This window comes from Shewanella sp. 1180_01 (genome assembly GCF_052850535.1).
This window is the reverse complement of sequence record NZ_VXCT01000039.1, coordinates 1-48,138: the sequence shown is the minus strand read 5'-3', so window position 1 is coordinate 48,138 and position 48,138 is coordinate 1. Positions and strand designations below refer to the sequence as shown.

Below are 48,138 nucleotides of genomic sequence, written 5' to 3'. Positions count from 1 at the left end.
TAGCTTTTTAGCTAAACGAACAGCAGAAGTGTTAATTAAGATTGGCATTGTTGCAACTGTGACCGTTGGCGGCATGGATGCCGTCGTCGAGCCCTCAGGGACGCTTCTTGTTAAATGCAAAGGCGGCGTGTCACAGGGGAAACAATGACAATTCATGCTGCAAACTGACAACAAAGTTATCTTGCTTTGGGGCAGAAGTGAGTTAAATCAACCTATCGGTTCTAATTGCATCCTGATGTGAATCTTGACAGGTTCAGTCTAGGCTAATCCACCTTTTGTCATCTGCATGTCATCTAAACTTCATCATTCAGTCAAAGCCCCTCACTAAGCTCATATTCGTTAACAGCCTAATGGGGTGAATACGAGATGACAGGATTTAATTTCAAGGAATTTGAAACAACAGTGCAGGGACAGATAAATGACCCTAGCCTTTCACCTCCTATCTTTAACCGCTCGACGCAATCACCTACATCAGTTCCGACATCTGCACCAACACCCTCAAATCGATTCAATTCAGCTTCTTTTACCCCATCCGCATTAACTTCAGACCAGACGGCATCACCCCATACACCAAGCATCACAGTTAACGCCCTCTGGCTATCGGATATCCATTTAGGCTGTAAAGATTGCAAGGCCGACTACCTGCTCAGTTTGCTTGAAACTGTGCGTTGTCAGCACTTGTATCTGGTCGGTGACATAGTCGATTTATGGGCGCTGAAACGTAAGCTGCATTGGCCTGATAGCCACAATAAGGTGCTACAAAAATTCATTGAACTGGCACAAAACGGCACACAAGTGATTTATCTGCCGGGCAACCACGACGAACTGATCAAACCCTATGCCGAGCTAAGCCTGTGGAATATCAAAATAGCCCGCCAACATATTCACCACGGGATTGGCGGCCATAAATTGTTGATGCTCCACGGGGATCAGTTTGATGCCGATGTGTGTGTCGGCCGTTTCTACGCCATATTGGGCGATCATTTATATGACTTATTACTGTTCCTTAATCGCAATCTCCACAGCCTGCGGGAACGCTTAGGTTATCCCTATTGGTCACTGGCAAGTTACATCAAATCCAAAGTGGGTAAGGCTCAAGCCGCTATCGGACATTATCGCCAAGCGGTGCTCAACTATGCCCAGCATTTCGATGTTGACGGCGTGATCTGCGGCCATATCCATCAGCCAGAACTCTCGACTCACCCCAGAGCAGCACAATACTGCACGCCCCAAAGTACGCCTGAGCAGCGGCAGATCATCTACGCCAACGACGGTGACTGGGTTGAAAACTGCAGCTTAATCACCGAAACCCTTAACGGTGAATTACAGCTGTGCCGCTGGAATGAACAAACGCTCAATCTCGATATTCTCAGCAGCATAGCGTTAGTGCAACAGCCGCCTGAGACGCACAAAAACCAACAACAAAAAACGGCAGCGCAGCCAATGCCAAACACAAATACCGGCGAAACTCGCCCAAGGGATGTTGCCTAACACTATGAATCAGCTAAATAACATGACTCATCAATCAGATAACGCTATGGAACACAATGACCAGACGCTCAACAGCAACCTTAACCATAATAACCATGCCGTGCAGCCACCAGCGCTTAAGGCGAAGAGCATGATTTTTACCGTTGATAATATGGTTGAACAAAATCTGCCGTCTATCAACGACAAACCTTGGCTCGCTAAACCCGCCAAGGCCATGCTGCGTTACCTGCTCAATGAAAAACAATGCAATGATATCGCCAATCAATATGCCTATTTACAGGGCGTGGACTTTGTCGAGCAAGTGCTAGCGAGTTTCGACTTTAGCTTTACCGTGCCCGCCAACGAGATAGCAAACATTCCCTGTGAAGGCCGAGTGGTGATCTTCGCCAACCATCCCATAGGTTCACTCGATGGCTTAGCGCTGATCAAACTGATCAGTGAAATTCGCCCTGATATCAAAGTCGTCGCCAACGAACTCTTGATGGCGCTGGAACCGCTGCACTCAATCTTACTGCCAGTGCGCAATATGACCGGTGGCACACCGAAACAGCATTTAGAAAAAATCCACCAGCACTTGCGTAATGAAGGCGCGGTGCTGATTTTCCCGTCGGGCGAAGTTTCGCGCCTTCGCCCTAACGGCGTGCGAGATACTCAGTGGCACTCTGGCTTTTTAAAGATGGCGATTTCCTGTAATGCGCCCTTACTGCCGATATTTTTAGATGCCAAAAACTCTGCGACCTTCTACGGCGCATCTATGATTTACAAGCCACTCGCCACACTGCTGCTGGTGAAGGAAATGTTCAAACAGGCCAAACGTAATATGCCGATCCGCATTGGCGAGCTTATTCCCAATGAAGCCGTGCGCACGATGGACTTTCCACTCAAGACCAAGATAAAACTGCTTAAAAATCACTTGTATCGTATCGGCAAAGATAAAGTTCCACTGTTTATCACCCAAAGCGCTATCGCCCATCCCGAATCGCGCCGCGAACTGCAAGCGGCACTGCAGCAATGCGAACTGCTAGGGGAAACGCAAGATAACAAGTTGATTTACCTGTACCAGCACCACGACAGCAATCCCATCATGCGGGAAATTGGTCGCCTGAGGGAAATCGCCTTTCGCGCCGTGGGTGAGGGTTCGGGCAAACGCCGCGATATCGACAAATACGACTCCTACTACCAGCACTTAGTGCTGTGGGATAAAGAGCAGTTTGAAATTGTCGGCGCCTACCGATTTGCCAGTGGCGACAAAGTCTTAGAAAAATACGGCGAAAACGCCCTCTACAGCCAATCGCTGTTTCAATACGCCGACAGCTTTATGCCCTTCGTGAAACAAGGTTTAGAGCTTGGCCGCAGTTTTGTGCAGCCTAAATATTGGGGCAAACGCAGCTTAGATTATCTGTGGTTTGGCATAGGCGCTTATCTCGCCAAACACCCTGAATATCGCTACCTATTTGGCCCAGTGTCCATCAGCAATCAACTGCCCGGCAGCGCCAGAGAAATGCTCGTGCACTTTTACTCGCGAGAATTTGCGCCTGCGCAGCAGATGGCGGTTTCCATGTCGCCCTTTGGTTTATCCAAATCCCAAAAAGCCAAGTTAGATGATTTGTATTTCTCCGAGGATTATCAGAGTAACTTTAAGCAACTCAAACAAGTGCTCGCGAGTATGGGCGCCGCCGTACCTACGCTCTACAAACAATATGGTGAACTGTGTAAAGCGGATGGGGTTAAGTTTCTCGCCTTTGGTATCGACGCCGACTTTGGCGATTGTATCGATGGCTTAGTGCTGGTGGACACCCACAAACTGAAAGGTAAAAAGTATCAACGCTACATAGGCGCACACTTGCCCGAATCGGAGCGGATGCCAATAACAGCGGATGATGAGCCAGAGGTCCAAGATCTTTGAGTTAAAACTTTGTAATGGGTGTTGGCTAAACTTGCACCACTCTGTTATAAGTAACTGTAATGCAGCGCATTAACAGAGCGCATCCTAGGATGCGCAAGCATAACAGGGGATCATTATGCCGATCATTATCGCCGATATTATGAGTACCCGAGTCGTCACGGTTGAAATGGACGATCGATTAACTGTGGCGAAGGAAATCTTCGACCAAGCGAGCTTTCATCACTTATTGGTCGTCGATGAGTATCAACTTGAAGGCGTGTTATCGGAGCGGGATCTATTGCGCGCGATTAGCCCGAACTTGGGCAGTAGCGCCGAAACCGCAAGAGATTTAGAAACCCTGCAAAAACGAGTGCATCAAGTGATGACGCGTAATCCGGTTACCGTCGCACCTCACATCAATTTAGACACGGCCACCCGCATGTTATTAGATAACAATATAGGCTGCTTACCCGTGTTAGAGGACGGTAAATTGGTTGGGATTGTTACTTGGAAAGACTTATTACGTGCCTATTGTGAATACAGAGCACAAAATCAAAGCGAGTGCTAATCCTAAGACTGCACTCGCTTCTGTTTATAATAACTCAGTTAAAATCACTCAGTTTGCCTAACTTAAATCGCCCAACCACCCATATAGAACACCACTAAACCTAAGGTAATGGCGAGCACGCCTACTTTCAGTTTGCGCCATTCGCCGCTACAGATACGGCCGACAACCAGAGTCACGAAGCCCAGCATAATACCAGTGACGATATTACAACTTAAGATGATAAACACAGCGCAGGTTAAGCCTGCCATGGCATCGACTTTATCGTCAAAGTCGAGCTTTGCCACGTTACTCAGCATCAACAAACCCACATACATCAAAGCAGGTGCTGTCGCATAAGCTGGCACTAAATAACTTAATGGCGCTAAAAACATCATCAATAAAAACAGTACGCCAACGATAGTCGCAGTTAAACCTGTCTTACCGCCCGCCGCAGTACCCGCCGCCGACTCGATATAAACAGCCGCTGGTGCGCCGCCCACTAAACCCGCCACCATGCTGCTGACTGAGTCTGAGGTTAAGGCTTTGCCGCCGCCAACAATATTGTCGTCTTTATCGAGCAAATTCGCTTGGCCAGCCACAGCACGGATGGTGCCGGTCGCATCGAAAATCGCCGTCATCACTAACGCTAATACGATAGGCAATACCACAGGATTAAAGGCGCCCATGATATCGAGCTGACCAATCAGTGAATGCTCTGAGGTTAAATCAGGCAAGGCAAACAAACCTTGGTATTTCACGCTCGGATCGAACACTAAACCAAATACCGATAACGCGATAATCACCAACAAAATACCGCCAGGTACACCGCGGCGTTCTAAACCGATAGTTGCCGCTAAACCTAGAATAGTAGCGATAACAGGTAAGCTGTTAATGTCGCCCAACTTCACCGGCAAGCCTGCGCTATTGGCCACAATCAATTGCACACTGTTAGTCGCAATCAAGAGTAAAAACAAGCCGATACCTATGCCAGTACCGTGGGCTATGCCCTTAGGTAAATTAGCCAGCACCCACTGACGAACACCGGTCACGCTCACAAGCGTAAAGGTCACGCCCATCAGGAAAATCGCGCCTAAGGTAACCGGAATCGACATGCCCTGACCGAGCACTAAGCTAAACGCAGTAAAGGCGGTGAGCGAAATCGCGCAGCCAATCGCCATAGGTAAGTTTGCCCATAAACCCATGAGCAAAGAACCAAATGATGCAATTAAACAGGTAGCGATAAACACGGCACCAGGATCAAATCCCGCTTGGCCTAACATGTTAGGCACCACAATCACTGAGTAGACCATAGCGAGGAAAGTTGTTAATCCCGCAATCACTTCTTGGCGAACTGTGCTGCCACGTTGTTGAATAGAAAAATAACGGTCCAGAAACGAACCAGAGGGTACGGCTGTTGAACTCAATTGCTCAGACATAATGTTGTTATACCTTGTGATCTCTTAAAATGGGGTCGGTACCAATTACCCTAAAACGCAATTGGCGACGCTGGCTGCGGCAGATTAGAGCCCCAAATCCATCAGACTTGGGTGAGAGATCCACATCATTCTCCTACTGTGGGAAAAATCCATGATCTGCAAGCAGTGATGCTTCGCGATGATTAACAAGCCATTAATCATGTAGACGCAGCCGTTGTTGGCCGCGGATGATACTGGAATCTCCCAAAGATAGCTAAGACATCACCTGCACTTCGATAAAAAATTAGCGGCAAAAGCCGAAATCAGTTGTTCAAAAACCGCCCAACCCTAGGCAATAACTGCCCATTGAACTCACATTAATCACCACCAAAGTCTGCCAGAGCAGCGCTAAGCTTACGCCCTTAAAAAGTTTTCATAATCTTTCATATATTGTCAAACCCCATTCATCACAGCAAGCAAGTCCATTCATATCTCCCCTCTATAGTGCTCCTATCAAAAATCGCTTTCGATCGGAGTCGAGCCCAATGACAAAGCCAAACATACAAACACCTACATCAGAGAAATCCACGCGCAAAAGTGAATTAAAAGCGCTCGGGTTCATCATCTTTTTACTCTTCCCCGCGCTCACTATCGCAGGGATCAGTATTTACGGCTTCATCATTTGGATGATCCAAGCCTTCGGCGGCGTTGTCGGCCACTAACTTATATCTATTTACCATATAGTTACTTTTTGAGGACGCGATTATGAAGTGGTTAACCAACCTCTGGCGCACACTGAACAAACCCACCAAAGCGCTGACCTTAGGCGCCGTCAGCATCAGCGCTTTTATCATGGGTATCATCTTCTGGGGCGGATTTAATACTGCACTCGAAGCCACCAATACCGAAGCTTTTTGTATTAGTTGCCACAGTATGGAAAGCAAACCCTACCAAGAGCTGCAGGAAACTGTGCATTGGTCGAATCACTCTGGCGTTCGCGCCACCTGCCCCGATTGCCACGTGCCCCATAACTGGAGCCGTAAAATCGCCCGTAAGATGGAAGCCTCCCACGACGTCTGGGGCTGGTTATTTAACACAGTCAACACCCCTGAAAAATTCGAAGCCAAACGCTTAGAAATGGCGAGCCGTGAATGGAAACGTTTCGACCGCGACAACTCCTTAGCCTGTAAAAACTGCCACAACTACAACTCGATGAAATGGGAAGCCATGTCACCGCTGGCACAAAAACAGATGAAACGCGCTGCAGAAATCGACCAAAGCTGTATCGATTGCCATAAAGGTATTGCGCACCACTTACCAGAAATGGGCACGGCCCGTGCACCTGAACTCATCGCCGAAGTCGGCGCTGGCGTCAGCTCAGTAGAAACCAACCAAACTTACTATAGCGCCCTGACTAAACCCTTATTCTTCACTGATAAAGGCGATGTGGAAGCTGGCACGCTCAACGTAGCAACAAAAGTCAAAGTGCTCGAAACCCAAGGCAAACGCATCAAGATCGGCATCGATGGCTGGCGTAAAAAGATTGGTGCTGGCCGCGTGATCTACATGGACTTTGGCGTGAACATTCTGTCGGCACAGTTAACCAAAGACGCAGCCGAAACCGAAGGTGTTATCCAAACCTTTGAAGAAAAAGAAGATCCTATGACAGGCCTTAAATGGCAGCGTATCGAAGCACAAATCTGGACCGATAAGGATTATCTGCTGACCGAGCTGCAACCACTTTGGGGTTATGCCCGCGATACCTTCCGCTCCAGCTGCAGTGTTTGCCATACCCAACCCGATGAGGCGCACTTTGACGCCAATACTTGGCCGGGAATGTTCCAAGGCATGTTGGCCTTCGTGAATATGGACCAAGACACTCAAGCACTAGTGCAGAAATATCTGCAGGAACATTCGTCAACTTTTGTGAAAAAAGAGCACTAATTCGGGAGTAATACCATGAACAGAAGAGACTTTTTAAAAGGTATCGCCTCATCCTCTTTCGTTGTCTTAGGTGGCAGCTCAGTGTTAGCGCCCTTAAATGCCTTAGCCAAAGCGGGCATCAATGAAGATGAATGGCTAACCACAGGTTCACACTTCGGCGCCTTTAAAATGAAGCGCAAAAACGGCGTCATTGCCGAAGTGAAACCCTTCGACTTAGATAAGTATCCAACGGATATGATTAACGGCATCCGCGGTATGGTCTACAACCCATCCCGTGTACGTTACCCTATGGTGCGCTTAGATTTTTTACTCAAAGGTCATAAGAGTAATACTCATCAACGGGGTGATTTCCGCTTTGTTCGTGTAACGTGGGACAAGGCATTAACACTGTTTAAGCATTCATTAGATGAAATCCAAACCCAATACGGTCCATCGGGTCTGCATGCGGGGCAAACCGGTTGGCGCGCCACGGGTCAACTGCATTCCAGCACTAGCCATATGCAACGTGCGGTGGGGATGCACGGCAACTATGTGAAGAAAATCGGCGACTACTCCACAGGTGCAGGCCAAACCATTCTACCCTATGTGTTAGGTTCAACCGAAGTGTATGCCCAAGGCACTTCATGGCCGCTGATCTTAGAACACAGCGACACTATCGTGCTCTGGTCGAACGATCCGTACAAGAACCTGCAAGTGGGTTGGAATGCGGAAACCCATGAATCTTTTGCTTATCTTGCGCAGTTAAAAGAGAAAGTGAAGCAAGGCAAGATCCGCGTGATCAGTATCGACCCTGTGGTGACTAAGACCCAAGCCTATTTGGGCTGCGAGCAACTCTACGTTAATCCACAGACAGACGTGACCTTAATGCTCGCCATCGCCCACGAGATGATCAGCAAAAAGCTCTACGACGATAAATTTATCCAAGGCTACAGCTTAGGTTTTGAAGAGTTTGTGCCCTATGTGATGGGCACTAAAGATGGCGTAGCCAAAACCCCAGAATGGGCCGCGCCTATCTGTGGTGTTGAAGCCCATGTTATCCGCGATTTAGCCAAAACCTTAGTCAAGGGTCGCACTCAGTTCATGATGGGTTGGTGCATCCAGCGCCAGCAACATGGCGAACAACCCTATTGGATGGCGGCGGTACTGGCGACCATGATCGGCCAAATCGGTCTACCCGGTGGTGGCATCAGCTATGGTCACCACTACTCGAGTATCGGCGTGCCTTCATCGGGTGCCGCAGCACCTGGTGCTTTCCCCCGTAACTTGGACGAAAATCAAAAGCCGCTATTTGATAGCTCAGACTTCAAGGGCGCGAGTAGCACGATTCCGGTTGCCCGCTGGATTGATGCGATTCTCGAACCTGGTAAAACCATTGATGCTAACGGCTCGAAAGTGGTTTATCCCGATATCAAGATGATGATTTTCTCGGGTAATAATCCTTGGAACCATCACCAAGACAGAAACCGTATGAAGCAAGCCTTCCATAAGCTTGAGTGTGTGGTCACTGTTGATGTGAACTGGACGGCAACTTGCCGCTTCTCGGATATCGTACTGCCCGCTTGTACTACCTATGAGCGCAACGATATCGACGTTTACGGCGCCTATGCTAACCGCGGTATTTTAGCCATGCAAAAGATGGTTGAGCCACTGTTTGATAGCTTGTCGGATTTTGAAATTTTCACTCGCTTTGCCGCCGTACTCGGCAAAGAGAAAGAATACACCCGTAACATGGGCGAAATGGAGTGGTTAGAAACCCTCTATAACGAATGTAAAGCCGCCAACGCGGGCAAGTTTGAGATGCCTGACTTTGCGACTTTCTGGAAACAAGGTTATGTGCATTTTGGTGACGGTGAAGTCTGGACGCGCCATGCAGACTTTAGAAACGATCCTGAAATTAATCCACTAGGCACGCCTTCAGGTTTAATTGAAATCTTTAGCCGTAAGATTGATCAATTCGGTTACGATGACTGTAAAGGTCACCCTACTTGGATGGAAAAAACCGAGCGTAGTCATGGTGGTCCTGGCTCTGACAAGCATCCGATTTGGTTGCAGTCATGCCATCCAGACAAACGTTTACACTCGCAGATGTGTGAGTCGCGAGAATACCGCGAGACTTATGCAGTCAATGGCCGTGAGCCTGTGTATATCAGCCCTGTCGACGCAAAAGCACGTGGCATCAAAGATGGCGATATAGTGCGAGTCTTTAACGACCGTGGCCAACTGTTGGCGGGTGCAGTGGTATCGGACAACTTCCCTAAAGGGATTGTGCGAATTCACGAAGGCGCGTGGTATGGGCCTGTGGGCAAAGATGGCAGCGTTGAAGGGGGAGCTGAAGTCGGCGCCCTGTGTAGTTATGGCGATCCTAACACTCTCACTTTAGACATAGGCACCTCTAAACTTGCCCAAGCTTGCTCAGCCTATACTTGCTTAGTCGAGTTTGAAAAATACCAAGGCAAAGTGCCTAAGGTCAGCTCCTTCGATGGCCCGCTCGAAGTCGAAATCTAACCTTAAAACCGAAACGCTGGATGCGCCGAACGCGGCGCGTCTCAGCATCCAATCTTAGCGCCAAAACTAGGGCGTGTTGAGGAAAATACTATGAGTCAAGTCGATATCAACCACGCCAGAGCCTTGGTTTATCAGCTGTTATCATCACTTTTTGCCCGCGAAGTTGACGAGCAAAGACTTAAAGAACTCACCAGCGAAGCGGCGCAGCAATTCTGGGAACAGCTTAGCCTAGAGGCTAAGCTCACTCAGTCAGTGGACAAAATTCGCAGCACACTCAATGGGATAAAAAGCGATGAGGCGTTACTCGAACTCGCGGCGGATTACTGCGGCTTATTTCTCGTTGGCACCAAACACAGCGCTCCACCCTATGCTAGCCTGTATTTAAATGGTGAGAATGAACCTCTGCTATTTGGTCAGCAACATCAGCAGATGAGTGAATTTTTACACCAGAGTAAACTGCAAGTGCAGAGTCATTTCCCAGAGCCCGCCGACCATTTGGCCGTGATGCTCGCCTATATGGCGCACTTATGTTGTCACAGTGAAGACAGTGTCCAATTAAGCTTTTTGCAAACCTGCGTCGACTCTTGGTTAGCAAAATTTATTAACCAACTCACTCAATGCGATAAAAACGGTTTTTATAGTGCCGTTGCCATACTCACCTTAGCGTGGGTGAAGCAAGATATCGCACAGCTTGAACCTGCTGAGGCGGTGATTAGCTAAACGTTCTAGTGCGACTTATCTTTAGACTAACGCTATCCAATAGGTTGATGAGCAGGTGGGTTTATGAGCAGGCAAGTTCAGTCGTTTTGTGCAGCTAACCATTGGCTCAAGGCGGCAATGGATGCCTGCCGGCAAGACTCAAGCCGCTGAAATTCACTGTGCTCCAACGCGTTATCGGCACTGGTTTTATTTACACTGTCTTTATTTGCACTGGCTTTTAACGTCAGCTCTAACTCCTTACATAATTTAGCTAACGCTATCAATCCCATACTGGCACTGCTGCCCTTAAGCGCGTGTAGCAACTTGGCGACCTCTTCCTTAGGGTTATTAGCTAGAGACAGTTTGGCAAGCTGTTCACAGCTCGAATCGCTAAAAAGGTCAAACATAGACATCATAGCTTCGCTACCGAGTACGTCCTTATCTTGCGCTAACTGTTTGAGGTCTAATAATGGCTCATCATCGACATCCGCGATTGTCGCTCCAATCTTAGCTACCGTTGCGACTTGAAGCGGCGCAGATAACTGGTCATTAACGGTCGATGATGAAATGGATGCAGACAAAGGAGAAGCCGCCACACCAAGCCATTCTGTAAGGGTTTGTAGACTCAGAGGCTTAGCCAAAACAGTATCGAATCCCGCCTCGCGATAATGCTGTAAATCTTCGCTCTGCATTTGGGCGGTAAAGGCGGCAAACTTCACACTAGGATTGGCGATCAACATTTTTAACTGCGGTAATAAATCAATTCCTGAGCCATCACTAAGCTGAATATCCAGCATCACAGCATCGAAAGCCAAGCCGTTAGACTCAACAAATTCAAGCGCCTGCTGGCAACTGACAGCAAGCACTGACTTGTGACCTAAGTGCGCTAAAAATCCCTGCGCCACCATAGCATTCACTTTATTGTCTTCTACCACCAGCACTTGACGAGTAGGCACTAATACCCTCTCTGTTACCGCTTTGACATAGGTCATATCGCATTCATTAAAGGCGAGTTCAAAACCAAACTCACTGCCTTTCCCTGGCTGACTTTTAACCCAAATCCCGCGGCCGCTAGCATCCATTAACTCAACCAATTGCTTACAAATAGCGAGCCCTAAACCCGTGCCGCGACTGCGACCTTGATTAGGTAAAGCACTGTAGGGCACAAACAATTTATCAAGTGCCGCAGGCACAATACCAACGCCCGTGTCCTGCACGACGAAGGACAATTGGGTGCCTTGCAGACTAACAGTTAGCGTCACGCAGCCCTCTTGCGTAAATTTAATGCCATTGCCGATTAGGTTGAACAATACTTGGCGCAACTTTGGCCCATCGATGTTGATGCAACTTGGTAGCTTTGGTTTGTTCATTTTGAGGCTGAGGCCAGCCAAATTAGCACCGGCAACCATGATCGCCAGCACTTCATCGAGCAAGCTATTGATATCGGTTGGCCTTGGCTCGTGGCTGAGTTTCCCTTGTTCAAGGCGCGAAAAATCCAAAATATCGTTCAACACGGTTTGTAATAACGTGCCGCTATATTGCGATAGCGCTAACATTTGCTGCTGCGCTGGCGGTAGTTCACTGTGACCGAGCAAGGTTAATGTACCGAGTAAACCGTTGAGAGGCGTGCGAATTTCGTGGCTCATGGTCGCAAGGAATTGGGATTTTGCCTGACTAGCCTCTTCAGCTATTTGCCTTGCTTTAGCATGGCCCTTGGCTTCGGCATCGAGGCGATTATTGGTATCGGCCAGCTCCTGCGTACGGGCAGCAACCGTTTGCTCCAACGCCTTTTTATGCTCGGTCAACTCATCTGCCACCTGACGTAAATCAGCCTGTAATTTAAGATTATGGGCAGTTTTACGCTTGAAGGCTTCAATAGCATTTGCCATCGCAGTCAGTTCATCATCCCCGTGGGCCTCTAAACTCACGTCCGTGTCACCTAAGCTCAAGCGGGACATAGCCTCGGTCGCCTGATTTAACCTAAGGGCGATACCGCGATAAATGACTCGATAGATCACAAAGCCAATTACCACAAACATCAAGGCACCTGTGCCCCAAAGCCCAAGCCTAGCAAGGGACAATTGGTGTAGATAATCACTACGTGCTAATTCAGCCTGTTGTTGCTGTTGATTTAGGGCTCTATCCACCAGCGTATTGAGTCCATAAAGTTTTTCGGCTAATTCTTGCTGCTGACGCTGTTGCTGCTGCAGTGTTTGGCTTAATTCCCGCTGTAATTTAATGATTTGTGGTGTGTGCGCTAACACTGCTAATTCGGTTTTTAACGCCTGCAAACGCCCCGGATCGCGAATTATCTCGGGCACATTATCGAGTGCCATCAAATCGATATTGATGTCACTCGAAGCAAGCGCTGAATCCGTCTTATGGGCAAGCGCCCTGTCCATTGCCGTCGCCATCTCAGGCTCAGGAAGCGTAAAACTCGGGGAAGGATTCGTGCTTGCAAACGTCGCCAGCAAATTTGGCACACTTAATTGCAATTCTGACTGCAATTCGGAGGATTCAAATAACTGACTTAACAAGGCAATTTGATGAACTAACTTAAGGGCACGATTGAGCTGCTCTTGAATATCAAGTTCGCCCTCAATCACATCGTCGAGTAATCGGCCGCTGCGCTTCGCGCCTGCCATATCAGGATAGGCCTGACTCAACTTCGCCAAGATGGCAGAATTCACAACGGCGAGCTCAGATTGAAGTAATTCGGAGGCATGTCCTGCGGCGATGGACAATTCATGGGCCTTAAGCTGCAGTTCATCGCCCATGGTCAAACGCCTACCCACACTTTTGCCAAGTGAGGTTAATTGGCTGATGATTTGTTCGGCCAGCAGGTTAAGATTTTGGCCTTCGTTAACATCCAATATGGTTAAGGTTTTGATGCCATTAAACATATTGACACTTTCAAGGCTCAGTTTACGACCAATAAACTCCCGTTGTCGTTCATCTTCTACCCGCCCTAACTGCTGCACACCATCGGACAAGGCATTAGAAGCTTGCACTAGCTGCCTCGCCGCTTGGGATGCGGGGAGCGACTCTTCGTACAAGTAACTGTCGGCCTGTTTTAACCAATGCAGACTTAAGCTGCCTAAGCTAACAAGCAGCATCAACAATACGCCTAACACACTGAAGGCGAGCATTAATCGACCGGTTAAACTGGTTCGCGATAAAGATAAAGGAGCCACACATCTTCCTTAAACTGTTACAATGCCACCCAAGATTATGCTTAGCGGATAATACGGGATGATGCGAAAATATTGGCAACGATGGCTCACACTCGCCACATTTGGCCTCGTGTTTTCAGGCTATGCGACAAGTGACCCCCTCACTTGGCCATTAGAGCAGCGCACGCCATTCAATGTCAAAATCCAGCAATCCCAAACATTAAACTACTTACCACTGACAAAAGCTCAAAAGCCTTGGCGGATCTGCGCCCTAGTGCCACACCTTAAAGATGCCTACTGGATTGGCATTGATTATGGACTGATCCAACATGCCAAAGCCCTTGGCGTCTCACTCGATCTCTTCGAAGCAGGCAGTTATTACCATAAAGATAAACAACTGGCACAGCTCCAAAGCTGTATGCAAGGCGACTATGATGCCATCTTGCTCGGCTCAGTCAGCCCAGATTTACTCGCCCAATTTACAACACCGCTCACTAAACCCGTGTTAGCCCTAGTCAATAAACTCAATAGCGACCGAGTCCAAACCCATATTGGCGTGAACTGGTATCAAATGGGGTTACTGGCGGGTAACTTCATCAAAGCCGATGCTGCATCACAACATCCACATCAAACGGCAAATTTGGCACTCTTGGCCGGACCAGAAAACGTAGGTGGCACAGATTTAGTTGAGCAAGGTATACGTCAGGCGCTTGAAGGGAGCCAAGTCAAGATTAGTGCCATTCAGCACGCCGATAATAATCGCAATTTGTATCGTGACCAGTTGCAGATGCTGCTTAAAGCTCAGCAGCCAGATTATATTCTCGGCAGCGCAGTGGCAATTGAGGCCGCCATTAGTACTTTGAAACAAAAGGGATTAAGTAACAGAGTCAAGCTAGTAAGCAGTTACTTGTCCCCCGCCATTTTACGTGGGCTAAAACGGGAAAAAGTCATCTACAGCAATGATGATTTAGTCGTGTTACAGGGGAAACTCGCAATTGATGTCACAGTGAAACAACTCGAAGGCGCTAAGGCATTTGGCGATATAGGCCCAGCGATCATCAAGCAAACATCATCCTCTAACACTTTGTCCCAATTAGACTTCAGCCTAGCTGAAGCCGACTTTTACCCTCTGTACCAAGTGCGACCTAACTCACATTAATCGTCCACTTTAGCGGCAAACAAATAGCCTTCACCATGAATAGTGACAAACAATTCAGTGTCGAGTTTATTGCGAAGACGGCGAATGATCACATCGATCGTCCTGTCATTGACATCCAGATTGCGGTGGCTGGTTTGCTGCATTAAACGCTCGCGGGATAAGACTTGCTGCGGATGCAGGGCAAATGCGGCCAGTAGCTCGAATTCCGCTTTGGTGAGTTTGATCAATGCATCACCATGGCGTAATTTGCGGCTGTTGAGTTCGAGTTGATAACCTTCGAAACTGATCACATCGTCCGGTTGAGATAATTCTTCGGCGACCGCCAGCTCAGCTTGCTTCACAAGGGAAATCCGCCACAGAAGGTTTTTTACCCTAACCAGCAACTCCCTCAGTTCGAAAGGTTTAGTTACATAATCATCGGCGCCCATTTCGAGACCAACGATTTTGTCGATAGATTCATCCCGTCCAGACACCAGAATGATACCCACATGGGAGCGGCTGCGCAGTTCACGGGTCAGGCTCAAACCATCGACACCGGGCAAATTGATATCTAGCATGATCAAATCGATATGTTGGCGATTAAATTCGTACCACATTTGCTCTCCATCGGCAGCTTCAACGACGCGATAACCTTCCTTTTCAAAATATCCCTTCAATCGCGCACGAATAACCGCTTCATCATCGACAACGAGCACACTATAAGCCATTTTCAATTTCTCTTATTTTACTTAAGTGAATTATTCATACTTTTTCATATTTGCATATGCGTGAAAGGTTAAATATGCGATCTCGGTAGCTTTATTGAACAAAAAATTGCTCTGCTTTTACAGTCACATTAATATGGCATATGCTTAGGGACACTGATGGGACTACACTTAGCTGACTATGAAAGAAAAAGGATTGGGTATGGACGAAAGGCGCAAGTTTTCGCGGATTCTATTTGCCACTAATGCACATCTACAACAAGGTGTTGCACAGTGGGAGACGACCATTCTCGATTTGAGTCTAAATGGCGCTTTGGTCGAAGAGCCGCAAAATTTTATCCACTCGGGTGATGCTATTACCCTCAGTTTTATCTTGCCCGAATCTGATATTGAGATCCGTATGGAAACTGAGTTGGTCCATCAAAAAAATGCCCAATTAGGCTTGAAGTGTAACTTCATCGACGTCGACAGCATCAGCCACCTAAAACGTATGGTGGAGCTTAACTTAGGTGATGCTTCCTTGCTGAATCGCGAACTTATGTTGTTTATCGAAAAACACAATATCACAGATTAAAACACTCGCTCATAAACACAAACAGCGCCTAATGGCGCTGTTTTGCTTGCTGACATTAATCTCACTCGCGAGCATTTGATGTTAAATCGCTTCTAGCGCTTCGGATAACTTAGATACACCCACGACTTCCATTCCCGCAGGAGGCTTTTTCGGCACATTGGCCTTTGGCACGATGGCGCGCTTAAAACCATGTTTAGCGGCTTCAACTAATCGCTCTTGGCCATTGGGCACAGGCCGAATTTCGCCAGATAGCCCCACTTCACCAAAGGCGACTAAATCGCTAGGCAAAATATCCCCACGAAAACTCGATACCATAGCCAAGAGTAACGTTAAATCGGCACTGGTTTCTGTCACTTTCACGCCGCCCACCACGTTCACAAACACATCCTGATCCGACATCTGTAAACCGCCGTGGCGGTGCATCACGGCAAGCAACATGGCTAAACGGTTAGCATCCATACCCACAGCCACGCGGCGCGGGTTAGACATGGCCGAGTTATCCACCAACACTTGCAGTTCCACCAGTAGCGGCCGTGTGCCTTCCCAGACCACCATAACAAGCGAGCCAGAAGATTCCTCTTCACCACGGGAAAGGAAAATTGCCGAAGGATTGGCGACTTCTTTTAAGCCGCGCTCTGTCATGGCAAATACGCCTAACTCGTTGATCGCACCGAAACGGTTTTTGTGGGAACGCAAGGTACGATAACGACTATCGCTATCGCCTTCGAACATCACTGAACAGTCAATACAATGCTCCAATACCATAGGTCCCGCCAGACTGCCATCTTTCGTCACATGGCCGACCATGATCACGGCAATGCCATTTTCCTTCGCAAAACGCGTTAAGTAAGAGGCGGATTCACGTACCTGCGACACACTACCAGGGCTCGATGCCACATCGCTCATGTGCATCACTTGAATCGAATCAACCACTATAACCTTGGGTAATTCTTTGAGGGCCACTTCGCAAATTTGTTCAACGCTGGTTTCAGACAACATCCGCAGTTTATTAGTTGGTAAACCAAGGCGATGGGCGCGCATGGCCACTTGCTGCAAGGATTCTTCACCTGTGACATAGAGTGCAGGCATTTGCTCGGCCAGATGACACAAGGTTTGCAATAAAAGCGTACTCTTACCCGCGCCTGGATGACCGCCAATCAAAATGGCAGAACCTGGCACGATTCCGCCACCGAGCACTCGGTCTAACTCCCCGAAATGACTCAATATTCGTGGCAGAGCATTGAGATCGATTTGATCTAATGTCTTCACTTCATTGCTGCTCGCACCAGCGTAACCGACAAACTTAGTGCTGCGCCCAGGAGAAGCCGCACCGAGCCTGACCTCAGTAATCGTATTCCATTCCTGACAAGCACTGCATTGTCCTTGCCAACGGGGGAAGTCTTGTCCACACTCATTACACACGTACGCTGTTTTATTCTTTGCCATAACTCATTAAAATCTGTATAAAATCAATTTAAGTAACGATGAATACTGCCGACATAAGACTAACAGTCCAATACAAAATAAGCATTAAAAAGAACCCTACATGAGTTTAGATAACCATAGTGCACTCATCGAACAGCTCAAGCCGTTACTCATGGAACCTAACTTCCAAGAGATTTTCCAGCAGCTGACGATAGATGAAACCAATTCGACCCGTTTTCTTGTGAAAATGGAATTGAGTCGTTTGGCTTCGCCTTGCACTCGAATTATCGATCTCAGGGATAAATCTGAGCTTGCTTGTACTGAAGTCATGTTAGGCCAACAGCGACATTTTTTAGACGAGCCCGCTAAAAACAGTATGCATGAGGCCATGTCACTGTTTCGCAACCAATATACCTTAGGTGTGTATGAGTATGTGCTCAATGCTCACCAACAGCGTCGGGTAAAATTACGTCAAGGTGTGACTCAAGTTGAAGCCGCCGAACCAGAACCTTTTATGGTGCCCGGCGTGGTATTAGGCAGCTATTTCAACCGCGCCGAAGAACGGATGAATTACAGTATTCGCATTGCGGCATCACAAACGGGTCGCGGTGAAGTGCCAGGGATCACGGCAGATTTATCTATCGGCGGCGCCCGTATTCGTCTTGCAGCCAATCATCCCTTCGATCTCGACCAACCACTCAAAGTTAAGTTACTGGAACTCAGTGAAGAGTTTTACTATCCAGATCTCCAGCTAGGAGTGGATTATCAGATTGTCGATAGCCAAACCAATGGCGAATATATTTGGCTAAGACTCAAACGCCTTGGTGGCAGCGAAGCCTTAAGTGAAATGCTCGGCAATTTAATCCGCGGCTATAAACTGCGTTACAAGGTAGATGTCAATGATGTGATAGTGAGTGCAACAGGACTCGGATTTGAACGCCATTATTTACCCCACCTGCCTCACTTACCTTTGTATTTCAATACTCTAACCCAAGGTTTGAGTCACATGCTACTCAGCCGTGACAACCAACAGATAGTGCATTATTTTCAAGATGAGAATGATGTCAGCCAGTTACCAGCCATGTTGACGCCAAGTCGAGTATCGGCATTGCTGAGTCATCCAGAAAATCCCGACCACGGGCTATTTTTTAGCTTTACCTATAATGCCCAAGGCTGCTTATATTTTTACTCTGCCACCTTAGCGGAGCTTAAAGCTAAGGGCATGATGCCTTTATTCCTTGGCTTTGCATCGACCAAACCTAGCTGGCGGATCTTTAAAGTTACCCAAGATAAAATTTATCATGATAAGGGCTATCGCCGCGCAACCCTGCCGGGCGATGAGGCTAAATTCAGCCCACTGGTCGAACAGCAGTTATCGCAGTTTAGTCATTTACTGCAGCTCATCGATATCAGCAATGAAGATGCCAGAGGGCATTACAAAGCCTGGCAAGACAACAGTAATGCCAATGCCCTTAAAACCTTTGGTCAACAACGATTAACCGCCAATCAAATTAAGTTAGTTTCCATGCAGTTTAGCGAGCGACGCCAAGAGGCTCGTTTCGCCTTTAAAACCTTAGTCAACGTGACGCAAGACAAGCTAAAAGCCACGGGCATTACTTTAGATATTTCTAGCCGTGGCATGCAATTAACCTTAGACAATCCGACAGAGTTCTCATCGAATAAACCGCTACTGTTAAGCTTCCCTAAACTACAAACCATTGCGGGGAAAACACAGTTAGATAATCTCCCTTACCGTTTAGTGCGCACCCGTAAGAATGGTGTAACACTGCATTTAACCGCAGTCATGGGCCATACACCCCATGTGGGGGTCGAGTTTTTAAATAAACTGATTGCCCATAATAAGGAAAAGTTAGAACAACTGACTGAGAACAATAGTGAAGCGAATGAACTTGCAGATGGTTTAAAAAACATTTTGATGCATGATCTGCATTCTGTGCCCTACTTTGTTGAAAAAACGACAAAATCGGCCCAAGTCGCGTGTTTAGGCGTCGGCACGCGACAAGATGAGATCAACGATATTTTTGCTGCGGGCACCTCAGATACTCTGCAATATAATTTAGCGCCGCTGCTAAAAGACGGTTTCTTTAAACGGGATATTCTCGAACCTATTCGCCAAATGAAACCCCAGCAAGATATGGATTTTATTGAAGTGTTTGTTCAATTGATCCGTCAATCACGTGGCAAAATCTTTTTAAAGTGTACTCCCGCCACGGAAGTCGGTGAAGTTGATGCTCAGATAACCTTTATCAATCAGAGCAAAGCAGTAGGCCGATTCCTCGCCCTACGCATTTACCGTGGCGCGACAGAGAAGCCAGATATGAGTTACCTGCGCCGCGAGTTGGAATACATTAATATTCATGCAAACCATAAAGCCAAACAGTTAGAAGAACAACTATGGCGAGTGATAGGTGTCGGTGAACTCTTGGATATCACCCAAGAGGTTGAACTAAGATACCCTGCGCTCCACAAAAAACAGTCTTAACCATTTAACACCGCCAAATCAAAACTTAAATACCAATCACTAATTTTGGGAAAATGATCGCTGGTGGCATCTAAATGCGTCAGCATATCGGCATGACCATAGTCATGCTTAAAGCCATTCTCCTTAGAAAGAAGCGTTGATTTAACTCGTTTAAAGCCACACTCTGCGACCATATCCGCCACATCTTCGGGATGCCCCAGCACAGTATCGCTCTGTCCTGAGATAAACCAAGCCGGTGGCCAATGAGCGCGCTTTGCCGCTTTCGCATAATCAAATCTATCGTCGTGATCAATCCAATCACCCCGCACCCAATCGATACTTTGAACTAACGAGGCGCGGCTCTCATTATCCATACCGATGCGCAGCTTATCGGCAGCAAGATAACCTTGGCCCATCGCTAAGCCTGGCGCTAGACGGTTCCAAAAGACATCGACCATCAACCACTTTTTGAAGGACTTAACCCGAATCGTCCGCTTGCTACCGAACGTGAGTAACGAACGAACGCTTTGTTGTAACTCAGGATAACGGACCAGACTGCTCGCCATTAATACCCCGCCCCATGAATGGGCGCACCAATGCACCTGCGAAGGCGCCACGGCTTTGCGAGCATATTGAGCTGTCTGTTCTTGACAGGCTTTTTGATGTAAATCGAGAATGGCCTGCTGCACTAAAGGTAATTGCTCGCGGATCACTTCACCTTGCCCTAAGGTAAAATCACGATCGATTTTCGGCAAACTGAGCCCTCTGCCAGCGGTATCCAACACATACACCACAAATCCCGCCTTAGCCAAAAAACAACCTAGGCCACGGCCACTTTGGCTATAGAACACCCGACCATTAGACATAGCACCGTGGAGCATGAGAATAGGCGTTTTAGAAAAATCAGGCACCGACGGTAATAACTGCCGTAGATGCAGCTGTCCATCGCGGTACGGCAGGTAGATTGAGGACTGTGAAATGGGTGATGTTGCGCCTTGGGCGAGCTGAGTCAAAATAAGTCACTGGTAGTTTATCAATCTCCCTAAACTACCAGTTCATCGATAAAAGACAAGAGTCATTACTCTAATTCCGTCTTTACTTAGACTTTCATCTCGACTCAAACTTCAAATAAATGAATAGCCTAGATTTGCAACAGATAAGGTAAAACGCGCAGGTCAAGATGGCGAATATTCGCATCCGCCGCGGCTACCAGCTTAGGTTTGGCATGGAAAGCGATACCAAAATCCGCCGCCATCACCATAGGGATATCATTCGCGCCATCACCGATAGCAACTCTTTGGCCTTTTGGAATGTCCCACTGCTCACTGCAACGATCAACCACATCCGCCTTAAACTGCGCATCCACCACTTTACCCGTCACTTCACCCGCGAGTTTGCCATCAGTGATGACTAACTCATTAGCAAAGGCCGCATCTAAGCTTAGCAGCTGCTTTAAATGGCCCACAAAAGGGGTAAAACCGCCGGATGCCACCACTAAGCGCCAGCCATGGGATTTAAGCTCCAAAAGCATGGGCTCAAGCCCTGGCATTAAAGGCAAGTTATCGCACAAGGTCTTGATAATACTGGCGTCAGCGCCCTTAAGCTGTGCCACGCGCTGACGCAGACTCTGTTCAAAATCCAGTTCGCCTAGCATAGCACGTTCAGTAATCGCCGCCACGCGCTCGCCAACACCCGCCATGGCCGCTAATTCATCAATGCATTCAATCTGAATCGCCGTAGAATCCATGTCCATCACTAATAAGCCGGGATGATGCAAGCGAGGCAAATCAACATGGAGCACATGCAGTTCAGCCAAAGACTGAGGAAATGCCGCTAACTGTGTCTGAGAAGGCATATTCACCAGCGCCAACTCGATGCAATGTAAGCCAACTTGGCGTTTGATATGGGCAATACCGATAACGTCAGACGAAGGCAATGCCGCAATCCAAGCCGATATCGCTGCCTGCGCTAACGTATCTTGATAGATAACCCGCAAACGCGAAACACCAGCGGGGTTTGCTGACTCTTGATAACGTTCAAACACTTGCCCTTGGCGTTCAAACCTTGGGGAATGGTCAGAGACTAACCACAAAAAAAGCGCATCTTGGTTCAAGCTTTCCATCGGACTTAAATTCTCCAACTATCGGGCTCACTCAGAATCAATTATGATTAGGCAAGCGCTCTACATTTTAAGGGTCAAAGTGTTATATCTTAAAGGGCTAAAGAAAAGCCATAAAATCAGTAGACTGATCCAAATTGCCGCCGCCTTCGCCTTGATATTCGGCTTAGTACAATTGTGGCAGACAAGCCTACTACAAGGTCAGCTGCTTCTAAAGTCCCAAACTCAAAAGATGGCCAGATTACTGGTACAGCAAACCGCTTATGGTGCAGCGCCCGCGCTACAACTGCAAAATGATGAGCAGTTGCAATGGCTCGCCAGTGCTTTAGTGGAAGATCCTAAGGTGATGTCTGCGGCTATCTTCAGCGACCAAGGCATGCGGTTATCTTTCGCCCAAAGTATCACTAAGGATGTAGTTGATCCTGACTCGGAAGAAATGAATTTGCTGCTAAGCAAATATCCTCCCTATGTAGAGCCCGTGATCCAAGAAGGGAAAAATCTAGGTTATGTCGAAGTCAGGCTTGATACCAAGTTATTTTTCAACGAAATCAAAGAAGCCCATAATTTAAACATGGAGCAACAACAAATCATGCTGCTGGTTGCAGGCTTGATTGGTATGTTGCTTTCACGCTCTTTGTCTTTCAAACGCGCCGATTTTGACCGCCGCCGCTTTCGGGTTAAATTGCGTCAATCGCCGAAAAAATCTAAGAAAGAATCCTCAGCTGAAGAGCCATCTGAAAGTGCGAGTGATGGATCAGCGCAAGTGCTAACCGAAGATCAACCTGTGTCGACCACTGATCATCCACAAGAGAAAGCGGCTAAATCCACTAAGGCGCCAAAAGCAGTAACAGAGACAAGTGTCGATAAGCTCACTCAGACCAGCGTGCAAACTAAGGCCGAAAAAACGTCAGAAAAATCATTGGAATTACAGGATAATACAGCAGTTGAAAACGCGGCAAACGATGCGGAACAAGCGGCACCTGTAAAGGTTAAACCTAAGGTTAAAAGTGTCCGTCAGGTAAAACACGCGGCTAAAGCAACAGCCGTTACGACCGAAACCTCGACGCCAAAAACACCCAGCGAGTCAAGCGATCTCGACACAGATTCAACCGGTTAATCTCTATCTCAATAGAGAGGAAGATAGGACAACTCATCTATTGATAGCTAGGTTCTTGATAAGTCATAAACAACCAGTTTCTAATAACCAAGCCATAAATAACAAAGTCGAATAGAAAAGCCGCTAAGAATTGGCATAAAAAAGGGTCCGCAATGCGAACCCTTTTTTCAGTAGCACACTCTTATACAGTTACAGTGTAATCGCCGCTTCTAATGTCATGATGATCATGTCATTGAATGTGGTTTGACGTTCTTCTGCAGAAGTCTTTTCACCGGTGCGGATATGATCAGATACAGTCACAACGCACAGGGCACGTGCACCAAACTCATGGGCAACGCCGTACAAACCAGCCGCTTCCATTTCTACGCCTAATACGCCCATCTTCTCCATCACGTCAAACATTTGTGGATCAGGAGTGTAGAACAGGTCCGCAGAGAAAATGTTACCTACGCGAATTTTAGTACCACGAACTTTCGCAGACTCGATAACCGCATTCATCAGCTCATAGTTAGCGATAGCGGCGAAATCTTGGCCTTTGAAACGTAAACGGTTAACCGCTGAGTCAGTACATGCACCCATACCAATGATCACGTCACGTACTTTAACGTCAGTGCTGATCGCACCACAAGTACCCACACGGATTAGGTTTTTAACGCCGTAATCACGAATTAATTCAGTTGCATAGATAGAGCATGAAGGAATACCCATGCCAGAACCCATAACTGAAATACGCTTACCTTTGTAAGTACCAGTAAAACCTAGCATGTTTCGAACATCAGTCACTTGCTCAACATTTTCTAAGAATGTTTCAGCAATATATTTTGCACGTAATGGATCGCCTGGAAACAGCATTGTCTCAGCGAATGCGCCCTCTACAGCATTAATGTGTGGTGTTGCCATCGAAATAACCCCTGTTTATTTTATTAAGACTTAAGTCTTTGTTTACTGGCGGCAAATGTCAGCCGCCAAATCGAAATAAATGCTAATTTGCCTAAAGGAACGATTCGCCATAGGCCATAGGTTCAAGCTTAAAGTGGCTTGCAATAGATTGGCCGATATCGGCAAAGCTATTACGGCGCCCCAGAGAACCGGCTTTCAATCCAGCGCCAAAAGCTAATACTGGCACATATTCACGGGTATGATCTGTGCCTTGCCATGTTGGGTCGCAACCGTGATCCGCGGTTAAAATCAGCAGATCATCTTCACCCAATAATGCGAGCATTTCAGGTAAACGGGCATCGAAATATTCTAACCCTTTGGCATAACCTGCCACATCACGGCGATGACCGTAGTGCGAGTCGAAATCCACGAAGTTAGTAAACACTATAGTGTTATCGCCCGCTGATTTCACTTCGGCTAAGGTCGCATCGAAAAGCGCTTCTAAACCGTTTGCCTTCACTTTTTTAGTGATACCGCAGTAAGCATAAATATCTGCAATCTTGCCCACACTCACGACTTCACCGCCCGCTTCTTTCAGCTTGTCTAATACGGTTTTTGCCGGTGGCTCTAGTGAATAATCCTTACGATTGCCGGTACGGGCAAAGTCACTTGGGCCAGTACCATCAAATGGACGGGCAATGACACGACCTATGTTGTAAGGCTCTAACTCTTCACGGGTTATCTCGCAAAGACGATAGAGATTTTCTAAACCGAAGGTTTCTTCGTGGCAGGCGATTTGGAACACAGAATCGGCTGAGGTATAGAAAATAGGCATGCCAGAACGCATGTGCTCTTCGCCTAACTCTTCTAAAATAGTTGTGCCAGAAGCATGACAATTACCTAAGAAACCGTCCAGACCCGCACGGGCTAAAATCTTATCCGTCAGTTCTTTAGGGAAAGAATTTTGGTGTTCGCTGAAATAACCCCACTCGAATAGTACGGGTACGCCCGCCATCTCCCAGTGACCGCTCGGCGTATCTTTACCCGAACTTAACTCTTGCGCATGACCATAAGCACCAATCAGCTCAACATTATCGCCAAAACCTGGGGCAAAGGCGCCCGTGCTTTCCATCGCCGCATGACCCAAACCTAAGCGCGCTAAGTTAGGTAATTTCAGCGGACCTTCACGGCCAATATCAGCTTTGCCTTCGGCGCATGCTTTAGCAATATGACCAAAAGTATCGGAACCGACATCACCAAAGCTTGCTGCATCTGCAGAAGCACCGACTCCAAAAGAGTCCAACATCATAATAATGGTACGTTTCATAATTCTTCCTTAAAGATCCGCTGCACGAATATAGGCATAGATCTCAGGTGTTTTTTCTGGAGCAGTTTCACCAATGTGAATCGCTTTTTTCACCGCAAGTTCCGCTTCAGCGAACGCGGCTTCAGACTGTGCATGGATAACGGCAATCGGCGTAGATGAATCCACTTTATCGCCTAGGGCACACACTTGGGTTAAGCCAACACTATAGTCTAGTGCATCACCGGGCTTACGGCGGCCGCCACCTAAGGTCACAACCGCTAAACCTAACTCACGGGTATCCATGCTGTAGGCATAACCTTGCATATCGGCAAAAACCGGGCGAATAATTTGCGATTGCGGTAGGTATTTACTGTAGTTTTCAACAAAATCGACCGGACCACCAAGACCCGACACCATCTTGCCAAAGAGTTCTGCAGCGCGACCATTGTCGAGTACACGATTCAGTTTAGCGCGAGCATCGGCTTCATTGCTTGCAAGACCGCCTAGAAGCAGCATCTCAGCACAAAGACCCATAGTGACTTCATATAAACGCGGGTTACGGTAAGCCCCCGTTAAAAAGTCGATGGCTTCTTTCACTTCAACCGCATTACCTGCACAAGATGCAAGCACTTGATTCATATCGGTAAGCAAAGCCGTCGTTTTAGTACCCGCGCCATTTGCAACAGCGGCAATACTGCGAGCTAATTCTTCCGATGCCTCATAGGTTGGCATAAAAGCGCCGCTACCGACTTTCACGTCCATCGCCAACGCATCTAAATTACAGGCTAATTTCTTAGACAGGATCGATGCTGTGATGAGGGAAATGGATTCAACGGTGGCGGTATTATCGCGAATAGAATAGAAGCGTTTATCGGCAGGGACGAGATCGCCCGTTTGGCCAATAATCGCCACCCCGACTTCTTTAACCACTTTGCGGAACAATTCACTTGAAGGCTCAGTTTGGTAACCCGGAATGGCATCAAACTTATCGAGCGTGCCGCCAGTATGACCTAGGCCGCGCCCAGAAATCATAGGCACATAACCGCCACACGCCGCAGCCATAGGGCCGAGCATGAGGCTAATCACATCGCCCACACCGCCAGTGCTGTGTTTGTCGATGACAGGACCGTTGAGTCCCAATGATTGCCAATTAAGCACAGTGCCAGAATCACGCATTGCTGTCGTTAAAGCGATTCTTTCATCCATATTCATGTCATTAAAATACACCGCCATACCTAATGCGGCGATCTGACCTTCAGATACGGAGTTGGTGGTGATACCTTGAACAAAGAACTGTATTTCTTCGGAACTTAGCGCTAAACCATTACGTTTTTTACGAATAATCTCTTGAGCTAGAAACATGATACTGCCTCCAAGATAGACACTAACAACCCTGTCGCTAGTGCTTATCTTTGCAATGAAACATCAAAACTGTAGCAATATTACAAGTTCATACTATCGAAGTTTTGAGTTTGCCAAATAGATTTAGGTCACACTTAATTAGGCTCGCTATACGCTGATAGTATTAATCAGCGATAGTTTTCGATTAATAGCCTTGAGTTGGCTTAGGCGCATCAGCCAGTTCTAGTGTGTGCAGCAAGCTGTTTAATAAGCTTGAAGCACCAAATCTAAAGGTACGCGGTGAAACCCAGTCAGCCCCTAAAATACGCTCAGCAACTCCGAGGAACTCAGCCGCTTGTGCAGCATCACGCACACCACCGGCAGGCTTGAAGCCTACTTGGGTATTCTTTTCGCTGATCACAGTTAACATGATCTCAGCCGCTTCGAGTGTGGCGTTTACAGGCACTTTACCCGTAGAAGTTTTGATAAAGTCAGCACCCGCATCGATTGAAAGCTCAGATGCACGGCGGATAAGCGCAGGATCAGCTAACACGCCAGATTCGATGATGACTTTTAACAAGACTTCACCACAGGCTTCTTTACAGGCTTTAACTAATTCAAAACCAATCGTTTCATTGCCTTCCATCAGCGCACGGTATGGGAATACCACGTCAACTTCGTCGGCACCATAGGCAACGGCAGCGCGGGTTTCGAGTACAGCAATGGCAATGTCATCGTTGCCATGGGGGAAGTTAGTCACAGTGGCGATTTGGATATCTTCAGCACCGATTTCATCGAGTGTCTTACGTGCAATTGGGATGAAACGTGGGTAAATGCAGATAGCGGCAGTATTGCCCGCAGCCGTTTTCGCTTTGTGGCACAGGTCGATCACTTTTTGATCTGTGTCATCATCATTCAAAGTCGTTAAGTCCATTAACTCGATGGCGCGTTGTGCTGCTTTTTTTAAATCAGTCATAATAGCTCTCCAAAATAAAAATTAAATGAATAGAAATCAGTCGCATAAAAGCAACGCTTAAGAGGTGGCATTATTTTGATTATTTTTATGGCCGGGCCTTCAGGCGGTGCCGAGTAATTTGCTTATACAAACTACCTTGTTGTAGGTATTCAATCTTGCCTAAGTCATAAAGAGCAATAGGCATCCTGACACTTAAAATAACTTATAAGTGACCACGACTTGAATCCTTGAAGACCGGAAGAGAGGATACGAATAAAATCTTGCTCCTACTTTTCCGCGAAAAATCCATTTTAGCGCGAGAAAAACACAAACCTTTATATAAACCCACTTGTTAGCCTAATAGGCTGAGATAAAGACTCATGGCAAAACAAAGATGGAGCCGCATAATGCGGCTCCAACAAGCACTAGTATTACAAGAAATTAGAACTTGTAAGTAGCTGTGAAGTAATGTGCCCAGCCAGTAGTGTCGAGACCATAAGTGCCACCGTCTTTAAGCAGGTAAACATCTTTAAAGCCTTTCAGACCATAACCTAGAGCATAGTTATCTGAATGCCAGTATAGGCCAAAGAACACGTTGCCACCGTTAGTAGTGAAAGTCGTATTCTGATAAACACCATTTGTATCATAGGCATTTACTTCATCAGCGCCAAATTGATAATCAACATAGCCTTGGAATGATAGGAAGCTCTTGTTATCAAAGAAGTAGAAAGGTTTGAACCAGTTAGCAGAGAACTGGTAACCATTCCAATCCTTAGCATTGATATCGTAAGTGGCATATAAGTTCATGCCAGTTTTACCTAACCAAGGTACCATAACGTCAGCACCAATACCCCAGAACGACATGTTTACATCGCCTGCGTTATTGATTTTTTGTGGACCAGGATGATCCTCGACATCAAAAGAAATGCTTTGACCTTTAATTGCACCACCACCCCAGTTAAATAGAGTAGAGAAGTACACTTCTTGAATTGGACCCACTGAAAGATCTAATCCTGTGATTGCATCCAGTGAAAAACGTGGAGCAAATTTCATGAACATTTTGCTTGCACCAGCAACTTTGTCGCCAGAACCGCTGTTTGCTAAGTTGAATACATCAACATAACCATATAGGTCAATAACGCCTTTACGGCCACCAAACTCCATTTCAAGGTAGTTATGTTCTGCATCGGCACCTGGAGCAATTGGGTGTTCATCAATTGCATACATGGCGTTGAACTGCATCCACTTGTAATCTGTTGCGTAGATATCAGAACGGTCAGCGGCAAATGCGTTGCCAGAGATTGCAGCTACAGCAGTAGCGGCTAAAGCTAAAGTTTTAACGTTTTTCATCATCAACCCCATTTATCTTGTTTGCTACCATCGAGGGTAGCGTTCTTTTTGTGGCGCTCGCATTCTACCTAGATTAAAAAAAATCTCAATAATCTAGCGTAAAATCACAAACACAAAATTCTTAATTGTGAACAAAGTCGCGACTTCTGCATTACGATTAATTAACTTAACCGTAGAACTACGACATTAAAGACAGAATGACAGCTACATCTCAGTTGCATTCTGTGTTTTTCAATTGGAGAAACTATTCACTACAGGAATCACTACTGGAAAATGGTTGAATTAACTTAGGTCCCGCCCTGCATGGTCAGGACCTAGTTAGTGGGGTTTCCCCCGACTGCCGCTCATTAACTTACATAGCTAAGAACAGACCAGCAAGTGTCGCACTCATTAAGTTAGCTAAAGAGCCGGCGATAACCGCACGAATACCCATTGTAGCTAAGTCATGGCGACGAGTTGGAGCCATAGCACCTAAACCACCAAGCAGAATCGCGATTGAAGACAAGTTAGCGAAACCACACAGAGCAAAGGAGATAATCGCTTTGGTTCTGTCAGTCATTGCTAGACCCGTTTCAGCTACTACCATACCGCCATCAGCGATGTCTTTCAGGTATGGAGCAAAGTTTAAGTAAGCAACAAACTCGTTAACTACGATCTTTTGACCGATGAAAGAACCAGCTACTAATGCTTCATTCCAAGGCACACCGATAAGGAATGCTAACGGCATGAACACATAGCCAAGGATCAGCTCAAGTGTTAACTGAGGCATGCCCACCCAACCACCGATACCACCAATGATACCGTTGATCATAGCGATCAAACCAACGAAGGCTAACAGCATAGCACCTACGTTTAGTGCTAAGTGCATACCAGATGAAGCACCTGCTGCAGCTGCGTCTAACACGTTAGCTGGTTTGTCAGGATCTTCTGGCAAATCGCTCATGTCATTCTTAGCAACTTCAGTTTCAGGGTGCATCAGTTTAGCCATTAATAGACCACCTGGTGCTGCCATGAATGATGCGGCAACTAAGTACTCGATAGGTACACCCATCTGCGCGTAACCAGCCAAAACTGAACCCGCGATTGACGCCAAACCACCCACCATGATCGCAAACAATTCAGACTGCGTCATAGTTGGAATGAATGGACGAACCACTAATGGCGCTTCAGTTTGACCCACGAAAATGTTAGCTGTTGCTGACATTGATTCTGTACGGCTTGTACCTAATGCTTTTTGTAGCGCGCCACCGATAATACGGATAACCCACTGCATGATGCCTAAGTAATACAGCACAGCAATCAATGAAGAGAAGAACACAATAACGGGTAACACGTTAACTGCGAAGATGAAGCCAAGTTTAAAGTTAGCTAAATCACCGAACAGGAAACCGATACCGTTTTGTGCGTAACCAATAACGCTAGAAACTGCATCAGACATACCTTTCAGAATGTCTTTACCAACAGGAACGTACAGTACAAAACCACCGAAAGCGGCCTGGATAGCTAAAGCGCCACCCACTGTACGTAAATTAATTGCTTTTTTGTTATTCGATAGGAGGAAACCTATCGCAAGTAGGGTGACCACCCCTACTAAACTCATCAATATATTCATTAACCATCACCCTATTGTTAACACTTTTTAATTATGTTGTTAATCAACCTATTTCCGAGTCAGATTATACCCGAGCCCAAGTCGAAAATCGTCGTTTTGATCATATTTTTGGAGTTTAATTTCAATCGCTTAGTGGAGAATGCTAGTGCGACCTACACCTGTTTATTTAAAAACAACTAAAGGTCAAACAGTTGCATAGCATTCGACATCAAGTGTTCTGATATTAGAACACTTGATTTTTTTTGCAAAGTAGCGATTTTGTCTATAAAAAGAACAAGGTTAGCGGGTTGGTTACGTTTTTCAGTAACATTTATCGGCGTCATTGCCGGAGAATCAGTCTCAAGTATGAGGTGCTCGAGTGGGAGTTCAGTGACTGTTTTGAGTAATTTTTTGGCATTGGGATTCATAATCAAACCACCAATTCCCAACTTAAAACCTAACTTAATATATTCCTGTGCTATCTCAACACTGCCAGAAAAAGCATGTATCACACCGCCTCTAGGCAATTGATACTTTTTTAAACAGGCCAAAACCTCGGAATGCGCTTTAACACTATGAATAATCACCGGCAGATTAACGGATTTAGCTAACGTCAATTGCGCCTCAAAAAACGCTAACTGCTGCGGCCAAGTAGCGGAGTAAAGTTTATCTAAGCCACATTCACCAATAGCAACAAAACGAGGACATTCGAGCAACGCGGCAACTTTAGATGTTAATGCTAAGATTCCTGCATCAACATTCTCTGGGCAAAACCAAGGATGGATGCCAAGGGCAAAATAGGTTTGATATTGTGCGGCAACAGCGAGCTGTTTGTGCCAGTGCTGCGGGGACATGCCAGGAATAATCAGATTATTAACCCCAACACTGTGCATTCGCTGCACTACAGTATCGCGGTCAAGATCAAACTCGGCAAAATCTAGATGTGCGTGGGTATCAATCACTTCAAATACCTCACTCTGCGGTCGATTGACCGTTTGAATGCGCTTCAGGCGGCAATGCCGTTTCATCAGCTGCTGTCGTTTTAGCGCATTTTATCGCTAATGGCGGATCTTCAAGGCGTGGCATACAACAACGACGATTTTCGGGTGTCAGCCCCATGCGGTCGCACCACTGAATATAAACCTGCCATGTTTTTGTGATCCAATTCGCCATCATTCACATCCAAAACCGTTTTTAGATTTCATTAGATACAAAAAAGGCGGTGAATTCACCGCCATTTCAACCACTATTTTGAACCTGACCTAATTAGTGCTCGCGGGTTTTCGCAAACTCAATATCAGGATATCTTTCCATTGCAAGATTCAGGTTAACCATAGTTGGCGCAATATAGGTTAAGTTATCACCACCATCGAGTGCTAAGTTTTGGCTACACTTGCGGCGGAACTCTTCAAGCTTACGCTCATCCTTACAATAAACCCAGCGAGCAGTCGAAACGCTAATGCCTTCGTAAATGGCTTCAACGTTATATTCGCTCTTAAGACGACCAACAACCACTTCAAACTGCAACACACCCACGGCGCCAACAATTAAATCGTTAGTATCGATTGGGCGGAATACTTGCACAGCGCCTTCTTCAGACAACTGTACTAAGCCTTTTAACAGCTGCTTTTGCTTAAGCGGATCGCGCAGACGAATACGGCGGAACATTTCAGGGGCGAAGTTAGGCACACCAGTGAAACGGAATTTTTCGCCTTGGGTAAAAGTATCGCCAATACGGATAGTGCCATGATTATGTAAACCGATGATATCGCCAGGGTAAGCTTCCTCGGCACGCTCACGATCGCCCGCCATAAAGGTCAATGCATCGCTAACGTTAACATCTTTACCAATACGCACATGGTGCATTTTCATGCCTTGCTCGTAACGACCAGAACACACACGCATAAAGGCGACACGGTCACGGTGTTTTGGATCCATGTTAGCTTGGATCTTGAACACGAAACCGGTGAATTTCTCTTCTTCAGGCATAACTACGCGTGCATCGCTTTCGCGCGGTAATGGCTTAGGTGCCCACTCAACGATACCGTCAAGAATATGATCCACACCAAAGTTACCTAACGCGGTACCGAAGAACACTGGCGTCAGCTCACCTTTCAAGAAAGCCGCATGGTCAAATTCATGCGACGCGCCGCGCACTAATTCCATCTCATCGCGCAAATCAGCAGCGTAACTGCCAATCGCTTTCTCAAGATCAGGGTTATTAATGCCTTTAATTACACGACGCTCTTGAATAGTGTGTCCCATACTGCCTTGATACAAGACCACTTCATCACGCAGTATATGGTAAATACCTTTGAATTCTTTACCGCTGCCAATAGGCCAAGTAATAGGTGCGCAGGCAATATTCAGCACGCTTTCGACTTCATCCATCAGATCGATAGGATCACGGATATCGCGGTCGAGTTTGTTCATAAAAGTCACGATCGGCGTATCGCGCAGACGTGTCACTTCCATCAACTTAATGGTACGCTCTTCAACCCCCTTAGCGGAGTCGATGACCATCAGACAGGAGTCAACAGCGGTCAGAGTACGATAGGTATCTTCAGAGAAGTCTTCGTGACCAGGCGTGTCGAGTAGGTTAACGAGGGCGCCACCATAGGGGAACTGCATCACAGACGTAGTAATAGAAATACCACGGTCCTTCTCCATTTCCATCCAGTCAGACTTAGCATGCTGACCCGATTTTTTGCCTTTAACCGTTCCCGCTTTTTGCAAAGCGTTTCCGAATAACAGCACTTTTTCGGTAATGGTTGTTTTACCCGCGTCGGGGTGCGATATAATAGCAAAAGTGCGTCGCTTATTGATTTCTATAGACATATTTATTAGGTCTTACTCGTTAATCAGTCAGTTTGTACACATGCTTGTACACAAAATGAAAATAATGATTTGTCATTTGATATCTTGGCGCGGAGTATAGCAGAATCATTCAATTAAAATCGCGCTCAAAAATCAGCTTGTCATAGATTTTATGAACAGCCTGTATGGCATTGAACAATCGCATACTGATGAATCTCTGAGCTGCCTGTGCGGCGGTGAACCATACAGCTAAGCAGCCAAACTTATTAGACAATTTCTAAGCCGCCTGTGCGGCGGTGAACATCCACCTTTCAGCGGTTCAATATCGGTCTTTTTTCTAAGCCGCCTGTGCGGCGGTGAACCACGCAGCTTTTACCCTATCCCACGATTCCTTTTTCTAAGCCGCCTGTGCGGCGGTGAACGACTCAGACATTGAATGAAGCCTCCAACCATTTTTCTAAGCCGCCTGTGCGGCGGTGAACTTGATTTCTACTCTGGCACGCAATTGAATCAATTTCTAAGCCGCCTGTGCGGCGGTGAACGTGAACTGCTGCTCAATAAAGTTGATGTTAATTTTCTAAGCCGCCTGTGCGGCGGTGAACACATTAATTGGTGGCTATGCGTCATGCGGCATTTTCTAAGCCGCCTGTGCGGCGGTGAACGATAACATGTTAGACAATACTGCTCGCGGACATTTCTAAGCCGCCTGTGCGGCGGTGAACGTCTGCGATGCTTGCTGTGGTGACATACCTCTTTTCTAAGCCGCCTGTGCGGCGGTGAACAAACTGGCGCTGGGCAGTTAGGGGCCCCATACTTTCTAAGCCGCCTGTGCGGCGGTGAACCGGAATCCGCTGGTTTGTTTACTTTCTCAGGCTTTCTAAGCCGCCTGTGCGGCGGTGAACACTCTGCCAGTCGGTCATACTCTGCAGCGGCTTTTCTAAGCCGCCTGTGCGGCGGTGAACGTTTTGCATGATCTCGTGGTCATCAGTTGCCGTTTCTAAGCCGCCTGTGCGGCGGTGAACCGCACAATACAGATTATATTAAACTCGCCGTTTTTCTAAGCCGCCTGTGCGGCGGTGAACTGAATGCGCTATGGGCTCCGAGTCTTGTTAGCTTTCTAAGCCGCCTGTGCGGCGGTGAACAAAATGCTTTAAGTAAGCTTTTAATTGCTTATTTTCTAAGCCGCCTGTGCGGCGGTGAACTGGGGATTATTAAGGGGATTTATCCCCTTGATTTTCTAAGCCGCCTGTGCGGCGGTGAACGACCTTCCTCGAGAGGAATTTGAACCTCTATATTTCTAAGCCGCCTGTGCGGCGGTGAACATGCAGAGTTGTCGGATAGAAATCCTGCTGATTTTCTAAGCCGCCTGTGCGGCGGTGAACATCCAGTACAGGTTCAAATCCCTCTTGCTGAATTTCTAAGCCGCCTGTGCGGCGGTGAACCACGAGTACCACCAAGTACAACATAAGCAGCATTTCTAAGCCGCCTGTGCGGCGGTGAACATATGAAGGGAGGTTTGTATGTGTTCGCGCACATTTCTAAGCCGCCTGTGCGGCGGTGAACATGGCTATGCAGGCACTAAAGTTTTAATAACTTTTCTAAGCCGCCTGTGCGGCGGTGAACAGTGGCTACTGGCGTTGAGGTCGTTGTTGGTTTTTCTAAGCCGCCTGTGCGGCGGTGAACTTGGCGTCTTCGTAGGCACAGATAGGGGGGCATTTCTAAGCCGCCTGTGCGGCGGTGAACCGTAAGCCAGGGGATAAATCTGATGTTGATTGTTTCTAAGCCGCCTGTGCGGCGGTGAACATCAGCGACCAAGCATAGCGATTTACGTTGCATTTCTAAGCCGCCTGTGCGGCGGTGAACCGCATAAAGTTGTTGCACTGCAAAATATTTGCTTTCTAAGCCGCCTGTGCGGCGGTGAACATGCGGGTTCGAATCCCGTCATCACATTGATTTTTCTAAGCCGCCTGTGCGGCGGTGAACGACGTGGCTAGATAGAAATATCAATCCACTGTTTTCTAAGCCGCCTGTGCGGCGGTGAACGAAATAGGTCAGCAAATACTTTACTTTGACGATTTCTAAGCCGCCTGTGCGGCGGTGAACGTTAAGTGCAGTCATACCCTCAGATTTAATGTTTTCTAAGCCGCCTGTGCGGCGGTGAACCTGAGCCGTCAAGCATTAGAGCATAGAATCAATTTCTAAGCCGCCTGTGCGGCGGTGAACTTGATTACTTGGCAATCTCTGGATCAACTGATTTTCTAAGCCGCCTGTGCGGCGGTGAACTTACAGGGGTGATGATATCAAATCAAAGTTTTTTTCTAAGCCGCCTGTGCGGCGGTGAACAGCAAGACGTGTTAATCAACTTGCATGACTTTTTTCTAAGCCGCCTGTGCGGCGGTGAACAGCATTAAACGTGGATTGAGTTAGCTTTAGCTTTTCTAAGCCGCCTGTGCGGCGGTGAACTTACAAATTCTTCAAGAGTTACCAGCTTAATATTTCTAAGCCGCCTGTGCGGCGGTGAACAGAAGCGGTACAGGCAGTAAGTAAAGGCGTTGTTTCTAAGCCGCCTGTGCGGCGGTGAACATGTTTTCAATGTTCCAGTTGCGGTAACTAATTTTCTAAGCCGCCTGTGCGGCGGTGAACTTGGTGGCTCAGAGCAATACACTGATGCTACTTTTCTAAGCCGCCTGTGCGGCGGTGAACTGCTTTGCATATTTCATCCTTTGTCATACCTATTTCTAAGCCGCCTGTGCGGCGGTGAACCATAATTGGCAGCTTTTAACGCCTCAAACTTTTTTCTAAGCCGCCTGTGCGGCGGTGAACTCAATCTAAGCCAGCCATATGGTTGGCCTGATTTTCTAAGCCGCCTGTGCGGCGGTGAACATTGCGCGAGATAAGGTTGTAAATCTGCGCAATTTCTAAGCCGCCTGTGCGGCGGTGAACCCTTATTTCATCATTTAAGGCAACAGAGCAAGTTTCTAAGCCGCCTGTGCGGCGGTGAACAATGCGGATACGTGGTGTGGTACACCTGCGGATTTCTAAGCCGCCTGTGCGGCGGTGAACGGGTGCAATCTGGGGGTGTCGCTGACGGTTCTTTTCTAAGCCGCCTGTGCGGCGGTGAACATATTACATCTAATAAGACTTGGCCAGCTAGCTTTCTAAGCCGCCTGTGCGGCGGTGAACGCAGCATAACAGATGCACTGCAGATCCTATATTTTCTAAGCCGCCTGTGCGGCGGTGAACAGATTTTGCGTGAAATTTTCTGCTTATCTAAATTTCTAAGCCGCCTGTGCGGCGGTGAACGGTGCCTCCAGAGCGGGGGATATGCGCAAAATTTTCTAAGCCGCCTGTGCGGCGGTGAACTTGGCGAAGGTGACGAGACGGTTAAGTTTAAATTTCTAAGCCGCCTGTGCGGCGGTGAACATGTTAACCTTGCCAGCTTTCCCGCTTTGCCATTTCTAAGCCGCCTGTGCGGCGGTGAACGTTGGATCTCGATATTCACCAAGCAGTGTTTCTTTCTAAGCCGCCTGTGCGGCGGTGAACGAAGCTAAAGACATCGGACTCACAGGTGTAATTTTCTAAGCCGCCTGTGCGGCGGTGAACAATCGGTGACGCCGCTAGTATTGCGCGAGTTGTTTCTAAGCCGCCTGTGCGGCGGTGAACAATAGATTACTAGTTTAAAAGTGAGTAACTACAATTCGTTAGGTTAAAAAACATTATTTTACCTTACGAAAAACACACTACAGTAACTCACTGTTTCTATTTGATTTGTTAAAGAGCATAAATTATAAGGTCAAAACTTGGGTAAATAGCCTCTGCTTGATAATCCATAACTGTCAAACGAAACACTTCCCTCCTTTACTACAGCACTATGTGTTTGTTGAATAAATAAAGGAAAGCGCGAATCCTTAGTGTAACTTTGCATATAAACAAAGGGCGCTTTGGTCTTTTTAGGTTTAAAACCTTCAAAATGCGCTGTAGCTTGCACTAACGTTTCATTATGACGCTTCATTCTTCGAGCGATTTCCCGCGCTTTATTCGCACGGATTGCTGGGCGTGAATAAGCTACATAAACTTCTATTTTTTCGGGCACGGGACGGATACTACTGATATGCAAGTAGTCGGTAAAATGACGCAGCCAATTGCTTACCTTTAGATCTTCCAAATGCTGAGGTTGAGTTGCCAGCAAGCGTAATTTTGAGCCTAAACTGTTATCCATTTCATTAAACTGTGGAAATGCGGCAGCAATCTCAAATTGCCCTACCCGATTTTTATGCTCGACCAAAGCAAGATGCACTTGATGATAGAGTTTCTCCCAGAGGAAATAATGCCCCACTTCCTCGTTGGGCAATAAGGTAATGTCTAGATAATGATTCATCGCAACTCCTTATTCACCAAACACACCGCCACGGATCAGCATGGCCATAACATAGTGTTGTTGTTCAATGCTAGGGATCTTGTCTTTGAGCATCCAAGCATCTAACAAATTATAAAAATCGTTTTTTTCTTTCGGTTGACGGTAGGCCGCACCGCGGTTAGTCACAGAACCGTAGGGTTCAACCGCAATCGGTCCAATTTCTTCAAAATCGGGGTGCCAAGTGTCAATCGTACGCAATGCATTACCGATTTTTTGCGAGTGCATTGCCGCTTGTCCATCAAGTTGATAAAGGAACTTACTCTTATCTCCCTTACCACCGCCCATCACTAATTCCTGTGAAGGGAATACCGCTTGGCCTTGTCCAAGTTGGCTGTATGCCTCGACCTTAATCAGGGCGTGTTTTTCCATTAAGCCAAATTGAATTATTTTCGCCAGCTCGTTTATCTGCTGATCATCGGCAAAATCACGTAGATTGAAATCATAACTATCAAAGGTAAAGTGCTGATTATTGGCTGTTACGACAATTTTCACCGCTTGTGCTCCAACACGGTTGCGCCATAAAAAACGGCCATTAGCGATATTCTGCGCATAGCGTTTTGCCAGTTCACTAAATTGAGTTTCAATTTGATATTGCTTCACTTTTGCGGCTAAGGCTTCCTGATAGGCTGGATCGTTACACGTTGACGGTATGTGTAAGTCACTCAGGATGCGTAGGGTAAACACTAATTTTAGCGTGTCTGTATGGTGGGGAAGCGCTGCAATATCAACCGTTTGTAAATTCGCCTTAGAGACTTCGGCATCAAGTTTTGCAGGATCGTTTGCCGTTGCGGCTTTTAATCGGTTTGAAATCGTTCCTCTTACGGCTTTTTCTCCCACTATGATAGGTTGCCATACATTTTCATCCCAATTGCCCGCAAACATAAGGGCGTCGGATGGAAGCAATTTTGCTTCAAAAGCTAACACTGATGGTGTACTCAGTTTGATATCTGCCATGATTAATGCTCCGTTATTAATTAATAGTCATCTAAATTAAATGAGGTTAATGCAGCGTCAACATCTGCAATGGATGGTATATCTACTTGAAATGGTTCTGTCTTTGCTAAGTACCAAGGATGTTGGTAGCTGTAGCGCCATATTCCCGCGCTAATATCAATTAACCGATGAATACTTAGCCATTCGCCTACGCTGTAAGCGGTTTCGGCAAATGCCACAGGGACTGACTTATCCCGCACATTAGCAACCTGCCCCGCTTCGTATACTGGCGAGATAGCACAATAACCTGTTGCAATAGGAACTAAATAACCCGCTTGAGGCTTTGGCACATAATGCCAATCCGCTTTGATGGTATCTGATGGTCCGCTTATTTCAGGTTCCGTATCTAACCGAGTTGCCTGATAATTTAGGGTGGCAAAATCACACCAAGCATCAAACAGGCTTGGCTTAGCACCATGAACGACCTCTTGCTGTAATCCATTAACATGGCTCGCAAGGTAATCACTACGATCAATTAAGATAAATCCCGGCATTAAACGCCGTAGTGCTTTTTGCTGCTGTTCGTGGTCGCTCAATATCTCAATTTGCCCGTAGTGAGTGATCTGCCCTCCCGCTAGCCTCATTGCAGGTAACAAAGCGTTAATCTGGTCTATGAGCATTTGCTCTGTTTGATTATCGCCTTGAATTAACCCCTTAATTTCGATCAATAAAGAAACTTGCAAGTTCATGCGCCCTTCTTCATTGATTGGTGCGGTATTTCCTTGTTGAGTTAATGGATTACGAGTCAAAGCAAAAACATAATCTCCCCAGCCTTTAGGTTGGCGAGCATGCACCCTGTTTTTGTGACTCACGACGCAAACGCCACCTAAGCTCACATCAAGCTCACGAGATAACTTGCGTGATAAAGCATGGGCAAAACCTAAAAAATTCGTTATCGCCGGAAACCCATAGGTCAACCCTGCAATGGCATTCGCATTTTGCACATCGAGTTTTTTAATTAATAAATACTGCGACATTCTATGCATCTCCATGTTTAGGTGTATGACGCTCAAAGGTTTTAAGCTGCACTAGACATAATTTCTTAACATACTGATGTTCAATATCACCTAGCACATATCGTTCTTTATTTTGTAGCTGAGCCAATAACCAAGTCGCAAAATCGTTGGCGATGATGTCTTGCCAATCGCCTTTGGCACGCTCCTGCTGAAAACGCGGTTCTGGGTTGGCGACATCGAGCCAAAGACCGTGAGCGGTTTTTAATTGACACTCAGCCGACGTTGCCCAACCTGCAAATTCCGTCATATTTTGAATAATGGCGGCCTCATTAAGTAGCACATCGATAATTGGCAACACAAAACCATAATCCCGTTGATATCGCGCTTTAAAATTGTTTTCTTGCGCGGTTACCCCAGCCAAAAACGCTTTAAATTCGCGAATAAAACCTGCGGTTTTAAACCGCAATTGGCGGCTAAAAATACTGGCACTCGTGAGCGGCGGCTTGCTTTGAGCTTGATAATGCGGTGGCGCGCAATTGAGTAAGAAACTTTGTCCATACCGCTCGCTATTAAGTTGAGAGATATTTTGTGGTTTTGAGCCACCAAAGTTTTGCACTGCTGTTGCCGGGAATATCTTCTCGAGCGATGCGTGATAATGACCTTTTTTACGCGCCTCTCTAATTGCTTTGGGCTCATCGCCAAAACGAGTTGATGTGACGTGATGATATAACTCATGGGCTAAGGATGAAGAAAACAAAGGACACAGTAAGTGATAGTGTTGTGATTCATCGCCATTAAGCACCGTTGATACTGGAAAGTACAATTGCTTAGTTAAGGTATGTCCCGTTAGTTTTTCATCTGCCAATGCTCTAGCAAATCCAAGCTGCCACTCTTTAAGTAACTCAGTATCTTGAGTAAATGCAGTTAAAGCATCGACATGCTGAGCTTGTAGCTGCTTGATGAGACTTTCGCCATTGACTGATATTTTCAGCAGTTTTGCCACATCAAGTGCCGCCGCATTACCGACAGCATCTATCGCTTTATTCGCTAGACTCGCCGTGTTCAGATAGGTCTGCGATTCTGGCGCAGTATCCGCTACCAATATACTGCTGGCTTTAGCATCACTGTGGGTAAACTTAGCCGCATGGGTTGCTAGACTAATCTGTTTGGCGCGTTTTGCAGCATAAGTTAACCAATTCACCGGATTAAAATCCGTTTCAATCGGTGCTGCAACTTCGGCATATTCCCTATTTGCTGTTGCTATTTCGATAGGATCCTGTGTTTTTTCAAGTATCTTATCCCGTGCTTTTTGTAGCGGTTCAAGCTTGGTTTGCTTACGCTGAGCGATATAATCGGCAAGCGCATCGCTTAAAGTTAATTCCATGGGCTGTCCTTATTGTCTTTACATTCGTACACACCAAGTTGTTCGTGCCATGCCCACACTAGGGCGGGTTGATCTTTATTTGCCATTCGAAGGTTAATCTCACCAAATTGCTCACTCACTTTAGTGATCGAACTGTCCAGTAAGTCAGCCAAGTCTTGATATATTTGTTCGGTCGATGGTTTAAACCACCAGAAACATCCTTTAGCTAACGGGACTATTTCAGAGTTAAAACGATGGTTTAACGTGGGATATTGATAGGGTTTATGTGTGGTATCTAATTGACACCAGGTTAATATTTCATCTTCTGGTAATCGCAATAAAAATGCCTCTTGGGGTTGCGATTGGCGAAATGCGGTTTGGCGAATAAACTCCCCACTCCAAGCAACATCATGCTTCCACCACAGATTGGCCTCTTTATAACTGCGATAAAAAATGACTCCAGCTTTGTCTTTGCCAACAGGTCCTAACGCCAGTTGCAAAGCACGATGTTCCTGCCCCCAAAAGGAGTTTACTGCCTGAGCATGTTGTTTTTTGTGCAGATCGCTATATTGAAATTCACTGCCATTAGCACTGGGCACTGGCTCCATAATTCTTGGAATTGCCGAAATGGCATCGAGTTCAGTAGTCAGTAATTGGGTTAAATCATGTTGTAGTAAGGGTAAAGCGGCACTTTCAAACCCTGGCTTACAGTACGCTGGATGCTCATTTTTTAGTGCCCGAATATTTTTATTTAAAACTAATAAATTAGCCGTCTTAGGTACCTGCTGACGATGACGTTGAATACGTCCTGCAAGTTGGATTAAAGCTCGCAATGAACTAGGTTCAGCAATCGCCCAGTCATAGTCATGATCGCGCCCCACTTCAACGACTGAAGTGCCTAACACGATGAAAATATTATTCGAAGTATTGGTCATTGATAATGCCTGCTGAATTTCAGGCTGGCGCCACAAATTGGCTTCATCGTGACGTGATAAGGCGTTATCGAGGCGACTTTCTTTGTAAGAGCGATGTGCTAATGGAAACTGCGAATGGTAAACACAGTAATGGATACTGTAATCGGCTTGCGGTGACATGTTAATCAGTAACTTAGCAACAGCGATCATTGGATTAATATTAGCCATACGCACAACACCTAAAGACACCTTACGCCCTGATGGATGTACAACATGGTGCATATCATGTAGCTGGTGTAGACATCTGTGTAGCGTGGCGGCAACACACTCATCAAAGGTGGTTGGCGATGCTAATTCAAGCTTTACCAGCTCTCCCCTACGGACGACTTGTTGGCAAGCGAGCTTTTTAACTCTTTTACTCACAAAAATTTTATGTTGCTCAATATAAGATCTTGAGTTGGATATCTCTAAAGTTTCACTTTTATATTCATCAAACCAAGCACACCAGATTGGAGGCTGTTCGGTCGTGGCGAAATGCGCCTGATTAAAATGCTGGCGGCCAGCATGATAGGCATCAAATAGTGTTTTGATCAACGATGGCGGCAGTGTCGCTGATGACAGTAAAACTCTAGAACCTAACATGCCTGCCCAGTTCACTAAGCGACATAGTGCGGGTAAGTCCTCAAGTCCAAAATCATCCGGCTCATCTAAAATTAAATCAGAGGTGAGTAATCGCAACATAGGCGCAATTTGTTTACCTCCTCGCAAGCTTTCAGTGGCAGGCATTAGATGATCAATGGTACTGACCAAAATGGGCGCACTCACTAATTGCTCCAATTTAGGACTCGCAGCAAGCCAGTGCTTTAACCGCCCATCATAAATTTGACCTTGATAACTAATAAATAATTGTTCGAAAAGACCCTCTGCCGACTCACTACCAATCTGCTTATGCTGCGGTGTTGCATTGTTCAGTTGATGTAAGGTGCTAACGGCCTGTGAACCAATCAGTACCGCTAGCTCATCATCCCCAAGTTTAAGTAAATCCCGATAAGCATCACCCGTTTGTAAGGTAAGCGTTCGTAAACCTAGTGCGACTGAAAAACGGCAACCTTCTCGTTCATCTGCTAAACCATACATAATGCGGGCATTGGCTATGGTTTTCCCGCATCCGGTTGAGGCCATATTGACCCCGAAAAAACCTTGTCTCTCACTGCCTTTAGCTATCAACTTAGCTTGAGCAAAAGCCTTATCTTGCCAGCGATACTTGCCGTTTGTCGCGTTCTGACTAAATAACTTATGTTGGGCAATCGCTGGTAAAGTATATTTTAAAGCAGGTAAGTTTTGTGCAAAGCGCTGGGCATTCACCGCTACACCAATATTATGCTCATCAAGCTGTTGCTTTAACGCATTACCCGCCTGTGGCACTCTATTATGATCAGTATTAGCAAAGGCGTTGTAAGTTTTATCTCGCCACTGAACTTTAGATTTTTCAGCGGGAAGAGAGGAATAATAATGATCGGCGAGCATCAACGACAAGCGCGCCATATGTCCAACAAAGCGTTGCTCAAGCCAAACTTGTTCAGTAAATATCAATGGACAATTCAGCGCACGTTCGGATAAGTTTCGGGCTTTATGCTGCCAAGGCCGACTTAAGAGTGGCGTACCTTGACTAAACTGCCAATTTTGCCTGATAAGATCCGTATCTATTGCCGTCATGTTTTCTGCATTCGCTGAATTCCAATGGCAACTAAAACAATGAGAGAGCCAGCTGTCTATTTCCTTTGTATGTACGCTACCTACATGGGCGAGCGGAAGTCGGTGGTGCGATACAATCAACCAAGCCACCAATTTGGCAAATGGTGCAAGTTGATCAAAAGGTCGCTGATATCCGGAGTCTTCTTTAAACAGCCTAGACAAAACCTGCTGTTCTATTTCAGTACTGTTTTTATCAATGTTGGCCAATTTCTCCAGCCAATCCTTATCCGCTAAACCATTAGCAAAGGCTTCAAATAATCGCAGGGACACCCACTCATGCCGATAGGGCTCCCCCTTAGACTCGGTTAACCCTTTAAGCTTTAACTGAAATAAATCATTCGCTTTTCCAAAATCATGAAATAATCCAGCAATACTCGACGCAAGGACAATTACTTCATTTAAATGCCAGCCCTGCTCCCATTCTTTATGTTCCAAATTAAGCTGAGTGCGATTCACCGGCACTATGCCTTGTTCATTAAATTTCAATCGATTTCCCACGACCCACAAGAGCTGAGTTCTAGAACGTGAGCGGATCCAGTGGCAACTCACTGCAGTACTTCGACTTGCAGTTTGTTTGAGCATTTTCTTAACCGTTAACAGGCCATCTTCGGTGATCAGGGTTTGCCAAGTGTTATCGCCTATGCGGTTAGCAAAAGCATCAAGCACACGGCGGGTCTTTTTCAGGGCATTTTTCTCGCACTGACTGATGAATGTCACCATCATAGCTGTTGTACCTTATAAGCCTTGGGCTGCAATTTGCTCAGCACTGTAGTCCTGAAGTGCAACGTCTTTCACCGTATTAAACATAAAATCTAATGCTTTATGATCGGTAAATGCCTGCAATACTTGCTGACGAAATTCTTGTTCAGTGGCGTTCTCTTTGGCGCAAACAAAAGCCCACGGCAGCACTATGGCGTCTTTGATGAGATCAGCGACATCGAACACTAATGCTCCGCGGCGAGTTTTCCCGTGCATCACGGCAAAACCATGCGGAATGCCCAACACCCAGAGGCAACTAGCTGCAAGTCCATAGGCTAAATAATTGCCGTGGTTTAAAAAGTCATTAGCGATATCGGTGCTTTGGTGTTGACGGGTAAAATCTTTGAGTTGGGTATTATTGGCGGCGTGCTTGTATAGCACTTTGGTTAACTGAGCTTCGGTCAATAGCAGGTCCGACTGTTTGGTTGCCACCTCTGTGCGGGCATGAAAAGTCTCAAGCGCAGCTTGGATTGCCGGATCCTTAAAAATAAAGCCTTCCGTTTTGAGTTCGCGATCCCTCTGCCACACTTGCTCGATAAATTGGATGCGGGCTTGCTGAAAGGTTTTCGCGGCGAGTAATCGTTTTTCATCATCGAACCAAAATTGCATCCAACCGTGCAAATATTCAGTGGGCCGGTATTCACTCTGGGGCGTCAGCCATTCCACTTCGCAGGTCATATAAAGTGGCGTGCCGCCACCGCCACAAAAGCCGACTAATACACCTGCCTGCGCCAGCATTCGCATGGCAGCTTGGGTGATGGACGTGCCATTGCCCAATAACAAAACTGTGGTGTTGGCGATGGGGATATTGAAATATTGGTTTTCGTTTTTTGCTTCAGTTAAGTAAAGCACACGACCGTCTTTCTGCATCACTCGGCAGTATTCGAGGTAATAAACATTAGCTCGTTTAGAATGCAGTATCGTTTTTAAATCCGAGGGAGAAAGATCGTCCATAAATACCTCCATGTGGAATGAAAAGCTTTAACTAATCAAAGCTATCGTCCTAATTCAAGCAATAGTAACTTAGAACCATTTGATTCCCTATGCAACAATCGATACATCGCTCACATATCAGCAACAACCTCACGAAAAACATACATTGTCAGAACCAAAGTCAATAATTAAGAAAGGATCAAAGGATCACAAAATCGATCTGTTGAAGTTGGTATATCCGAGCATACCTAATTTTTGTCCCTCTGAGAAAATAGCGAAAATAATTATTTATAATCAATACCATAGATAGCGTTCAAAATTATGAACGCCCCCTAAAAGCCCGCTAATAAAACAACAACCAAGCCCTCTAAAATCCTCATATGTAGTGAAGCACTGCGTGTCGCTGCCCCCGCAATCAACCGCGCCGGAAGGACCCGCGATGATAATGGTTCGCATCTGCAGCAAGTTGAGAGCGATTCTCATCATCATAAAGTGTCGCGTTCGGTTTCAATCAAACCGTGAGCATCGGCGAGACACAAAATCCGCCCATCTGAAAATCAAAATTCCTCATAATTGCACATGATCATCGCTCTATTCCTATCCATGCAGGATGACTAATATAGGTAAAGATAACGACTCTGGCACTCGGTTAAAATGAGCCTAGTCCTAGACAGAAGCAATTCACCTAAAACCGTCTAAAACCGTTTAAAACCTTGGCTTTTACCCTCTTCACCCTATTGCCAACATTTAACACCAAAGCAACAAATACACGCTATTGCATCCTTCCTTAGGGTTGATGCAATGACTCGTCTGTAGCCCTACTGCTGCATGGGCTAGAGTGCTCCCAACTTTTTGAGGCTATCTAGGGATTATCTAGGCCGCATCGAAAAACGGTTGAACCATATTGGTGCAACACACTGAACAACACCCATTGAATAGAAACATATCAATAACAATTCAAACTAAGGCAGCATGAGCCTAAAAACGCGTTCAATCACTCAGAAACAGTGTGCAGATCATCCCAGTTCGCCTGCTTTTGATGACCAAAAACGGGGAGCGGATAACGCCTTCGCAGGATGAGGCAGCGACCGAAACCGTGAGCCGAATAGAAGGATCCATTTGGGCGCCATCAATTCACCCAAAACAGCCAAAAACCTCGCATTTTGCCCTACCCTTTACGCCCTCAAGCGTTAACACAAAAGCAACAAAGGCGCGCCGTTGCATCCTCCTTAAGGGTTGATGCAACGACTTGCCTGTAGCCCTACTGCTGCATGGGCTAGAGTGCTCCCAACTTTTTGAGGCTATCTAGGGATTATCTAGGCCGCATCGAAAAACGGTTGAACCATATTGGTGCAACACACTGAACAACACCTATTAAATAGAAACATATCAATAACAATTCAAACTAAGGCAGCATGAGCCTAAACACGAATTCAATCACCCAGAAACAGTACGCAGATCATCCCTGTTCAACTGTTTCCCATGACCAAAAACGGGGAGCCGATAGCACTCAAGCAGAATGAGGCCGCGACCGAAACCGTGAACCGAATAGAAGGATCTATCTGGGCGCCATCAATTCACCCAAAACAGCAAAAAACCTCACCTTTTCCCCTACCCTTTACGCCATCAGGAGTTAACACAAAAGAAACAAAAACACGTCATTGCATCCTCCTGTAGGGTTGATGCAACGACTCGCCTGTAGCCTTACTGCTGCATGGGTTTGAGTGCTCCCAACTTTTTGAGGGGATCTAGGGATTATCTAGGCCGCATCGAAGAATTATTGAAGCATAATGGTGTAATAGCTCCATCATGATACAACATATAAGTAACAACTAAGGCAAGAAAAACGTGTGGTATTCTCACTCGTCATCGTCGCACAACACGCCTATAGAAGCCCTATCAATGCCGGCTTCACCCACAATCATCAGCTAATGCTTGAACGACTAACGCACCTGCAGGTAAAGCCGCTGACAAAACGTAAACATGCACATTGATGCCAGGCATCAATACCTATCCGCCCAACTAATCTCCCTGCCTCACAAAGACTATTTAGCCAGCGTGAGATCAGCGGACACACCTGCAGATCAACACGGCAGGATCATAGGACCAAGCAGAACAATACGCTTAGATACCGACCATCATCGACCACTGGCATTAACGTATAGCTGTTCAGCGCTCATGATGCGCTTTAGGATGGGTAAAGCTGACGACTGGGCATGAAGCTTAAGGTGATCGAGTGACACGTCTGCAGGTGAAGATAGTGGTCTAAGAATTGGTTAAACCGAACGCACGATTGAACTGGATTAGTCTTAACTTAACCTCCCTATATTCAAACCGCGATGCCATTAGATCCGATAGATGGCTTTAACCCACTTCTACTCAAAGTTTGCCGCAGCTCGAAGTTCAGCCATTTGTTGTCTGATAATTTGAGATACATAATATAATGACTACCAAAAAGTAAGGTCTGATCATGAGGGATTTCATAAACCGTTACAGTGAATCAAACTTACCTAGTCTGATTCATGTCCTGACACACCGTCTTTTTGCGTTAGCTTTGGGCTAACGCGTTT

Annotated in this window: 32 protein-coding genes and 1 CRISPR repeat array; of the genes, 11 read left to right on the top strand and 21 right to left on the bottom strand. The window is 46.5% G+C overall.

What is annotated here, in order from left to right:
• Positions 1-366 precede the first annotated feature (366 nt).
• From FW758_RS17505 to FW758_RS17495, 3 genes are all read left to right on the top strand, one after another.
• The gene (locus FW758_RS17505; protein ID WP_446446057.1) at positions 367-1,491 is read left to right on the top strand and encodes a UDP-2,3-diacylglucosamine diphosphatase; all 1,125 of its coding nucleotides are present in this window, start codon (positions 367-369) and stop codon (positions 1,489-1,491) included.
• 4 nt (positions 1,492-1,495) lie between these two features.
• A complete protein-coding gene (locus FW758_RS17500) occupies positions 1,496-3,397 on the top strand; it encodes a GNAT family N-acyltransferase (RefSeq protein WP_446446056.1) in 1,902 nt (633 codons plus the stop codon).
• A gap of 115 nt (positions 3,398-3,512) precedes the next feature.
• Complete coding sequence (locus FW758_RS17495; RefSeq protein WP_113939315.1) at positions 3,513-3,944, top strand: CBS domain-containing protein; 432 nt, start codon at positions 3,513-3,515, stop codon at positions 3,942-3,944.
• A 62-nt stretch (positions 3,945-4,006) separates the two neighbouring features.
• Here FW758_RS17495 and FW758_RS17490 read toward each other — a convergent pair whose 3' ends face one another.
• Positions 4,007-5,359, bottom strand: a complete 1,353-nt coding sequence (locus FW758_RS17490) for an NCS2 family permease (RefSeq protein WP_347098922.1) — start codon at positions 5,357-5,359, stop codon at positions 4,007-4,009.
• Positions 5,360-5,883: 524 nt separating this feature from the next.
• Here FW758_RS17490 and torE point away from each other — a divergent pair.
• The 4 genes from torE (at position 5,884) to torD (ending at position 10,507) form a co-directional block, all read left to right on the top strand.
• Entirely contained in the window at positions 5,884-6,060 is a 177-nt protein-coding gene (gene torE, locus FW758_RS17485) for a trimethylamine N-oxide reductase system protein TorE (protein WP_115334088.1), read from the top strand.
• A 43-nt stretch (positions 6,061-6,103) separates the two neighbouring features.
• A complete protein-coding gene (gene torC, locus FW758_RS17480) occupies positions 6,104-7,282 on the top strand; it encodes a pentaheme c-type cytochrome TorC (protein WP_446446055.1) in 1,179 nt (392 codons plus the stop codon).
• Between the two features lie 15 nt (positions 7,283-7,297).
• Positions 7,298-9,787: a trimethylamine-N-oxide reductase TorA gene (gene torA, locus FW758_RS17475; protein ID WP_446446054.1), complete on the top strand. Its 2,490-nt coding sequence runs from the start codon at positions 7,298-7,300 to the stop codon at positions 9,785-9,787.
• Positions 9,788-9,877: 90 nt separating this feature from the next.
• Complete coding sequence (torD, locus tag FW758_RS17470) at positions 9,878-10,507, top strand: molecular chaperone TorD (protein ID WP_446446053.1); 630 nt, start codon at positions 9,878-9,880, stop codon at positions 10,505-10,507.
• A gap of 77 nt (positions 10,508-10,584) precedes the next feature.
• Here the strand turns inward: torD and torS are convergent, their stop codons facing one another.
• Entirely contained in the window at positions 10,585-13,680 is a 3,096-nt protein-coding gene (torS, locus tag FW758_RS17465; protein ID WP_446446052.1) for a TMAO reductase system sensor histidine kinase/response regulator TorS, read from the bottom strand.
• 61 nt (positions 13,681-13,741) lie between these two features.
• On the opposite strand from torS, the gene torT reads away from it, so the two are divergent.
• Complete coding sequence (gene torT, locus FW758_RS17460; protein ID WP_446446060.1) at positions 13,742-14,818, top strand: TMAO reductase system periplasmic protein TorT; 1,077 nt, start codon at positions 13,742-13,744, stop codon at positions 14,816-14,818.
• Here torT and torR read toward each other — a convergent pair.
• Entirely contained in the window at positions 14,815-15,525 is a 711-nt protein-coding gene (gene torR, locus FW758_RS17455; protein WP_006082694.1) for a two-component system response regulator TorR, read from the bottom strand. The genes torT and torR overlap by 4 nt on opposite strands.
• A gap of 199 nt (positions 15,526-15,724) precedes the next feature.
• Between torR and FW758_RS17450 the strand changes: the two genes are divergently transcribed.
• Entirely contained in the window at positions 15,725-16,096 is a 372-nt protein-coding gene (locus tag FW758_RS17450; protein WP_006082695.1) for a PilZ domain-containing protein, read from the top strand.
• 81 nt (positions 16,097-16,177) lie between these two features.
• Here the strand turns inward: FW758_RS17450 and radA are convergent, their stop codons facing one another.
• Positions 16,178-17,542 (bottom strand): DNA repair protein RadA, encoded by a 1,365-nt coding sequence (gene radA / locus FW758_RS17445; protein WP_446446051.1) that lies wholly within the window; start codon positions 17,540-17,542, stop codon positions 16,178-16,180.
• A gap of 100 nt (positions 17,543-17,642) precedes the next feature.
• On the opposite strand from radA, the gene FW758_RS17440 reads away from it, so the two are divergent.
• Positions 17,643-20,024, top strand: coding sequence for a PilZ domain-containing protein (locus FW758_RS17440; protein WP_446446050.1), 2,382 nt, complete (start codon positions 17,643-17,645; stop codon positions 20,022-20,024).
• Here FW758_RS17440 and FW758_RS17435 read toward each other — a convergent pair.
• On the bottom strand, positions 20,021-21,016 hold the full coding sequence (locus FW758_RS17435) for an alpha/beta fold hydrolase (RefSeq protein WP_446446049.1): 996 nt from the start codon (positions 21,014-21,016) through the stop codon (positions 20,021-20,023). The two genes, FW758_RS17440 and FW758_RS17435, sit on opposite strands and share 4 nt — an antisense overlap.
• Before the next feature lie 128 nt (positions 21,017-21,144).
• Complete coding sequence (serB, locus tag FW758_RS17430) at positions 21,145-22,125, bottom strand: phosphoserine phosphatase SerB (protein WP_446446048.1); 981 nt, start codon at positions 22,123-22,125, stop codon at positions 21,145-21,147.
• A gap of 79 nt (positions 22,126-22,204) precedes the next feature.
• On the opposite strand from serB, the gene FW758_RS17425 reads away from it, so the two are divergent.
• Positions 22,205-23,239 (top strand): YtjB family periplasmic protein, encoded by a 1,035-nt coding sequence (locus FW758_RS17425; RefSeq protein WP_446446047.1) that lies wholly within the window; start codon positions 22,205-22,207, stop codon positions 23,237-23,239.
• A 189-nt stretch (positions 23,240-23,428) separates the two neighbouring features.
• On the opposite strand, the gene deoD is transcribed toward FW758_RS17425, so the two are convergent.
• From deoD to cas1f, 15 genes are all read right to left on the bottom strand, one after another.
• Positions 23,429-24,139, bottom strand: coding sequence for a purine-nucleoside phosphorylase (gene deoD / locus FW758_RS17420; protein WP_006082701.1), 711 nt, complete (start codon positions 24,137-24,139; stop codon positions 23,429-23,431).
• Positions 24,140-24,230: 91 nt separating this feature from the next.
• The gene (locus FW758_RS17415) at positions 24,231-25,445 is read right to left on the bottom strand and encodes a phosphopentomutase (protein ID WP_106651298.1); all 1,215 of its coding nucleotides are present in this window, start codon (positions 25,443-25,445) and stop codon (positions 24,231-24,233) included.
• Positions 25,446-25,454: 9 nt separating this feature from the next.
• A complete protein-coding gene (deoA, locus tag FW758_RS17410; RefSeq protein WP_446446046.1) occupies positions 25,455-26,786 on the bottom strand; it encodes a thymidine phosphorylase in 1,332 nt (443 codons plus the stop codon).
• Positions 26,787-26,970: 184 nt separating this feature from the next.
• Positions 26,971-27,741 (bottom strand): deoxyribose-phosphate aldolase, encoded by a 771-nt coding sequence (deoC, locus tag FW758_RS17405; RefSeq protein WP_006086931.1) that lies wholly within the window; start codon positions 27,739-27,741, stop codon positions 26,971-26,973.
• 420 nt (positions 27,742-28,161) lie between these two features.
• The gene (locus FW758_RS17400) at positions 28,162-29,070 is read right to left on the bottom strand and encodes a nucleoside-specific channel-forming Tsx family protein (protein ID WP_446446059.1); all 909 of its coding nucleotides are present in this window, start codon (positions 29,068-29,070) and stop codon (positions 28,162-28,164) included.
• A gap of 352 nt (positions 29,071-29,422) precedes the next feature.
• A complete protein-coding gene (locus tag FW758_RS17395) occupies positions 29,423-30,682 on the bottom strand; it encodes a NupC/NupG family nucleoside CNT transporter (protein WP_006086933.1) in 1,260 nt (419 codons plus the stop codon).
• A gap of 176 nt (positions 30,683-30,858) precedes the next feature.
• Positions 30,859-31,623, bottom strand: a complete 765-nt coding sequence (locus tag FW758_RS17390; protein WP_446446058.1) for a TatD family hydrolase — start codon at positions 31,621-31,623, stop codon at positions 30,859-30,861.
• Positions 31,624-31,633: 10 nt separating this feature from the next.
• Positions 31,634-31,837 (bottom strand): hypothetical protein, encoded by a 204-nt coding sequence (locus FW758_RS17385; RefSeq protein WP_311899853.1) that lies wholly within the window; start codon positions 31,835-31,837, stop codon positions 31,634-31,636.
• Positions 31,838-31,927: 90 nt separating this feature from the next.
• A complete protein-coding gene (gene prfC, locus FW758_RS17380) occupies positions 31,928-33,499 on the bottom strand; it encodes a peptide chain release factor 3 (RefSeq protein ID WP_446446045.1) in 1,572 nt (523 codons plus the stop codon).
• Positions 33,500-33,692: 193 nt separating this feature from the next.
• Positions 33,693-37,141: direct repeats of the CRISPR family, unit length 28 nt; unit sequence TTTCTAAGCCGCCTGTGCGGCGGTGAAC.
• Positions 37,142-37,271: 130 nt separating this feature from the next.
• Positions 37,272-37,856: a type I-F CRISPR-associated endoribonuclease Cas6/Csy4 gene (cas6f, locus tag FW758_RS17375; RefSeq protein WP_263164452.1), complete on the bottom strand. Its 585-nt coding sequence runs from the start codon at positions 37,854-37,856 to the stop codon at positions 37,272-37,274.
• Between the two features lie 9 nt (positions 37,857-37,865).
• Positions 37,866-38,849 carry a type I-F CRISPR-associated protein Csy3 gene (csy3, locus tag FW758_RS17370; RefSeq protein WP_012089883.1) on the bottom strand — a complete coding sequence of 328 codons (984 nt, stop codon included), beginning with the start codon at positions 38,847-38,849 and terminating at the stop codon, positions 37,866-37,868.
• A 20-nt stretch (positions 38,850-38,869) separates the two neighbouring features.
• On the bottom strand, positions 38,870-39,865 hold the full coding sequence (csy2, locus tag FW758_RS17365; protein WP_012089884.1) for a type I-F CRISPR-associated protein Csy2: 996 nt from the start codon (positions 39,863-39,865) through the stop codon (positions 38,870-38,872).
• A gap of 1 nt (position 39,866) precedes the next feature.
• Positions 39,867-41,228, bottom strand: a complete 1,362-nt coding sequence (gene csy1 / locus FW758_RS17360; protein ID WP_446446044.1) for a type I-F CRISPR-associated protein Csy1 — start codon at positions 41,226-41,228, stop codon at positions 39,867-39,869.
• The gene (cas3f, locus tag FW758_RS17355; protein WP_446446043.1) at positions 41,219-44,599 is read right to left on the bottom strand and encodes a type I-F CRISPR-associated helicase Cas3f; all 3,381 of its coding nucleotides are present in this window, start codon (positions 44,597-44,599) and stop codon (positions 41,219-41,221) included. The genes csy1 and cas3f overlap by 10 nt, the downstream gene beginning before the upstream one ends.
• Before the next feature lie 12 nt (positions 44,600-44,611).
• The gene (gene cas1f, locus FW758_RS17350) at positions 44,612-45,589 is read right to left on the bottom strand and encodes a type I-F CRISPR-associated endonuclease Cas1f (protein ID WP_012197496.1); all 978 of its coding nucleotides are present in this window, start codon (positions 45,587-45,589) and stop codon (positions 44,612-44,614) included.
• Positions 45,590-48,138 lie beyond the last annotated feature (2,549 nt).

Excerpts from the sequence above, each read along its gene's own strand:
- FW758_RS17415 (WP_106651298.1), bottom strand. The coding sequence starts at position 25,445 with ATGAAACGTACCATTATTATGATGTTGGACTCTTTTGGAGTCGGTGCT.
- FW758_RS17395 (WP_006086933.1), bottom strand. The coding sequence starts at position 30,682 with ATGAATATATTGATGAGTTTAGTAGGGGTGGTCACCCTACTTGCGATA.
- FW758_RS17505 (WP_446446057.1), top strand. The coding sequence starts at position 367 with ATGACAGGATTTAATTTCAAGGAATTTGAAACAACAGTGCAGGGACAG.
- FW758_RS17490 (WP_347098922.1), bottom strand. The coding sequence starts at position 5,359 with ATGTCTGAGCAATTGAGTTCAACAGCCGTACCCTCTGGTTCGTTTCTG.
- csy3 (WP_012089883.1), bottom strand. The coding sequence starts at position 38,849 with ATGGCAGATATCAAACTGAGTACACCATCAGTGTTAGCTTTTGAAGCA.
- torR (WP_006082694.1), bottom strand. The coding sequence starts at position 15,525 with ATGGCTTATAGTGTGCTCGTTGTCGATGATGAAGCGGTTATTCGTGCG.
- deoC (WP_006086931.1), bottom strand. The coding sequence starts at position 27,741 with ATGACTGATTTAAAAAAAGCAGCACAACGCGCCATCGAGTTAATGGAC.
- cas1f (WP_012197496.1), bottom strand. The coding sequence starts at position 45,589 with ATGGACGATCTTTCTCCCTCGGATTTAAAAACGATACTGCATTCTAAA.
- torD (WP_446446053.1), top strand. The coding sequence starts at position 9,878 with ATGAGTCAAGTCGATATCAACCACGCCAGAGCCTTGGTTTATCAGCTG.
- cas3f (WP_446446043.1), bottom strand. The coding sequence starts at position 44,599 with ATGATGGTGACATTCATCAGTCAGTGCGAGAAAAATGCCCTGAAAAAG.
- csy2 (WP_012089884.1), bottom strand. The coding sequence starts at position 39,865 with ATGTCGCAGTATTTATTAATTAAAAAACTCGATGTGCAAAATGCGAAT.
- FW758_RS17440 (WP_446446050.1), top strand. The coding sequence starts at position 17,643 with ATGAGTTTAGATAACCATAGTGCACTCATCGAACAGCTCAAGCCGTTA.
- radA (WP_446446051.1), bottom strand. The coding sequence starts at position 17,542 with ATGGCAAAGAATAAAACAGCGTACGTGTGTAATGAGTGTGGACAAGAC.
- deoD (WP_006082701.1), bottom strand. The coding sequence starts at position 24,139 with ATGGCAACACCACACATTAATGCTGTAGAGGGCGCATTCGCTGAGACA.
- torE (WP_115334088.1), top strand. The coding sequence starts at position 5,884 with ATGACAAAGCCAAACATACAAACACCTACATCAGAGAAATCCACGCGC.
- csy1 (WP_446446044.1), bottom strand. The coding sequence starts at position 41,228 with ATGGAATTAACTTTAAGCGATGCGCTTGCCGATTATATCGCTCAGCGT.
- FW758_RS17450 (WP_006082695.1), top strand. The coding sequence starts at position 15,725 with ATGGACGAAAGGCGCAAGTTTTCGCGGATTCTATTTGCCACTAATGCA.
- torT (WP_446446060.1), top strand. The coding sequence starts at position 13,742 with ATGCGAAAATATTGGCAACGATGGCTCACACTCGCCACATTTGGCCTC.
- deoA (WP_446446046.1), bottom strand. The coding sequence starts at position 26,786 with ATGTTTCTAGCTCAAGAGATTATTCGTAAAAAACGTAATGGTTTAGCG.
- serB (WP_446446048.1), bottom strand. The coding sequence starts at position 22,125 with ATGGAAAGCTTGAACCAAGATGCGCTTTTTTTGTGGTTAGTCTCTGAC.
- prfC (WP_446446045.1), bottom strand. The coding sequence starts at position 33,499 with ATGTCTATAGAAATCAATAAGCGACGCACTTTTGCTATTATATCGCAC.
- cas6f (WP_263164452.1), bottom strand. The coding sequence starts at position 37,856 with ATGAATCATTATCTAGACATTACCTTATTGCCCAACGAGGAAGTGGGG.
- FW758_RS17385 (WP_311899853.1), bottom strand. The coding sequence starts at position 31,837 with ATGATGGCGAATTGGATCACAAAAACATGGCAGGTTTATATTCAGTGG.
- torA (WP_446446054.1), top strand. The coding sequence starts at position 7,298 with ATGAACAGAAGAGACTTTTTAAAAGGTATCGCCTCATCCTCTTTCGTT.
- FW758_RS17400 (WP_446446059.1), bottom strand. The coding sequence starts at position 29,070 with ATGAAAAACGTTAAAACTTTAGCTTTAGCCGCTACTGCTGTAGCTGCA.
- FW758_RS17495 (WP_113939315.1), top strand. The coding sequence starts at position 3,513 with ATGCCGATCATTATCGCCGATATTATGAGTACCCGAGTCGTCACGGTT.
- torC (WP_446446055.1), top strand. The coding sequence starts at position 6,104 with ATGAAGTGGTTAACCAACCTCTGGCGCACACTGAACAAACCCACCAAA.
- FW758_RS17500 (WP_446446056.1), top strand. The coding sequence starts at position 1,496 with ATGAATCAGCTAAATAACATGACTCATCAATCAGATAACGCTATGGAA.